This is a genomic window from Ekhidna sp., from assembly GCF_965212185.1.
Taxonomy (GTDB): domain Bacteria; phylum Bacteroidota; class Bacteroidia; order Cytophagales; family Cyclobacteriaceae; genus Ekhidna.
In genome coordinates this window covers 3,421,892-3,479,562 of the sequence record NZ_OZ243102.1, presented here as the reverse complement: position 1 = coordinate 3,479,562, position 57,671 = coordinate 3,421,892, and the positions used below count along the sequence as shown (strand labels likewise).

The 57,671-nt window shown below is 38.6% G+C and carries 54 protein-coding genes and 1 tRNA gene (2 of these 55 running past the window's edge); 38 read left to right on the top strand and 17 right to left on the bottom strand.

The features are described from left to right. Positions 1-755, top strand: the 3' portion of a protein-coding gene (locus tag ACOMC3_RS15170) for a hypothetical protein (protein ID WP_420316731.1). The gene continues 136 nt to the left of window position 1, outside the view; the window shows 755 of its 891 coding nt (coding positions 137-891); its start codon lies off the left edge, out of view; it ends in the stop codon at positions 753-755. A gap of 117 nt (positions 756-872) precedes the next feature. Here the strand turns inward: ACOMC3_RS15170 and ACOMC3_RS15165 are convergent, their stop codons facing one another. From ACOMC3_RS15165 to ACOMC3_RS15135, 7 genes are all read right to left on the bottom strand, one after another. Then, positions 873-1,526 carry a lysoplasmalogenase gene (locus ACOMC3_RS15165; RefSeq protein WP_420316730.1) on the bottom strand — a complete coding sequence of 218 codons (654 nt, stop codon included), beginning with the start codon at positions 1,524-1,526 and terminating at the stop codon, positions 873-875. 119 nt (positions 1,527-1,645) lie between these two features. Further along, complete coding sequence (locus ACOMC3_RS15160; protein WP_420316729.1) at positions 1,646-2,320, bottom strand: hypothetical protein; 675 nt, start codon at positions 2,318-2,320, stop codon at positions 1,646-1,648. Positions 2,321-2,471: 151 nt separating this feature from the next. After that, positions 2,472-3,614, bottom strand: coding sequence for an MFS transporter (locus ACOMC3_RS15155; RefSeq protein ID WP_420316728.1), 1,143 nt, complete (start codon positions 3,612-3,614; stop codon positions 2,472-2,474). Between the two features lie 96 nt (positions 3,615-3,710). Further along, positions 3,711-4,791 (bottom strand): peptide chain release factor 2 gene (prfB, locus tag ACOMC3_RS15150; RefSeq protein ID WP_420316727.1). Its coding sequence is split into 2 segments (ribosomal slippage): positions 3,711-4,730 and positions 4,732-4,791, totalling 1,080 coding nucleotides; the frame shifts between segments, so codons are not numbered across the junction. 211 nt (positions 4,792-5,002) lie between these two features. After that, positions 5,003-6,070, bottom strand: a complete 1,068-nt coding sequence (locus tag ACOMC3_RS15145) for a branched-chain amino acid aminotransferase (RefSeq protein WP_420316726.1) — start codon at positions 6,068-6,070, stop codon at positions 5,003-5,005. Between the two features lie 33 nt (positions 6,071-6,103). After that, entirely contained in the window at positions 6,104-6,664 is a 561-nt protein-coding gene (locus tag ACOMC3_RS15140; protein ID WP_420316725.1) for a cob(I)yrinic acid a,c-diamide adenosyltransferase, read from the bottom strand. Next, positions 6,661-7,374, bottom strand: coding sequence for an ABC transporter ATP-binding protein (locus tag ACOMC3_RS15135; RefSeq protein ID WP_420316724.1), 714 nt, complete (start codon positions 7,372-7,374; stop codon positions 6,661-6,663). The genes ACOMC3_RS15140 and ACOMC3_RS15135 overlap by 4 nt, the downstream gene beginning before the upstream one ends. A 101-nt stretch (positions 7,375-7,475) precedes the next feature. Here ACOMC3_RS15135 and ACOMC3_RS15130 point away from each other — a divergent pair, with 101 nt between their 5' ends. Then, positions 7,476-7,892: a hypothetical protein gene (locus tag ACOMC3_RS15130; protein ID WP_420316723.1), complete on the top strand. Its 417-nt coding sequence runs from the start codon at positions 7,476-7,478 to the stop codon at positions 7,890-7,892. Next, positions 7,892-8,224, top strand: a complete 333-nt coding sequence (locus ACOMC3_RS15125) for an MGMT family protein (protein WP_420316722.1) — start codon at positions 7,892-7,894, stop codon at positions 8,222-8,224. Before ACOMC3_RS15130 ends, ACOMC3_RS15125 begins: the two co-directional genes overlap by 1 nt. On the opposite strand, the gene ACOMC3_RS15120 is transcribed toward ACOMC3_RS15125, so the two are convergent. After that, a complete protein-coding gene (locus tag ACOMC3_RS15120) occupies positions 8,219-9,655 on the bottom strand; it encodes a sodium:solute symporter (protein ID WP_420316721.1) in 1,437 nt (478 codons plus the stop codon). The two genes, ACOMC3_RS15125 and ACOMC3_RS15120, sit on opposite strands and share 6 nt — an antisense overlap. 87 nt (positions 9,656-9,742) lie before the next feature. On the opposite strand from ACOMC3_RS15120, the gene ACOMC3_RS15115 reads away from it, so the two are divergent. Together ACOMC3_RS15115 and recR are read left to right on the top strand one after the other, a co-directional pair. After that, the gene (locus tag ACOMC3_RS15115; protein ID WP_420316720.1) at positions 9,743-10,027 is read left to right on the top strand and encodes an ATP-dependent Clp protease adaptor ClpS; all 285 of its coding nucleotides are present in this window, start codon (positions 9,743-9,745) and stop codon (positions 10,025-10,027) included. After that, complete coding sequence (gene recR / locus ACOMC3_RS15110) at positions 10,027-10,635, top strand: recombination mediator RecR (protein ID WP_420316719.1); 609 nt, start codon at positions 10,027-10,029, stop codon at positions 10,633-10,635. The genes ACOMC3_RS15115 and recR overlap by 1 nt, the downstream gene beginning before the upstream one ends. On the opposite strand, the gene ACOMC3_RS15105 is transcribed toward recR, so the two are convergent. After that, positions 10,636-10,821 (bottom strand): hypothetical protein, encoded by a 186-nt coding sequence (locus ACOMC3_RS15105; protein WP_420316718.1) that lies wholly within the window; start codon positions 10,819-10,821, stop codon positions 10,636-10,638. 50 nt (positions 10,822-10,871) lie between these two features. On the opposite strand from ACOMC3_RS15105, the gene ACOMC3_RS15100 reads away from it, so the two are divergent. From ACOMC3_RS15100 to ACOMC3_RS15025, 16 genes are all read left to right on the top strand, one after another. Continuing rightward, positions 10,872-12,134 carry a UDP-N-acetylmuramoyl-tripeptide--D-alanyl-D-alanine ligase gene (locus ACOMC3_RS15100; protein WP_420316717.1) on the top strand — a complete coding sequence of 421 codons (1,263 nt, stop codon included), beginning with the start codon at positions 10,872-10,874 and terminating at the stop codon, positions 12,132-12,134. After that, complete coding sequence (locus ACOMC3_RS15095; protein WP_420316716.1) at positions 12,134-12,793, top strand: DUF2461 domain-containing protein; 660 nt, start codon at positions 12,134-12,136, stop codon at positions 12,791-12,793. Before ACOMC3_RS15100 ends, ACOMC3_RS15095 begins: the two co-directional genes overlap by 1 nt. 66 nt (positions 12,794-12,859) lie before the next feature. Continuing rightward, a tRNA-Val gene (locus tag ACOMC3_RS15090) sits at positions 12,860-12,934 on the top strand. Positions 12,935-13,560: 626 nt separating this feature from the next. Further along, the gene (locus tag ACOMC3_RS15085; protein WP_420316715.1) at positions 13,561-15,312 is read left to right on the top strand and encodes an OmpL47-type beta-barrel domain-containing protein; all 1,752 of its coding nucleotides are present in this window, start codon (positions 13,561-13,563) and stop codon (positions 15,310-15,312) included. Positions 15,313-15,590: 278 nt separating this feature from the next. Beyond that, a complete protein-coding gene (locus ACOMC3_RS15080) occupies positions 15,591-16,283 on the top strand; it encodes a hypothetical protein (RefSeq protein ID WP_420316714.1) in 693 nt (230 codons plus the stop codon). A 188-nt stretch (positions 16,284-16,471) separates the two neighbouring features. Then, entirely contained in the window at positions 16,472-17,551 is a 1,080-nt protein-coding gene (locus ACOMC3_RS15075; protein ID WP_420316713.1) for a metallophosphoesterase, read from the top strand. Beyond that, positions 17,548-18,435 (top strand): glycerophosphodiester phosphodiesterase family protein, encoded by an 888-nt coding sequence (locus tag ACOMC3_RS15070; protein ID WP_420316712.1) that lies wholly within the window; start codon positions 17,548-17,550, stop codon positions 18,433-18,435. The genes ACOMC3_RS15075 and ACOMC3_RS15070 overlap by 4 nt, the downstream gene beginning before the upstream one ends. Next, positions 18,425-19,420: an adenosine kinase gene (locus ACOMC3_RS15065; protein WP_420316711.1), complete on the top strand. Its 996-nt coding sequence runs from the start codon at positions 18,425-18,427 to the stop codon at positions 19,418-19,420. Before ACOMC3_RS15070 ends, ACOMC3_RS15065 begins: the two co-directional genes overlap by 11 nt. 32 nt (positions 19,421-19,452) lie before the next feature. Next, the gene (locus ACOMC3_RS15060; RefSeq protein ID WP_420316710.1) at positions 19,453-20,802 is read left to right on the top strand and encodes a M16 family metallopeptidase; all 1,350 of its coding nucleotides are present in this window, start codon (positions 19,453-19,455) and stop codon (positions 20,800-20,802) included. A gap of 21 nt (positions 20,803-20,823) precedes the next feature. Then, positions 20,824-22,893, top strand: coding sequence for an insulinase family protein (locus ACOMC3_RS15055; RefSeq protein WP_420316709.1), 2,070 nt, complete (start codon positions 20,824-20,826; stop codon positions 22,891-22,893). 146 nt (positions 22,894-23,039) lie between these two features. Beyond that, positions 23,040-23,195 carry a 50S ribosomal protein L34 gene (gene rpmH / locus ACOMC3_RS15050; RefSeq protein ID WP_348279338.1) on the top strand — a complete coding sequence of 52 codons (156 nt, stop codon included), beginning with the start codon at positions 23,040-23,042 and terminating at the stop codon, positions 23,193-23,195. Between the two features lie 11 nt (positions 23,196-23,206). Further along, the gene (gene rnpA, locus ACOMC3_RS15045) at positions 23,207-23,587 is read left to right on the top strand and encodes a ribonuclease P protein component (RefSeq protein ID WP_420316708.1); all 381 of its coding nucleotides are present in this window, start codon (positions 23,207-23,209) and stop codon (positions 23,585-23,587) included. Between the two features lie 2 nt (positions 23,588-23,589). Next, positions 23,590-25,248 carry a S41 family peptidase gene (locus ACOMC3_RS15040; RefSeq protein ID WP_420316707.1) on the top strand — a complete coding sequence of 553 codons (1,659 nt, stop codon included), beginning with the start codon at positions 23,590-23,592 and terminating at the stop codon, positions 25,246-25,248. Position 25,249: 1 nt separating this feature from the next. Beyond that, positions 25,250-25,930 carry a tRNA (adenosine(37)-N6)-threonylcarbamoyltransferase complex dimerization subunit type 1 TsaB gene (gene tsaB / locus ACOMC3_RS15035; RefSeq protein ID WP_420316706.1) on the top strand — a complete coding sequence of 227 codons (681 nt, stop codon included), beginning with the start codon at positions 25,250-25,252 and terminating at the stop codon, positions 25,928-25,930. Positions 25,931-25,933: 3 nt separating this feature from the next. Beyond that, on the top strand, positions 25,934-26,443 hold the full coding sequence (locus tag ACOMC3_RS15030; RefSeq protein WP_420316705.1) for a DUF2480 family protein: 510 nt from the start codon (positions 25,934-25,936) through the stop codon (positions 26,441-26,443). Beyond that, positions 26,397-27,014, top strand: a complete 618-nt coding sequence (locus ACOMC3_RS15025; RefSeq protein WP_420316704.1) for a YfiT family bacillithiol transferase — start codon at positions 26,397-26,399, stop codon at positions 27,012-27,014. The genes ACOMC3_RS15030 and ACOMC3_RS15025 overlap by 47 nt, the downstream gene beginning before the upstream one ends. Before the next feature lie 78 nt (positions 27,015-27,092). On the opposite strand, the gene floA is transcribed toward ACOMC3_RS15025, so the two are convergent. Genes floA through proS form a run of 3 tightly spaced genes read right to left on the bottom strand, consistent with a single transcriptional unit; the run spans position 27,093 to position 30,063 of the window. Then, the gene (gene floA, locus ACOMC3_RS15020; RefSeq protein WP_420316703.1) at positions 27,093-28,118 is read right to left on the bottom strand and encodes a flotillin-like protein FloA; all 1,026 of its coding nucleotides are present in this window, start codon (positions 28,116-28,118) and stop codon (positions 27,093-27,095) included. 5 nt (positions 28,119-28,123) lie between these two features. Further along, entirely contained in the window at positions 28,124-28,594 is a 471-nt protein-coding gene (locus tag ACOMC3_RS15015) for an NfeD family protein (protein WP_420316702.1), read from the bottom strand. Then, positions 28,594-30,063, bottom strand: a complete 1,470-nt coding sequence (gene proS / locus ACOMC3_RS15010; RefSeq protein ID WP_420316701.1) for a proline--tRNA ligase — start codon at positions 30,061-30,063, stop codon at positions 28,594-28,596. Before proS ends, ACOMC3_RS15015 begins: the two co-directional genes overlap by 1 nt. Positions 30,064-30,192: 129 nt before the next feature. Here proS and ACOMC3_RS15005 point away from each other — a divergent pair, with 129 nt between their 5' ends. Further along, a complete protein-coding gene (locus tag ACOMC3_RS15005) occupies positions 30,193-31,404 on the top strand; it encodes a hypothetical protein (RefSeq protein WP_420316700.1) in 1,212 nt (403 codons plus the stop codon). Between the two features lie 19 nt (positions 31,405-31,423). Beyond that, on the top strand, positions 31,424-32,947 hold the full coding sequence (locus ACOMC3_RS15000) for an OmpP1/FadL family transporter (protein WP_420316699.1): 1,524 nt from the start codon (positions 31,424-31,426) through the stop codon (positions 32,945-32,947). On the opposite strand, the gene ACOMC3_RS14995 is transcribed toward ACOMC3_RS15000, so the two are convergent. The 3 genes from ACOMC3_RS14995 to ACOMC3_RS14985 are packed head-to-tail and all read right to left on the bottom strand — an operon-like array spanning position 32,944 to position 35,050. Further along, the gene (locus ACOMC3_RS14995) at positions 32,944-33,411 is read right to left on the bottom strand and encodes a shikimate kinase (protein WP_420316698.1); all 468 of its coding nucleotides are present in this window, start codon (positions 33,409-33,411) and stop codon (positions 32,944-32,946) included. The two genes, ACOMC3_RS15000 and ACOMC3_RS14995, sit on opposite strands and share 4 nt — an antisense overlap. After that, positions 33,408-34,502, bottom strand: a complete 1,095-nt coding sequence (locus tag ACOMC3_RS14990) for a BT_3928 family protein (protein WP_420316697.1) — start codon at positions 34,500-34,502, stop codon at positions 33,408-33,410. The genes ACOMC3_RS14995 and ACOMC3_RS14990 overlap by 4 nt, the downstream gene beginning before the upstream one ends. Next, positions 34,499-35,050 (bottom strand): DUF1599 domain-containing protein, encoded by a 552-nt coding sequence (locus ACOMC3_RS14985; RefSeq protein WP_420316696.1) that lies wholly within the window; start codon positions 35,048-35,050, stop codon positions 34,499-34,501. Before ACOMC3_RS14985 ends, ACOMC3_RS14990 begins: the two co-directional genes overlap by 4 nt. Before the next feature lie 98 nt (positions 35,051-35,148). Here ACOMC3_RS14985 and folP point away from each other — a divergent pair, with 98 nt between their 5' ends. The 5 genes from folP (at position 35,149) to ACOMC3_RS14960 (ending at position 45,335) form a co-directional block, all read left to right on the top strand. Further along, a complete protein-coding gene (gene folP / locus ACOMC3_RS14980) occupies positions 35,149-35,982 on the top strand; it encodes a dihydropteroate synthase (protein WP_420316695.1) in 834 nt (277 codons plus the stop codon). After that, positions 35,979-36,842 carry a diadenylate cyclase CdaA gene (gene cdaA, locus ACOMC3_RS14975; protein WP_420316694.1) on the top strand — a complete coding sequence of 288 codons (864 nt, stop codon included), beginning with the start codon at positions 35,979-35,981 and terminating at the stop codon, positions 36,840-36,842. The genes folP and cdaA overlap by 4 nt, the downstream gene beginning before the upstream one ends. 27 nt (positions 36,843-36,869) lie before the next feature. Continuing rightward, the gene (locus ACOMC3_RS14970) at positions 36,870-38,762 is read left to right on the top strand and encodes a tetratricopeptide repeat protein (protein WP_420316693.1); all 1,893 of its coding nucleotides are present in this window, start codon (positions 36,870-36,872) and stop codon (positions 38,760-38,762) included. Next, on the top strand, positions 38,759-39,460 hold the full coding sequence (locus ACOMC3_RS14965; RefSeq protein ID WP_420316692.1) for a LytR/AlgR family response regulator transcription factor: 702 nt from the start codon (positions 38,759-38,761) through the stop codon (positions 39,458-39,460). Before ACOMC3_RS14970 ends, ACOMC3_RS14965 begins: the two co-directional genes overlap by 4 nt. Positions 39,461-39,557: 97 nt before the next feature. After that, the gene (locus ACOMC3_RS14960) at positions 39,558-45,335 is read left to right on the top strand and encodes a T9SS type A sorting domain-containing protein (RefSeq protein ID WP_420316691.1); all 5,778 of its coding nucleotides are present in this window, start codon (positions 39,558-39,560) and stop codon (positions 45,333-45,335) included. Positions 45,336-45,400: 65 nt separating this feature from the next. On the opposite strand, the gene kbl is transcribed toward ACOMC3_RS14960, so the two are convergent. Together kbl and ACOMC3_RS14950 are read right to left on the bottom strand one after the other, a co-directional pair. Further along, positions 45,401-46,588 (bottom strand): glycine C-acetyltransferase, encoded by a 1,188-nt coding sequence (gene kbl, locus ACOMC3_RS14955; protein ID WP_420316690.1) that lies wholly within the window; start codon positions 46,586-46,588, stop codon positions 45,401-45,403. Position 46,589: 1 nt separating this feature from the next. Continuing rightward, the gene (locus ACOMC3_RS14950) at positions 46,590-46,844 is read right to left on the bottom strand and encodes a hypothetical protein (RefSeq protein WP_420316689.1); all 255 of its coding nucleotides are present in this window, start codon (positions 46,842-46,844) and stop codon (positions 46,590-46,592) included. Between the two features lie 82 nt (positions 46,845-46,926). Between ACOMC3_RS14950 and ACOMC3_RS14945 the strand changes: the two genes are divergently transcribed. The 10 genes from ACOMC3_RS14945 to ACOMC3_RS14900 all read left to right on the top strand — a co-directional run. After that, positions 46,927-47,877 carry an NAD-dependent epimerase/dehydratase family protein gene (locus tag ACOMC3_RS14945; protein ID WP_420316688.1) on the top strand — a complete coding sequence of 317 codons (951 nt, stop codon included), beginning with the start codon at positions 46,927-46,929 and terminating at the stop codon, positions 47,875-47,877. Between the two features lie 45 nt (positions 47,878-47,922). After that, positions 47,923-48,711, top strand: coding sequence for an enoyl-CoA hydratase/isomerase family protein (locus tag ACOMC3_RS14940; protein ID WP_420316687.1), 789 nt, complete (start codon positions 47,923-47,925; stop codon positions 48,709-48,711). A gap of 3 nt (positions 48,712-48,714) precedes the next feature. Further along, complete coding sequence (locus ACOMC3_RS14935; RefSeq protein ID WP_420316686.1) at positions 48,715-50,187, top strand: lipopolysaccharide biosynthesis protein; 1,473 nt, start codon at positions 48,715-48,717, stop codon at positions 50,185-50,187. Positions 50,188-50,207: 20 nt separating this feature from the next. Then, positions 50,208-51,206, top strand: a complete 999-nt coding sequence (locus ACOMC3_RS14930; RefSeq protein ID WP_420316685.1) for a sugar phosphate nucleotidyltransferase — start codon at positions 50,208-50,210, stop codon at positions 51,204-51,206. A 4-nt stretch (positions 51,207-51,210) separates the two neighbouring features. Continuing rightward, a complete protein-coding gene (locus ACOMC3_RS14925; RefSeq protein ID WP_420316684.1) occupies positions 51,211-52,914 on the top strand; it encodes a tetratricopeptide repeat protein in 1,704 nt (567 codons plus the stop codon). Further along, positions 52,907-53,650, top strand: a complete 744-nt coding sequence (locus ACOMC3_RS14920) for a DUF4292 domain-containing protein (protein WP_420316683.1) — start codon at positions 52,907-52,909, stop codon at positions 53,648-53,650. Before ACOMC3_RS14925 ends, ACOMC3_RS14920 begins: the two co-directional genes overlap by 8 nt. Continuing rightward, the gene (locus ACOMC3_RS14915) at positions 53,637-54,833 is read left to right on the top strand and encodes a murein hydrolase activator EnvC family protein (protein ID WP_420316682.1); all 1,197 of its coding nucleotides are present in this window, start codon (positions 53,637-53,639) and stop codon (positions 54,831-54,833) included. The genes ACOMC3_RS14920 and ACOMC3_RS14915 overlap by 14 nt, the downstream gene beginning before the upstream one ends. A gap of 65 nt (positions 54,834-54,898) precedes the next feature. Then, a complete protein-coding gene (locus ACOMC3_RS14910; RefSeq protein ID WP_420316681.1) occupies positions 54,899-55,099 on the top strand; it encodes a Sec-independent protein translocase subunit TatA/TatB in 201 nt (66 codons plus the stop codon). A 3-nt stretch (positions 55,100-55,102) separates the two neighbouring features. Further along, complete coding sequence (gene gatA / locus ACOMC3_RS14905) at positions 55,103-56,536, top strand: Asp-tRNA(Asn)/Glu-tRNA(Gln) amidotransferase subunit GatA (RefSeq protein WP_420316680.1); 1,434 nt, start codon at positions 55,103-55,105, stop codon at positions 56,534-56,536. A 3-nt stretch (positions 56,537-56,539) separates the two neighbouring features. Further along, positions 56,540-57,671 carry the 5' portion of a LysM peptidoglycan-binding domain-containing protein gene (locus ACOMC3_RS14900; RefSeq protein ID WP_420316679.1) on the top strand. The gene runs 224 nt beyond the window's last position, so only the first 1,132 of its 1,356 coding nucleotides appear in the window; its start codon is at positions 56,540-56,542; its stop codon lies off the right edge, out of view.

The following is a 57,671-nucleotide window of genomic DNA, read 5'->3' as shown; positions in this document are numbered from 1 at the left end:
CTAATTGTTTATTAAAGCAATCTGATGAGGATGATAATCCATTAACGATCTATGGCAATCCAAATCTTGAGAAGATTAATCCTTCTTTTGCCAATAAGGTAAAAAACAAAACACTTCATGCTAAGCTTGTTTTGGATGAATATAGCTCTTCTGGTTTTGGAGATAGTTTCAGTATGGCCGTTTCTCGCAACGAGAAAGAAAATGACTTTTGGAAAGTCAACCTTAATGATAATGACGTTTATAAGCTCAACTTAATTTACGGTTTTGGCAATGCCGATGTTAACCTGACTGGAACTTCAGTTCAGCGTTTAAAAATCAAATCCGGAAGTGCAGACATTGTTGTCGGCTATGACGATGGAAATATGAATCCAATTCAAATGGACACTTTCTTTGTGAAGGCTGACTTTGGATCTATCGTAGCTAGAAGAATGGAATTGGCAAGAGCAAAAAATGTGATTACCAAAATCGGTTTTGGTAACGTGCTTCTTGATTTCGAAAGAGAAATGACAGAAAAATGTACTGTGGATGCTTCTGTTGGAGCAGGTAATTTAGAAATACTCCTTCCTCGTGATGGCACCCCAGTTATCATTTACATTCGAGATTCCCCATTGTGTGCTGTAAAAATTGCAAAAGGATTTGAAGAGGTTGAAAAAAATGTGTTTGTCAACATGAGCTATGATGCAAATGCAGAAAATCTACTCACTTTCGATGTAGATGTAGCACTTGGTATGGTCCGCTTCAAGTACACCGATTAATTGTCGCAAAGATCTTTAACGACAGAGGTCACGGAGTTTTAACAAAGCTCACTGAGTTTTCTGATATACCTCTTTGTGCTCTTAGTGATATTCTTTGTGTTCTTTGTGGTTAAGCCCTTATTCTACATGCACCAACAACCCCCTCACCAACAGCAGCTGCGCTGCACAGTAGGTCGACATAATAAACACGCCTGCATAAGGGATTGCTGAATGAAAGGCATTAAATGCGAGGATTGAATCTGATAGTACAAATAAGAGACTCCCATACAATGCAAGTTGATAACTCTCCTCTGTAGTATGTCCGGATCTTAATCGAGCCATAATAGCCATTGTCATGATTACAGATCCATAGACTATTATAGGTAAGGTAAAATCACCAGCTGGCAACAATAAGTATAGAAGTGCTACTCCATATAAGAGCAAGGGAGCTGCTGTGACTAAATTAAATTGAGGAATTTGATAGGTAGATTTTCGCAAGATTAAAACATATAAAACCTGAGCCATTAGAAACAATCCAATCCCTGTCATAAAGAATGTTTCGTTTGCCTGGTACATCAGTGATACATCCCCTAACCAGGAAAATAATAAAGCAACACTTATCATCAATATTCTGGCAGTAGTTTTTCCAATACTTGATTTGTAAACATAAAGGATCAAAAGTGGCATCAACAGGGGTTTGGTGAAATGATCCAATTCTTCTGATGGGATGATTTTTGCCACAACATTTGCAGCAGACACGGCGATGTAGATCCAAAGAATTAGGTTAGGCATGGATAACGAATTTTAGAAGTGGTAATCTAAAAAGGGCGAATGTAATTGGCAACTAAACGTCATCAAAGACAGCACTTGGGAAAGGTGAGTCGCATTACAAGAAGTTTATACGCTATTGATTACCTAAATGTCTGAATATCATCACTCTTTTTAAAATTCGAAACAGAACTTACTATCATATTCGGATTAGCTTCCCTAATAACCTTAGCAGCAGCATACTTCACGCTCCATATATCATAATCTTCATAAGTTTCTATGGCTTTATTTAAGGTGTTCCTGTCGTAAGGCAATACCAGCTTATACATATCCCCAACGTACACAATATCCAAATTGAATGCGTTAAAAAAGGCTAATCCTCTTTCTGCATTTTCCAGTTTGTTATATGCAGCAAACTGGATAAAGTTGCCGCTTACCAGATTTACATCTTTCTTACTTGGTAGGAAACTAACGGCAGAAATCCACCAAAGCTTTTGCTTTGATTGAGAGTTGATTAGGTATCCTTTAATTTTCATCCTATTGTCTTCGTCAGGTAGTACTTCAAAAGAATTTAGATCTAGGCTGTCATAATCATTGAAAATGGTTACGGCCTGACCAGAAAGGAAGAAGTTGTCTGCTTCAAATTGAAGGTCAAATATTGATGCACTGTCATTTGTTATGTGTTCGTAGCTTACAAATGAAAGATTTTGCCAATCAGTTATTGACACAGATTGTGCTAATGATCTGCTGGGCATACAAATGGTGAGAGTAAGCACAGCAAGGATCAATGCACCAAATGGGTTGATTCGGTGATCCATAGCTTAATATTTTAACTACAATTATAACTATTTAAATAAATAATTATAATTAAATAAGATTATTATTTTAGAAATATGTGAATTGGAGTCAATTAATCGGGCATAAGTGCTTAAAAAAGGTTGATTAAAGAAAAATATGGCTCTTATTGAATTACTTCCCTTTGAAAAGCAAGTAAACAAAAGCTAAGTATGCTAGGCTTCCACAGCCTGCGAAGACCACAGGGAAGTTGGCTGGATTGCCATTGTAGATTTGTCCTGCAAGCAATGCGCCCATTCCTATTCCGATTTCTAATGCCATGAAGAGTGTAGAGAATCCACGTCCCCTGAATTTGTCAGGAGCAAGGTCTGCAGCCCATGCAAAGAGTGCAGGAGATGATAGCCCATAACCAGCACCAAAGATTAAAGCGCCTGTAAACAAGTGAAATGCTGATGATGAGAATCCTATATATATAGATCCGGTTCCTACGATTAACATAGCTGCTATCAACACTTTTCTTCTTCCAAACTCATCTGATAATCGTCCGCCAACTACACGAGATATAAGTGAAGTGGCGGTGAAGTATGAGAAGAATAAGCCTTTATTAGCAATACCTAAATGGACGCTTAAGTCGGGAGCGAGTGTTAATGCGGCTCCAAAAGAAAACGTGACCAACATCATCACAACTGAGGGAACTAATACAGTTGGTTCGTAAATATCTTCTTTTTTTATTTTGAGTAATCCTCCCGAAAATCGTTGTTTGTTTTCTACTGTTTCTTTCATGCCCATTATAGTGAGGACTGAAAGGATAGCTACTCCTGCACTGCTATAGAAAAGGACATTAATGTCGTAATGAATAGCTATCACTCCTCCCACGTAGTTCCCAATGCCCATTCCTGTCATTCCAAAGAAACTCAAGATGCCCATTCCTTCTCCTCTTCGCTCCACCGGCACTATGTCAGCTACATAGGCAGCTGTACCTGTAGGTTTAAACCCGGTTGAAAATCCGTGTAAAAAACGGATAAATAGAAAGGCGTAAATATTTAAAAAGAATGGATAAAATAGAGAAACAACTGCGGTTACAATACAACCAAATATCATCACAGGTAATCGCCCCCATGTGTCGGTCAGCTTTCCACTAAAAGGTCGAGATATCAGCGCTGTGAGTGTGAAGAATGTTATATGTAGGCCAATGTAATTTTCACCTCCAAACGTTCGCATAAAATCTGGAAGTTCGGGCAAAACCATATTGAATGAGCCAAAAAACAGAAACGAACTTAAGGAGAGAAGCCAGAAATTAAGAGAATACTTTTTCATACATCTTTCTCCTGTTGGAGCGGTTCGACGTTTCGAGGGTTAGGGGGAGGATTATTAATCCAACTTGGAAATTTGAACATTACTAATTCAGCGAACCTACTCCTCATGAAGCAAATAGGCCTTGATATAATCATTCAGATCTCCATCCAGAACATTTTGCACATCCGTTCGCTCAAAGCCTGTTCGGGCATCTTTGATAAGTTTATAAGGATGCAACACATAATTCCTGATTTGCGATCCAAAATCAATGGCTTTTTTACCTGCTTCTATATTCGCTCGTTCTTTGTTGCGCTTCTCAATTTCCATCTGGTAGAGTTGCGACTTAAGCATCTGCATGGCACGCTCCCTGTTTGCCAGCTGTGACCGCTCTACCTGACAAACAACCACAATGCCTGTTGGCTTATGTGTCAATTGCACTTTCGTCTCTACCTTGTTTACGTTCTGACCACCAGCACCTCCTGATCTGGAAGTGTGTAAATCAATATCTGAAGGATTGATATCGATCTCTATAGAATCATCAGCTACTGGATAAACATATACCGAAGCGAACGAAGTATGTCGGCGACCACCACTATCAAAAGGAGAAATTCGGACAAGTCTGTGCACGCCATTTTCGGATTTGAGGTAACCATACGCCATAGGTCCATCAAATTCAAGTGTCACAGATTTCACACCTGCTACATCCCCTGCTTGAAAATCAACTTCCCTCACCTTGTACCCATTGGCTTCACCCCACATGATGTACATCCGCATGAGGATTCCGGCCCAGTCATTACTTTCTGTGCCTCCGGCTCCAGGTGTGATTTGAAGCATCGCTGAAAGCTGATCTTCTTCCTCACTGAGCATTTTTTTCAATTCAAGATCCTCCAAAAGCTTTGACGCAGAATCGTATGCTTCAGTCACTTCCTCATCAGAAGCCTCTCCTTCCTGATTAAATTCGAAAAGGGTTTCTACATCATCTAGAGCAGTTTCTACTGATTCGTAGCTTTCGGTCCAGCCTTTCAATAGCTGGATTTTTTTCATAGTTTTTTCTGCTTCTTCCGGATTATTCCAGAAATCTGGTTGAGCGGTGACAAGTTCTAATTCTTCCAGGTTTTTCTTTCGACCATCATAGTCAAAGGTACCCCCTCAAGGCATTAACACGAGCCTTTAAATCTTTCAATTCATCTGTTGTCATAGCATTCTAAAATTGCAGTGGCGAAGATAATGTGAGTCTTTTAGGATTCAATGAATAATAATGAAATGACCAAAAACAATAGCTTAAAGTCTCCTCCCCGAAGGAGAAGAGGTGGGTTTCTTAAAATCATTGTTTTTGGGTCACTTTTAGGTGAAACTCATTGATACCCACCCCTAACCCCTCCAAGGAGGGGAATTTTGTGAGGAATCAATCACCCAATCTTCTTAATCCAGCCATACTTATCCTCTGCTTGACCAAGCTTAATGTTGGTCAATGCATCCAATAATCTATTAGATATAGTTCTGGATTCGATGGCTGGTAATGTATAATCTGTTCCTTCATAACCAATCACTGCAATATGAGAAACAGTAGCGGCTGTACCTATACCAAATGCTTCAGTCAATGAGCCGTTTTCGATTGCTTCAATCACCTCATCGACTTTGATTGGTCGTTCTTCAACATTCATTCCCCATTCTCTAGCCAGAATTAATGCACTTTCACGTGTGATGCCTGGTAGTATGGAATCACTTGTTGGAGGCGTGATTAATGTATCATTGATTACGAACATGATGTTCATGGTGCCAGACTCTTCAATAAATTCATGTGTTTGGCCATCTGTCCAAACAAGTTGATGATAACCTTGTGCCTGGGCCTGTCTGGCAGGGTATAAAGATGCAGCATAGTTACCTGCCGTTTTTGCAGCTCCAACGCCACCGCGCACAGCTCGCGTAAAGTGTTTTTCGATTTTCACTTTCACTGGTTCGGAATAGTAGCCCCCCACTGGTCCGGTCAGGACAATGAATTTATAAGTTTCAGAAGGACGGACACCAATAAATGGGTCGTCAGCAAACTGGAAGGGTCTTATGTATAGTGAAGTCCCTGGCTTGCTTGGCACCCAATCTTTATCCAAAGAAACCAGTGCTTCAATAGATTCCATAAATAACTCTTTAGGGACTGGCGGCATGCACATGCGTTCAGCACTTTTGATCAGTCTCTTAGCATTTGCTTCAGGTCGAAAAATCAGGATTTCACCATTATCATTTTTATGTGCTTTCAGTCCTTCAAAAATGCTTTGAGCATAATGAAGCGTTGCGTTTGCCGGACTTAATGATAGATTCTGATACGGTGTAATTCTCAAATCTGTCCACTCGCCATTTTTATAATCCGCAACAAACATGTGATCGGAGAATGTCTTCCCGAATGCGAGGCTATCGAAATCGATTTCGGAAAGTTTTGAATGGCTAGTTTCAGTGATTTGAATGTCCAACGTCTCAGTCATTTTGTTAAATCTTTGGGTTGAAAATGGGGTTTTTCAATCAGACTCAGGCGCCCAGGGAACTTCCTTCACACCTAAAATGTGGCCGATTGCGCGCGCAAAGATGAACAAATAATCAGACAATCTATTCATGAACTGTAAAATTGACTCATCTACCGCTTCATGATTTGATAACGAAATGATACTCCTTTCGGTTCTGCGACACACTGTTCGACAGACATGAGCGAGTGATACGGCCGGGTGCCCACCCGGGAGAATAAAGTTCTTTAAAGGGGGAACCTCCCCATCAAATTTATCAATCCAGACCTCCAATTGTTGGACTTCTGTTTGAGTGACTTTTGGTAGCTTAAATCCTTTAAAATCTGACTCTGTTGCCAGGATACTGCCAATTGAAAACAGGTGTTCTTGAATCCAATAGAGCTGCTGCTTTAACCGATTTTCTACTCCTTCATGATCCTTCAAGTGACCAATAAATGAATTTAATTCATCCACATTTCCATATGCCTCGATTCTGAGATCTGCTTTGGAAACTTTTTTACCACCTAAAAGTGAGGTTTGTCCCTTGTCTCCAGTTTTTGTGTAGAGTTTTGCACTCATGCCGGTGTTCTAACTGATCTAATATTCTTATTCACTTCATCAGATTCGATAAGACCGTCCCTTAACCGAACAATTCGATGAGAATATTCTGCAATGTCTTCTTCGTGAGTAACCATAATGATGGTATTACCTTTATCATGAAGCTCCTGGAACAAATCCATGATTCCATATGAAGTCTTGGAATCTAAGTTACCTGTAGGCTCATCTGCAAGAATAATAGAAGGGTCATTTACAAGAGCCCTTGCTATTGCAACTCTTTGTCTTTGACCTCCTGAAAGTTCATTTGGTTTATGATATGCTCTGTCATCCAATCCTACTCCTGCAAGAGCAGCAAGTGCTTTTTCTTCTCTATCAGCTGAATTATATCCAGCATAAATTAAAGGTAATGCCACATTCTCAAGTGCGGAAGCTCTTGGCAATAGGTTAAACGTTTGAAAAACAAATCCAATCTCTTTGTTTCGAATTTCAGCTAACTCGTTCTCAGTAAGATCACTGACATCATGATCATTTAAGACGTAAGTTCCGTCAGTGGGTGTATCAAGGCAACCGATGATATTCATCAGAGTAGATTTTCCTGATCCTGATGGACCCATAAAGGACACATACTCTCCTTTATCAATGTTGATCGTAATAGATTTTAGGGCCATGATAATTTCACTGCCCATTACATATTTTTTGGAAACTTCCGTTGTGGAGATGATGCTGCTCATACTAATCTTTATGTTCGGCTAAAGTAAAAAATTATACAGATGCCATCGCAAGACACTTGCACGTTTTTTAGATAGCTTTGGTTCGAATAATGTTACACGTTATGTTGACAATATTTTTAAGTCTTTTGTTTGCTCCTCAACTCTCCGGCTGGGAATTATTATCCAAAGTCGAGATAATTATTGGGCATGATGACTTTATGGGGGTCGAAGTTGAACAACCTAAATTTTCCGAACAACTAAAATTACGGGAAGGGAAAGAGCTGACCCTTGAAGGGTTTATTATCCCTCTTCAGCAGGAGAGCAATCAAGACTATTTCATCCTATCAAGATTTCCTTATCAATCATGTTTTTTCTGTGGAGCAGCCGGTCCGGAGACTGTAGTGGAGGTATATTCAGATCGCGAATTTAGGTTTACAGATGAGCAGGTTAGGGTTACCGGGAAGCTGCGTTTGAATGATGATAATCCCCTTCATCTTTTTTACATCTTAGAGGATTGTGAGGTAACTAAATTGGATTGATGGATAAAGAAAGCTTCTTTCAGAATGTCTATGAAGTGGCCAAGCTCATTCCAAAAGGCAGAGTCACAAGTTATGGAGCTATCGCAAAATATTTAGGAGTAGCCAGATCCGCACGAGTAGTGGGTTGGGCCATGAATGGAGCTGTAAGTGAACATGATGTACCTGCACATCGAGTGGTAAACCGCATCGGTGTTTTAACTGGAAAGAATCATTTTCAACCACCAACCAAAATGAAAGAACTATTAGAGAAAGAGGGAGTAAAAGTCAAAAATGATCAGATTATCAATTTTGAAAAATATTTTTGGGATCCAATGAAGGAGTTGGAATTATGACTTTCGAATAAGTACGAGTCCTAAAAGCATAATTAATCCGTTCAGAATTAGTATTTCAAATCCAAATTTATAGCCTCCAAAAAGAACCTCTGAGTTAAGATTTATGATGTAACTCAAAAGCGGAGAAGCAACACATACTATTGGAACAAGATGATCTTTAACATTCCATTTTGTGAAAATCCCGAAGGTAAAAAGTCCCAACAATGGACCATAAGTATATCCAGCGGCAATAAAAATTGAGTTGATTACACTTTGATCATTGATCGCCTGAAAGATTAGAATCACGAAAAAGAGAATAATTGAAAAGCCAAAATGCACACTTATTCTTAATTTCTTTTTCTCTTCATAATTTTCCTTTTTAAAACCAAGAAAGTCTACACAAAATGAAGTTGTTAATGCTGTAAGGGCAGAATCTGCACTCGAATATGCAGCTGCTGTTATCCCTAATAAAAATGTAACAGCGCCAAGGGTTGAAAATTCATTTACGGCTAAAATAGGGAATAGATTATCAGATCGTTCGGGCAATGCGACACCTCCGATTTCTGCATATTGATAGAGAAGAACTCCCAAACTCAAAAACAGAAAATTCACAATGACCAGAATGATACAAAACCAAAAGACATTCTTTTGGGCTTCTCCAATATTTCTGCAGGTGAGATTTTTTTGCATCATATCCTGGTCCAGACCAGTCATAACAATTGCGATAAATGCACCACTAAAAAACTGTTTGAAAAAATTTCTCCCACTTTGCCACTCCCAATTAAAGATGGTGGAGCGTTCATCCTGGAATAGGCTTGATGTAAGTTCTGACCAAGTCCACGAGAGTTCATTTTTGATGAAGAGTATACTTACTACTACAGCAATCAGCATAAAAGCTGTTTGCAAGGTGTCAGTCCAAACAATTGTTTTTATTCCTCCTTTGAATGTGTAGAGCCAAATAAGAATGATAGTGGTCAGAACGGATATCCAAAAAGGCAAATCATATGCATCAAAAAAGGCAATCTGAAGAACACCTGCTACCAGAAATAATCTAAAGCTTGCACCTATTATCCGACTGATCAGGAAGAAAAATGCGCCGGACTTATAAGACCAAAATCCAAACCTTTGTTCTAAGTAGGTATAGATGGAGACCAGATTTAATCGATAATATAGAGGGAGCAGGACTTTCGCTATAACAAAATAGCCTACGAGATAGCCCAAGACAACCTGGAAATAGTAAAAATTAGAATTTGCTACTTCTCCTGGAACAGAAATAAACGTCACTCCAGATAGAGAAGCACCGATCATTCCGAAGGCTACTAGATACCATTTGGACTCCCTGTTTGCAGTATAGAAATCAGTTGGTTTTCCGTTTTTAGAGGTAATCCATGAAATACCAATCAATAAAATGAAATAACCTAGAACAATTGTGCCAACGAAAACTGGATTCATCGTGTTAATGTTAGTAAATCAGGCTGCAAAATACACATCAAGATTGGTTGAGGTGTAATTATTAATTTTGCAGCTTAATCAAGAGATATGAGCAGTATTGATTTTGACATAAAGGAAGAAATACAGACAGGAGAAGATATTGGTAGTGAAAGTGTGCGTGATCTCATGGTTTACAATGATGATTTTAACACCTTCGATCATGTTATCAACACGCTTGTAAAGGTGTGCAAGCATGACATTCATCAAGCGGAGCAATGCACATTTCTAATCCACTTTAAAGGGAAATGCGCTGTAAAGAAAGGGATATATGATGAGCTTAAACCCATGAGGGAGGGCATCACTACTGCAGGTATTAAAGCTGCTATTGTTTGATGGAATATCCTTCGCAATTAGTTGAGCGGGCGGTTGAGGAAATATCTAAACTTCCCGGCATTGGAAAGAAAACTGCTCTTCGACTGGTCCTACATCTTCTTAAACAACCTGAAAATTCTACGCTAGATCTTTCAAGTGCATTAAAAGAGCTTCGAGAAAATATTAAATATTGCAATACGTGTCATATCATCGCTGATACTGAAGAATGCACCTGTCAGAGTGCATATAGAGATACGTCGGTGATTTGTGTCGTTGAGGATACACCCGATGTATTGGCAATTAGAAATACCGGACAATACAATGGTTTGTTCCATGTTCTTGGTGGTCGAATTTCACCTATGGATGGAATTGGTCCGGAAAACGTAAAAATTGAATCGTTGATTAAGCGAGTTAAACATGATGATCAGCTCAAAGAAGTAATTCTCGCATTAAGCGCAACAATGGAAGGTGATACTACATCTTTCTACATCACTAAATTATTAAAGGAATTCGGAATCAAGGTGACAACCATTGCACGTGGAATTCCAGTAGGAAGTGAATTAGAATTTGCCGACGAAGTAACTTTAGGAAGAAGTATTGCAACCCGTACACTTTTTAATCAAGATTAATCAGTCCTTTCTTCTGCCACCTGATCGTAAGCTTTGTGCTAAAAGGATGGCTATTCCAAAGCTGAGAATCAAGTAAATCCACTTAGGTTCCCCTTCTTCATAGGTTTTCATCAGGTACCAAATACTGAGAAAAAGAGCAAGCAATATGCCCACAAAGGCCAGCACTCTTAAATCTTTCAAATTCATAAAGTAAATATAAAGGCACATTCGGTGCATTCAGGATATTTTTGTCATCAATGGGTGATTTTATTGAATTTCTATATTCTCGTTTCCTTTTGAGTGATGGAGTGTCAATTGACACTCGGACGATCCAAAAAGACAATCTCTTTTTTGCTATAAGTGGACCAAATTTTAATGCCAATAAATTTGCTGAAGAGGCTTTAAAGAAAGGTGCTGCTTATGCTGTAGTTGATGATGAAGAGTTTGTGACTGATGAACGAATAATCCTGGCAAAAGATGGACTAAAAGCACTTCAGGAGTTGGCTGCATTTCATCGCTCGCGGTTCAAGAGACCTGTTTTAGCTATTACCGGTTCGAATGGAAAAACCACAACCAAAGAACTCATCTCGCGGGTTCTTTCAGAGAAATACATCGTTTTTGCAACCAAGGGAAACTACAACAATCATATTGGGGTTCCACTAACCCTACTTCACATTAACCCGCAGGTGGAGATCGCCATCATTGAAATGGGGGCAAATCATGTCGGTGAGATTGCAAGCTATTGTGAATTAGCCCGGCCTACTCATGGATTGATAACAAATATTGGCAGGGCTCATACCGAGACATTTGGAGGAATTGAGGGTGTGATTAGAGGTAAAAGTGAGCTTTTTGATTTCATAAAAAAATTACAGGGTGTTCCTTTTATCAATTCAAGTGATTCAGTGCTGATGAATATGGCCAAGCGTTTTGAAAACCCTGTTTTATTCCCGCAAAAAGATTTCAAGCTCTTGTCATCTGCTCCTCATTTAAAAATACAACTCGGAGAGTCACAAACGGACACAAATGTTATTGGCAGGTATAATTTTTCAAATATGGCAGCAGCTGTTGCTGTTGGTAGGTATTTCCAAGTTTCAGATGAGAATATCATGAAGGCCATTGCTTCATACGAGCCTGATAATGCACGCTCTCAAATCATCAAAAAGGGAACAACTACTATTATATTAGATGCCTATAATGCAAATCCGGATTCGATGAAGGTCGCGCTTGAAAACCTTGCTGAACAAGGAAAAAATGTAATTGCCATTCTTGGTGACATGAATGAGTTGGAGGATAGTAATTCTCAACATATGGAAGTGCTTACTTATGCTAAGAAGGTTGGGATAAATCATGTGCTGACAGTGGGGCAAAAGTTTGGTTGGATAGCAGACCCACAATTTCATTTTAAGACTAAAGAAGACTTGGAGAAGTACTTAAAAAATTTGGAGATTAAGAACACAACTGTCCTTTTAAAAGCATCCCGATCGATCAAATTAGAAACAATCTTAAATTCAATAGCATAATGGATTTACAATTCACATTAGATTTTTTGTCTGATCTAGCCAAGCACAATAAAAAGGAGTGGATGGATGAAAATAAGAAGCGCTACTTGCAAGCAAAGGAAGAGGTCATTGAGCTAATATCAGAGGTTATCAAAAAAACAGCAGCCTTTCACCCGGGTGTTGCAGAAATAGATCCTAAAAAAACACTCTTTAGGATCAATCGAGATGTGAGGTTCAGTAAGAATAAGGATCCTTACAAAACAAATTTTGGTGCATCTATCACTTCAGGTGGAAGAAAGTCAGGAAATCCTGGATTCTATTTACACATAATGCCAGAAAATAACTTTGCAGGTGGGGGGCTCTATCAGCCTCCATCAGATGTACTTCAAAAGATCAGACAGGAGATCGATTACAACGGCAAAGAATTAAGATCAATTATTGAGGAAAAGAAATTCTCTGACACCTACAGCGAACCTTACTCTGAGGATAAACTAAAAACTGCACCTAAAGGATACCCTAAAGATCATGAGCACATTGATTTACTTCAATTGAAACATTTTATTTATATGAGGAAGTACAGCGATAAAGAAGTCACCTCTAATGATTTTACTACAAGGGTTGTTGAGTCGTATCGAACACTCAATCCATACCTTCAGTTTTTGAGTAGAGCATTGGATTAAAATTATTTTTCATTAAGGACTTGCACGGAAAATAAACCGTACTAAATTTGCAGTCCTTTTAAGAAGGGGCTCTTAGCTCAGTTGGTTCAGAGCATCTGGTTTACACCCAGAGGGTCGGGGGTTCGAATCCCTCAGAGCCCACATCAAATAGAAATCCATTGCACGAAAGTGTAATGGATTTTTTGGTTTAAGAGTCTTCTCAAGCCTTGGAATGAAAGAAGGCGAAGAAACCTAAAAAGCTTTCACGAAGTAATCCCTCAGAGCCCACAATATACAAACCTCAATCCTTTCGATTGAGGTTTTTTTATTTACTTCATTGAGGGATGAGAACCCTGGTTCGAAACCGCAGCAAAGCGCAGGTTCACGAGGGGTTTTGCGGTAAGGAAGTTGGGTATGAGTAATCCCTCAGAGCCCACATTATACAAACCTCAATCCATCCGATTACAGATTTGATTTCGAGATACTTAATAAGGTAGTCAAGCTGTTTGAGCGGACCATTGTCTCATAATCTTTAAGAGGTGATATTTCAATCTTTCCGTAATTACTATTCTTTTTTTCTCGTAAAAATGCGATGAGTTGTCATACAAGCTGTTTTACTCAATTCCTACTTAGTTCGGTTTAAGTAATCTTCTTAAAGACATTCGGTAATTTATACTTATGATTATCTGTTTCTGGTCTTATCATATTTGTTCTATCATTAGTAATACCAAATAAAAGAACGCATGAAACCATTTAGATTAATTTTTATTTTTTTATTGACATTCTTAATGTCAGAAAGTGTAGTTGCACAATATGCAATGGTAAATACCAAGTCCAACCCCTCGAATGAGTCGGTAAAGAAGAAGGAGAACGCTCCTCCAAAGATTATTCAAGAAGCAGAAGTGGTTTATGTAGATGAATCCAGTAGAACGTATGTCAATAAGAATTTACCAATATATCTTAAATTTTCTACCACACCGGATGGTAAAACGTATGATTTAAAAAGTCAGAGGCATCCTGAAGATTCTGCTCCGATCTATTTAGATACTGAGGGTCCTAACTTAATTAGAACCAAGTGGGCAGTTGATCCTAATTCAAAAGAATATGTCTATCCTCTTCGAGAAGTTGAGATGGAATTGTATGCTGACAGTAAGCCTCCAATTGTAAGTCCGATACTTACTTCAAGTAATAAGCATCGTATATCAAATGTTACCTATTATGGTAGTGATTTGGCAATTGAATTAAAAGATTGGGATGAACAATCAGGTGTTAAGCAAAGTCTTTGGAGCCTTAATAATGATGCTTGGGAAGAAGGAAAAACAGAATTTGCGAATAGAACTTCAGGTGATTACTCGTATAGCTATTATTCTGTTGATAATGTCAATAATTATACTGAGGCAGCCAATATTAATTTTGTATTTGATAACACCGCACCAATCACAAATCTGATAAAGACAGAGTTGGATAATTACGTTTTTGGTCCCAACACAAAAGTTCAATTTGAAGTGATAGAAGAACACTCTGGAATTCGAGCGACTTACTTCAAATTAGGGGAACTTTCATATATCAAAGTAAAAGAAGGCCAAGTGCTACCATCAAGCCTGACTGATGGTGATTATGTAATTACATATTACAGTGTAGACAATGTAAATAATGGTGAAGAACTAAAGGAATTGAATGTTTATTTGGATAAGATAGCACCTATAAGCACGATAAATGCAACTTCATCTTACACAAGAGATGATATCTTATTTGTTTCCGCAAACTCTCTTATTACTCTTTCTTCGAAAGATAACAAAGCAGGAGTTAAGCAAATAAATTATACAACAAGAGATGCTGCTGATGAACTGTATGAAAATGCATTTTCATTACAGAATTTCCATGGCTTAACCTCTGTAAAATTCAGCGCGAACGATAAAGTAGAAAATGTAGAGAGCGAGAATACTCAAAAGGTATTTGTCGATACCTTGAAACCTTCAACAAGCATTGAATTCTTAGGTGATTACTTCGAGGTAGCCAATAGATATTATGTAAATGGAGAAACTCAATTAAAGTTGGTTGGATCTGATGCGAATGCTGGAGTTGCTTTTATTGAATATGCTGGAATAGGCAATGAGTTTTCAAAATATGATCAGCCATTTTCTTTGAAAGAAGAAGGATATTATGGAATGATGTACCGTTCTGTAGACAATGTTAACAATGTGGAGTACTCTAAAAGTATAGACCTATACTTAGATAAAAAAGGACCTGAAATCGTATACAATTTCAGTAACAGACCAATAGGCGTTGAAGAAGGTATACCAGTTTACCCTTCTGGAACACGACTTTTCTTAGGAGCTACTGATGATCAGTCTGGTACCAATTCAATTTCATACAAGGTTAATGATCAAAATGAAGTGCATTATAGCAGTCCAAAAACCATTGATATTAGTGAGAAGAAAGCATTCAAAAAAGGCCAGTCTTACGATGTGCAAATCACAACAACAGACTTGGTGAATAATGAATCATCAGAAATCATAGCATTTAAGATCGAAGATTAAAATTTTAAAAATATTCAGCTAGTTATAGGCCCTGATTCAGAAATGAGTCAGGGTTTTTTTATTGTAATCTTATTCCATATCCAGACTAGTCGGATGTATAGTTTTTATTTATCTGTTTAAATATAACAACCTTTAAATCAATAACTTATAAATTTTTTTCTAAAAAAAGCACCGATTAATACCTAATCAATTCACCTAAATAAAAAGCCATTATTCCCCTGATTAAAAATGCTCTGGATTAGGATCACATTTGCATCAAATTCAATCAAAGAAATATTATGGATTTATCCAAAGTGTATTTAAGTGGAGTGTTGTTTCTGGCGAGCCTAAGTATTTCAGCTCAGATGGCAATGGATAATGTATCCGCGACAGTCAATGGAGTGAGTTCTCCAATTGAGGATCTCACAGCACCACGCACCGATTTGTTAAGAACAGAAACCGGAGATTTTATTTATGGGCCAGCTACCAGAATTAAATTCAAAATTGTTGAAGAAGAGTCTGGTGTTGCTACAACATATTTCAAAGTTGCAGATCATCCGTATATGAAATCAGATGGGAGACAGATGATGCCACATGACCTTGCCGATGGTTCATACAACATGAAATACTACAGTACGGATAATGAAGGTAATCAAGAGCCAATCCGAGCGGAGAAAATATTTATAGATAAAACTGGACCAGCAATTAGATCAGGTTTTAGCACTACACCAAATTCATTTGATAATGGATTGCCAGTCTTTTCAAAAGATGTGAATTTGGCGATTGATGTAAAAGATGATAAAGTAAAAGTTCAGAAAGTCACTGTGTCAATAAATGAGGGCCCACAATTAGTTTTCAAAAACACAGAAAATATAGATTTAACTGAATATTTAAATTCAGTTAATGACGATCATATCATCATTGAGATAAGAGCATATGACACTTTCTACAACTTGTCAAAAGAAGTTGTAGAGTTTAAAAAATCGAGATAGGTTAAGCAGCGATTATTTGAGGCCTGGTGTTCATTCATCAGGCCTTTTTTGTTTGGTGCGAGTGAGCCACACAAATAAGTTTTTTTTCAAAAAATTAACCCAATGTTATCATTCGATTTTATGTCTATAAAGGCATGTTTGATTGCTGCTAATATTTCTAAATTACGAGCTGATTCCCGATGTTTTAGATGGTCAGAAAAAATCAGATAAGCACGAAAGTGCTTTACAAAAAGCTAGATAAACTATACCTGCAAAGCCCATCATTGGACTTAAAATCTCAAAAGAGGTGGGTCATATTCTCAGACCTTCACATGGGTGATGGGGGAAGTACAGATGATTTTAAACTAAATGCTAATCTCTTTGAATCAGCGCTTGAGAATTATTACCTCGAAAATGACTCAGGATTAATTCTAAATGGAGACATTGAAGAGCTACAGCGATTTCAACTCAAAAAAATTATTGATAGGTGGCAAAAAGTTTACCATCTTTTTGACAAGTTTGACGCCAAGAAAAGACTCTTCAAAACAATTGGGAACCACGACTTAGAATTGCTTTTAATCAAGCATCTTCCGTTCAAGTATAAGCTCTACGAATCATTACGTTTAAAATTCGGAGAAGAAAATTTATTTGTATTTCATGGGCACCAGGCAAGCAAAAAGTATCAGGAACACAATGAATTGATTGGATTTACATTAAAGTATTTTGCCAATCCATTGGGAATTAAAAGTTACTCGGTTTCACATAATAGCAAGAAGCAATACAAAATTGAAAAACGTGTGTATGGATTTTCTGCTTTCAATAAGGTGGTTTCAGTAATAGGCCATACCCATCGACCATTGTTTGAATCTCTTCATAAAATAGAAAGGCTGAGGTATAAAATAGAGCAACTCTGCAGAGAATATTCACTCGCTTCAAAAGAAGATCTGGATGAAATCAAGCAAGAGATAAAAGCACATAAAAAAGAGCTTAAAAAGTATTTTAAGGAGAATAAAGATCACAGCTTCCAAAATTATGTTTACAACACACTTTTTCACATACCCTGTCTGTTCAATTCGGGTTGCGTAGTAGGAAAGAGGGGAATGACCTGTCTTGAGATTGAAGGTGATATAATCAGACTGGTTCATTGGTTTGATAAAAATATAAGTAAGAAATACCTTAAGCAAAGTAGTTATCAACCCGAGCAATTAGGAAATACGGATTTTTACAGACTTGTAATCAATGAGGAATCTCTGCATTACATTTTCACCAGAATAAAATTTCTCGCATGAAAAATTGGGCTCTCTTTATTGTCATTCTTACAGGGTGTAATCAAATACATAAGGAGCATGAGCCTATTGATATACAAGGACATAGAGGTGCAAGGGGGCTAGCTCCAGAAAATAGTATTCCTGCATTTCTTTTAGCCACTAAACTCGGGGTTAATACACTTGAACTTGACGTAGTGGTTTCAAAGGATAGAAAGATTATAGTCAGTCATGAGCCCTACATTTCACCAGATTTTTGTTTTGATGTGAATGGAGACACCATTTCCAGTGATTCAATAATCAATATTTATCGCTTGAATTATGATGAAGTAAAGAAATTCGATTGTGGCTCATCGGGGAATGTAAAATATCCGGAACAGAAAAAAGTTGCAGTATATAAACCACTGTTGAGCGATGTAATTGATACAGTAGAGTCCTATATCCAATCCAATCAACTAAAACGAGTCAATTACAACATTGAACTAAAATCGAAGAGGTCCACCGAAGAAGAATTTCATCCATCTCCACCTTCATTTTCTGATTTAGTATATCAATTATTAAAAGCAAAAGGCTTGCTGGAACAAACAACTATCCAATCATTTGATTTTCGTATTCTACAATTTTTTCATCAAAAATATCCAGAAGTTAAACTTGTGCTTTTAATAGAAAATGAGTTAAACTGGAAGGTTAATATTGATTCTCTGGGATTTATTCCTGAAGTTTATTCACCATATTATCCATTACTTTCGCGTGCTGAAGTACATGAAATACATGATGGGGGTATGAAAGTGATTCCCTGGACGGTGAATGAGCCAGCTATCATGGAACAATTGATAGTATGGGGAGTTGATGGAATTATTACTGATTATCCTGATCGAGCTTTAAGAATAACCGAAAATGATGAATAAAAAATACGATGTTTGTGCAATTGGCAATGCACTTGTAGATTATGAAATTGAGGTCAAAGATCAATTTTTTAGTGATCATGATGTTGAAAAAGGTTTAATGACCCTTGTAGAGGAAGATCGTCAAGCTGAATTGCTAGAAGCAGTTCAGGGAGATATTAAGAAAAAACAAGGAGGCGGATCTGCTGCAAACACCATATTTGGGTTAGCGGAGTTTGGTGGAAAAGGATTTTACACCTGTAAAGTAGCTGACGATTCAGATGGATTGCTCTATGTCAACGATCTAATTAAGGCTGGAATAGAAACAAACCTCAACCCAGATAGCCTATATAATGGAACCACAGGAAAATGTTTGGTAATGATCACTCCGGATGCCGAGCGAACCATGAACACATATCTTGGAATCACCACTGATTTTTCCAAAAATGAATTGAATGCAGAAGCCATTGTAAATGCTAATTATTTGTTCATGGAAGGGTTTCTCGTCTCGTCCCCCACAGGCCTGGAGGCCATGAAAGAAGCCAAACGAATTGCTCAAGAGAACGGCACAAAAGTAAGCTTAACATTTTCCGATCCTTCCATGGTTAAGTATTTCAATGACCAAATGAAAGAAGTTGTAGGAGATGGAGTTGATCTTTTATTCTGCAATATTCATGAAGCCGAGCTTTTTGCAGGAGTAGAAGGAATTGAGGCAGCAAAAGACGCAATCAAAAGCATTGCAAAAGAGTTTGTCATTACAAAAGGGAAAGATGGTGCTGTTGTTTTTGACGGAACAGATTACCATGAAATAGAGCCGTTCCCTACAAAGGCTGTCGATGCGACTGGGGCAGGTGATATGTTTGCGGGCGCGTTTTTATATGGCATTAATCATGGTCATTCACACGCAGAAGCAGGAAGATTGGCAAGTGCAGCGAGCTCTGCTGTTGTGAGTAAATTTGGCCCACGGTTAAACAAAAACCATGTTCAAGAGGTCTTATCAAAGATATAATCAACGATTTCAATTGTAAACCCTAATTAAATATGCGAAATACCCTAATCTTAATCTTGACGTTCGCAATTTTCGGAGCTATCGCTCAGGAAAAGCGAATTGATTTTGTGGAGTATGATCTGGACAATGGATTACATGTAATTCTACATCAAGACAATTCCACACCTATTGTTAATGTTTCTGTTCTTTATCATGTAGGCTCTAAAAACGAACCTGAAGGAAGAACGGGTTTTGCTCACTTCTTTGAGCATTTGATGTTTGAGGGTTCACCAAACATCGAGAGAGGATCTTTCTTTAAGATCATTCAAAATGCAGGAGGACAGTTAAATGCAAATACTTCGTTCGATAGAACTTTTTATTTTGAGACACTTCCCTCTCATCAGTTGGAACTAGGTCTCTATATGGAGTCAGAAAGAATGCTTCATGCTAAAATTGACTCTACAGGTGTTGCTACACAAAAAGAGGTTGTAAAAGAGGAAAAAAGAACACGTATTGACAATCAGCCTTACATGTCCTTCCAGTCCAAAATTTTTGGAAAAGCATATGAGGGGACTCCATATTCCTGGACACCAATTGGATCTTTCGAGGATATAGATAATGCGACTGAAGATGACTTCAAAGATTTCTTTGAAACGTTCTATGTGCCTAATAATGCCACTCTTTCAATAGCTGGGGATATTCAAATTGATGAGACTAAGGAGCTTATCAAAAAATACTTCGCTGAAATTCCAAAAGGAACCAAAGAAATTCCTCGCCCTGAGATTGAGGCACCAAATTTAGGAGGTGAGGTAAGAGAAGAAGTTTTTGATAATGTACAACTCCCTGGAGTATTTCAGGCCTACCGAATGGCAGAGCAAGGATCAGATGATTACTATGCGATGCAAATGTTAACTACGCTTCTTTCAGGAGGTCAAAGCTCCAGATTTCAAAAAGAGATTGTTGATAATCAAGAGATAGCGGCATTTGTAGCTTCCTTTCCTTTTGCTCTTGAAGATGGCGGTTTATTTGTTTCATTAGGACTGGTAAACATGGGAAAAACCCCTGAAGAGCTCGAAGAAGCCATGATTGCTGAAATCGAGCGAGTTAAAACTGAACCAATTGGTGATCGTGAATTCCAAAAATTACAAAATCAAATTGAAAATGATTTTGTAAGCTCAAATAGCACGGTAAGAGGAATTGCTGAGAGTCTTGCGGATTACCATGTATACTATGGCGATGCTGATTTGATCAATAGTGAGATTGATAGATATATGGCTGTCACAAAGGAGGATATTCAGCGAGTGGCTAAAAAGTACTTGACTTCTGATAATAGAGTAACACTTTATTACCTACCAAAGTCGGCTCAGCAAAAGCCAGAAGATGAAAAACTTGACGATCAATAAACCGAATAAAAGCAAGAAATTATGAACTTAAGAAATATACTAACACTCGTTCTGACCATCGGAATGTTAGGTGCTTTTGCACAGGTGGATCGGAGTAAGCTGCCGGAACCGGCAACCCCAAGGCCAATAAACATTGGCGACTATGAGTCATTTGAATTGAAAAATGGATTGAAAGTATTCATCATTGAAAACCATAAGCTGCCACGAGTAAGTTTCAACTTATTGGTTGATAGAGAGCCTCTTCTAGAAGGAGAAAAAGTAGGCTATTTAGATATGGCAGGTCAAATGATGATGCGCGGAACGGAAACACGAACCAAGGAACAGTTGGATGAAGAGATTGACTTTATTGGTGCTTCCGTTTTCACAGGATCAACAAATGTATTTGCATCAGGTCTCTCTAAGTATCAGGAGAAAATCATGGAGTTGATGACAGATGTGGCGTTCAATCCTACATTCCCGGAGGAAGAACTTGAGAAAATTCGAAAGCAAACACTTTCTGGATTGGCTCAGGCAAAAGATAACCCTGGGGCTATTGCAGGTAATTTGAATCAAGCATTGGTTTATGGTAAAGATCATCCGTACGGTGAAATCCAAACGGAAGAAACGACAAACAACATAACCGTAGAAGATTTGGAAGCATACCACAGCACATACTTTAAGCCAAATATTTCGTATTTGGCCATTGTTGGCGATGTTAATCCAAAGCAGATGAAAAAGATGGTAAAGACCTACTTTGGTAGTTGGGCATCTGGAGAAGTTCCAATGCCTACCTATGAAAATCCGGATGCCCCTGAGAAAACGAAAGTCGGCATTGTCAATAGGCCAAGCTCAGTTCAGTCCGTAATCAATATTACCTATCCTGTAGAGTTACCTGTTGGATCAGAGGATGAAATAAAAGTAAGGGTAATGAACCAAATTCTAGGTGGTTCATTCTCAGGAAAGTTGAATATGAACCTTCGTGAAGATAAAGGTTATACGTATGGAAGTAGATCCAATCTTTCTTCAGATGAGTTAGTGTCCAGATTCAATGCGAATGCTGATGTAAGAAATGAGGTGACCGATAGTGCCGTCGTTCAGATGATCTACGAAATGGATCAAATGAGAAGTGGTGAAATCACAGAAGAAGAATTGGAGCTTGCTAAAAACTCAATCTCTGGCAATTTCTCTACCTCTCTGGAGAGACCGCAAACGGTAGCAAACTTTGCACTAAATACTGCGATCTATAATCTTCCTGCAGATTATTACAATACCTACTTGCAAAAAGTACAGGCTGTAACGATTGAAGAAATAAAAGCTACAGCCCAGAAATACCTGAAGCCTGAAAATGCTTACATTAATGTGGTTGGCAAAGCAAGTGAAGTTGCTGAGAGTTTGAATCAGTTCGGTGAACTCAAGTACTACGATACCTACGGAAATGAAGTGGATCCTTCATTGTCCAAATTGCCAGAGGGGTTGACTACTGAAGCTGTAATTAATAATTACTTGAAAGCGATTGGTGGTAAGGACAATATTGCAGCTATTAAGACTGTGAAAGTGAAAATGGAAGCCTCCATGATGGGTAATAAGATGAATATTGAGTCAATAAAAATGGCTCCTAATAAGTCAATACAGAAAATGAAAATGGGCGAAAATGTTGTTCAAAAGCAAGTATTTGATGGAGAAAAAGGTATGAGCTCTGGTATGGCAGGATCTAAAAAAATAGAAGGTGATGAGGCCAATGATATGACTATCAGTTCAGCCATTGTTGAAGAGCAAGCGATGCTTGAGAAGGGCATTGATTTGAAGCTTATCGCAGTTGAAAGTATTGATGGGAATGATGCCTATGGAATCGAAGTGACAATGCCATCAGGAAAAAAGTCTACGAGATACTATGATGCTGAAAGTGGGTTCCTGGTAAGGACAACTAATGTTGCTCAAACCCCTCAGGGAGCTATGACACTTTCAACGGATTTTAGAGACTACAAAGAGTTCAATGGAATTATGTTTCCAACATTGATTAAAATGCCATTAGGGCCATCTAAATTGGATGTTAAAGTCACAGAAATTCTTGTAAATGAAGAAGTAGATGAATCAATATTCAATGTTGAATAGTTTGAAATAGAATATTTTCACAAAATTTGCATAGAGGGCAAGGATTTATCTATCTTTGCCCTCCGTTTTTAAGGGAGAAAGAAAATTATAATGAAATGAGGCCGTGAGGTCGAATTCCATGTGATTACTGAAAAACAACTATACACATGAAAAGGACGTTTCAACCTTCAGTTAGAAAGAAGAAAAATAAGCACGGATTCAGAAAAAGAATGGAGAGCGTGAATGGTCAGTCTGTTATTGCTAGAAGAAGAGCAAAGGGACGAAAAAGACTTACTGTTTCTGACGAAATACATAAGAAGTAAATTACTGGCCAATGGGCCTTTCTAAATACAGTTTTTCTAAACAGGAAAAACTTACCGGTAAGAAAAAAATTGAGGGACTATTTAAAAGCGGTTCCTCTTTTTATTTGGATGAATTTCAAGTTCGTCACCAACAGTCCGACATCCCCGGTCCTAACCAAATTCTTATTTCTGTTCCAAAAAGAAATTTTAAAAGAGCAGTTGATCGTAATCTTTTAAAAAGAAGAATTCGTGAAGCTTATCGATTAAATAAACATTTGATCAATTCTGATTCAAATGAATCATGCCTTTACATAGGTTTCATTTATCTTTCAAAACAGATTTTAACCTTTGATAACATTCAGGCTCAACTTATTAAGTGTCTGGAACGTTTGGGTAATATCAATGCAGAATGACTATGAGTAGAAAAGCACGAATAATTCTTCCCGCCATTTTAATTCTTGTAATCACAGTAGCAGCTGTAAAACCTCCTACTGATCGATACTTCGAAATACTTAAGAATCTTGACATATTCGCCACCTTATTTAAGGAAGTGAACTCCCATTATGTGGACGAAATCAATCCGACAACTTTAATGAAAGCCGGTATTGATAATATGTTGGAAACATTGGATCCATACACCAATTATATCGCTGCAGACGATATTGAAACTTACCGCATGATGACAACCGGAGAGTATTCAGGCATTGGAGCGGTAGTCGAAAGGAAAGATGGAATAAGTACCATCGTGATGCCATATGAAGGATTCGCAGCACATGAGGCTGGATTGAAAGCTGGGGACGAGATACATGCCATCAATGGAATTCCATTGGAAGGCAAATCTCAAGAGGAGGTTCGATTTCTCATGAAAGGTCAATCAAATTCTGAAATCACACTTACGATTAAGCGATTCGGACAAGATGAAATGTTTGATGTGAATGTGAAACGTGAAAAAATTGCTGTAGATAGCGTACCTTATGCTGGCATGGTTACCGATGATATTGGCTATGTAAGACTTACTAGCTTTACCCAAAATGTTGGCAGATCCATTGGAATTAAAGTTCTTGACCTAATGGAAGATGGCGCTGAAAGTATCATATTGGATTTACGTGGAAATCCAGGCGGCCTCCTTCATGAGGCTGTCAACGTTTCCAATGTTTTCATCGAGAAGGGAAGAAAGATTGTTACCCAAAAAGGGAAAGTCCGAGCGAATGATTGGACGTATAATACATTGAATGACCCTGTAGATCCAAACATTCCAGTGGTCGTTTTAACTGATAATGGTAGTGCGTCTGCATCTGAGATAGTGTCTGGTGTGATGCAAGATTATGATCGCGGGGTATTGATTGGAAGAAAGACATTTGGAAAGGGGTTGGTACAAATAGAAAGACCTTTGTCCTACGATGCAGTTGTGAAAATAACAACCGCAAAATATTACACCCCAACCGGAAGATGTATACAAGCCATTGATTATAGCAACAGGAACGAAGATGGAAGTGTTGGTAAAATTCCAGATTCATTAAAAAACGAATTCTATTCATTAAACGGGCGAAGAGTATTTGATGGAGGAGGAATAGATCCTGATGTTGAAGTTGAGAAATTGGAATTTGCTACGATCACAAAAAGTCTGATCAAAAATGATCACATCTTTTATTATGCTACTGAATATTCCTATGCTAATAAAGATTTAAATCCCGCTTCACCTGACGAGTTAAGACTGTCAGAGAGTGACTATGAGGATTTCAAAAAATGGCTTTCCGGACGAGATTTTGATTATGTCACTCGAGTGGAGCAAGAAACAAAGGATTTAATTGAGATAGCCAAAGAAGAAAAAAAATACACTGCTCTAAAAAGCTATTTTGATAACCTTGAAAAAGCAACAAAGCATAATAAAGATCAGGACCTTGAAACGTTCAAAGAAGAGATCAAAATGCTTCTTGAACAGGAGATTGCAGGGCGCTATTTTTATGAGCGTGGAATCATTGAGTCGACATTCGGTAAAGATCCAGATATTCAGGCAGCCATAGCTGTTCTAAACGATTCCTCGAAATACAATGCAATCCTAAATCCCAACTGATTTGGCGCTAATTCTCAGTATCGAGACATCTACAAAGGTGTGTTCAGTAGCCTTGCACAATGATGGTGAATTGCTTGGAACTCAAATTCATCAGGTTGAGAAATCTCATTCTTCATTACTTCCCGGAATAGGATTGGAGGTTTGTAAAGAGGCAGATGTAACCTTTAATGACTTAGATGCAGTCGCTGTTTCCTCAGGACCAGGATCATATACTGGTTTAAGGATTGGTGTAACTACAGCGAAAGGAATTTGCTACACGTTAAAAAAAAACCTCATTTCAATGCCATCCCTGGATATTATTACTGAGCCTTTGCGTGGTAAATTCATGGGGGATCATCTGCTTTGTCCCATGATGGATGCTCGCCGGATGGAAGTATATACTCAAATCGAAAATCAAAATGGGGATATCATTTGGCACCTACAACCAAAAATTTTGGATGAGGATACGTTCAAAGAGTTTGATAAACCGCTGCACTTATTTGGAGATGGTATGCCTAAGTTTCGCGAAATCGCCAGTCAGGAAAATTTGATCTTTATAGAAGACATTTTCCCAGAAGCAAAAAATATGGGAAGGTTGGCATTGAATAAATATAAGGACAATGACTTTGAAGATGTAGCCTATTTTGAACCGAATTATTTAAAAGAGTGGCGAACTACCACACCAAAAAAACAGTTGCTCTAAACAATGGAGGAAATAGTTAACAGAGTAGCCAAGAGCCCACTTGTTTCAATTGACCTTGAAGAGTTTCTACACAAAGGCGAATATGCGCTTTTTGATGTAAAAGACACCTTATTCGAAGGTTTGATTTTGCGAGAGAAGGATTTCAGAAGCTTTCTAAAAGAAAACGATTGGTCTATTTACCAGGATAAGAATGTGGGCTTGATTTGTACAGCGGAAGCAATTGTACCTACTTGGGCGTACATGCTGCTAGTTACAAAAATCAAGGAATTTGCCAATGTGGTTACTTATGGTGACGAACAAGCTGTGGAAAAGACATTGATTGATCAGGCCATTGATAAATGCATGGCAGAATATGACCTTTCAGATAAAAAAGTGGTGATCAAAGGGTGTGGGAATGTTAAAAACATCGAATATGCCTATGCCAAAATAACGGCTAAACTTTTTCCGATTGTAAGCAGTCTCATGTATGGCGAACCTTGCAGTACAGTTCCTATCTTTAAGCGAAAAAAATAACCTATCTGTGGATATCGATATCTTAAAATATCCTGTTGGAAAGTATGAAACGCCAGCAGAGATCACCGAAGAAATATTTAATCAATGGATTGAAACCATTCAAAACTTGCCGGAGCGAGTAAAAAAAATGGTGAATAATCTGTCTTATGATGAGCTGGAGCTACAATATCGTCCTGGAGGATGGAACATTAAGCAGGTTGTTCATCACCTGGCAGATAGCCACATGAATAGTTTTATCCGTTTTAAGTTGATACTCACAGAGGATACTCCGACCATAAAACCTTATGATGAAGCTGCATGGGCCAAGACTGCTGATGCAGATAATGAAGATATTATGGAGTCCATTGATATCTTGGAAGGCTTACATAAACGATGGGTTACGCTTCTCAATTCTTTAAAATCTGAGCAGAAGAAAAGGACATTTTTTCATCCGGAATATAATCGTGAGTTTACACTGGAATGGATGGCAGGTTTGTACGACTGGCATTGCAAACATCATGTGGCTCATATTAAGCAAGCCATAGACTTAGAAGGTGAGTTTACTCCTGAAAAAGTTGATAGCAATACCTGAGTCTAGTGATAGACTTCATTTAAAATAAAAAGCCCCTCAGAAATTCATCCAAGAGGCTTTTATAGGTTAGACAAATCTTTAGTCTTTCTTTTTAGACCCTCCTTTTTTGGATCCTGAACCGGCTATTGAGCTTCTCATATCAGTATCAGCCTCAATATTTTGGAACTTGTAGTAGTCCATGATGCCGAGGTTGCCACTTCTGAATGCTTCTGCAATTGCTTTAGGAACTTCTGCCTCGGCAAGGATCACTTTGGCTCGAGCTTCCTGTGCTTTTGCCACCATCTCTTGCTCTTCAGCTACTGCCATTGCTCTACGCTCTTCTGCTTTCGCTTCCGCTACTTTCAAATCAGCAGACGCCTGATCTGTTTGCAATTTCGCACCAATGTTCGCTCCTACATCTACATCTGCAATATCGATTGATAGTATTTCAAACGCAGTTCCGGCATCCAGACCTCTTTGAAGAACGAGCTTTGAAATTTTATCCGGATTTTCAAGTACTTCTTTGTGTGTTGAAGCAGAACCTACTGATGTCACAATGCCTTCTCCTACACGAGCAAGGATCGTTTCCTCTCCTGCACCCCCAACTAATTGCTGGATGTTTGCTCGGATGGTAACTCTTGCTTTAGCAACTAGCTGGATTCCATCAGCAGCAACTGCAGCAACCGATGGAGTGTTAATTACTTTTGGATTAACTGAGATTTGTACAGCTTCAAATACGTCACGTCCTGCAAGATCAATTGCTGTAGCCTGCTTAAACGTAAGATTTATATTTGCTTTATCCGCTGAGATCAATGCTTTGATAACCTGAGGCACATTACCACCAGCCAGGTAGTGCGTTTCAAGTTCTTGCGTTTTTAATTGCCGTGGTGTACTCTCTTCAGTTTCTTGAATCGTTAAGCCTGCTTTTGTCGCTGTAATTAATGAGTTTACCACAATTGATGGTGGCACTTTTCTGATTCGCATGAAAACAAGCTCTAATAAACCAACTCTTACCCCAGAAAAAATCGCCGTTATCCAAAGATTGACCGGAACAAAATAGAGGAATATAAAAAAGAGGATGATCCCCCCAACAACTAGTAATATGAGCATTACACTGCTACCCATGATATTTAATTATTTACAGATTGTACAAAAATTTTTGATGACTCTATTCTTAGGACCTCAATTTCCACATTTTCATTGATATAACCACCATTAGATCTGACTTCTATTTCACGATCTTCAAAGAGTGCTTTACCAACAGGTTTCAATGAGGAAATAGTCATTCCCTTATCACCAATATTTAAATCAAATTTATAATCATCATTGTATTTTCCAGTCATGGTGCCTTTTAACGAAAATCGTTCCCAAGAACGTCCCTTGAATGCAATAACCAGAGCGATGACATTTAGAACAAGACCTCCTAAAAGGATTAATGTGCCGATAGTAGGTCCAAAATAGTCGTAACCGAGGTAGATGCAGTAAGCAGAAAAAATGAATCCAAGAATTCCAACAACAGTGGTTCCGGGCACAAAAATGATCTCAGCTACGATTAAAAACGTACCTAAAAGCATTAGTCCTATGATGATTAACCATTCCATTAATATGCTTTTGCGAATAAAACTTTGCCTTTTGAAGGCTTACCTGTAAAGATACAAGTTCCTTCCTCCATTTCACGATGTAATGGAATACATCGGATAGTAGCCTTGGTTTCTTCTTTTACTTTATCTTCTGTTTCTGCAGTTCCATCCCAGTGGGCATACACAAAGCCTTGCTCGACTAGTTCCTTAAAATCATCATAACTGTCAGCTTCCCTGGTATTTTCCTCACGGAAATTTTTAGCCTTGTCATAGATGTTTTTCTGGATGTCTTCCAATAATTGAGTCACTTGATCAACTACTCCGTCTATTGGGTGAAATGATTTCTCTTTCGTATCTCTTCTAGCGATCTCAACCGTTCCTTTCTCTAAATCTTTTGGACCAATGGCAAGTCTTACTGGAACACCTTTGAGTTCATATTCCGCGAATTTCCAGCCTGGTTTGTGGGTATCCCTGGTATCAAATTTTACTGAAATCCCTTTATCCTTCAATTCCTTGACAATTGGTGCAACAACTTTTTCAATTTCATCAAGTTGTTCATCTTTAAAAAAGATTGGTACAATGACTACCTGGATGGGTGCCAGTTTAGGAGGAAGCACCAATCCATCATCATCTGAATGAGCCATAATCAAAGCACCCATCAACCGGGTACTTACCCCCCAGGAAGTGCCCCAAACTAGTTCTTCCTTGCCTTCTTTTGTAGCAAACTTTACATCGAAAGCTTTGGCAAAATTCTGACCAAGGAAATGTGAAGTGCCTGCCTGGAGTGCTTTTCCATCTTGCATCATTGCTTCTATGCAATAAGTATCTACCGCTCCGGCAAAACGCTCACTTTCTGTTTTCACACCCTTAATCACAGGCATAGCCATAAATTCTTCTGCGAAGGTGGCGTAAACGTCCAGCATCTGTCTGGTTTCATCAATCGCCTCTTGTTTAGTAGCATGAGCAGTATGTCCTTCCTGCCACAGAAATTCTGCTGTTCTTAGAAAAAGACGGGTTCGCATTTCCCACCTCATTACATTGGCCCACTGATTAATAAGTATTGGTAAATCTCTATAGGATTGAATCCAGTTTTTATACGAGTCCCAGATTACTGTCTCAGATGTAGGACGTATGATTAATTCTTCTTCTAGTCGCGCCTCTGGATCTACAACTATTCCCTTTCCATCATCATCATTTTTAAGGCGATAGTGTGTAACCACTGCACACTCTTTGGCAAAACCTTCCACATGATCCGCTTCTTTACTTAGAAACGATTTAGGTATTAAAAGCGGAAAGTATGCATTCTCATGATCTGTGTCTTTAAACATTTGATCCAATGTCTGCTGCATTTTTTCCCAAATAGCAAAACCATAAGGTTTAATAACCATACAGCCTCTGACAGGAGAATTTTCGGCCAAACCAGCCTTTTTTACCAATTCATTATACCACAATGAATAATCTTCCGAGCGAGATGGAATAGCTTTAGCCATGAATGAAATTTCTTTTGGTATGGAGTTTGCTCCTTAACGTAATAAGTTTCTTTAAGGGACGCAAATATAGCAGAGCTATAGAACAGAGAGCCCTTGAGATTCGTTAATTTAAAACAAAGGAGGATCGTCATGAGACATTATTTAAAACACACACTGATTTTCGTTTTAGGAATCGCTTCTATTGGAGCATTTGGTCAGGAGTACGATGACTTGTACTTCACCAAAAAGGATCGTCAAAAACAGAAAAAGAATAAAGTGGAAATATCCTCAAACGATCCATATAATCAGGCTGATAACTCTTTGGATCAAACTGAAACTCAAGATGAAAACATGAGTTTTTTAGGAAAACAATTCAAAGAAACCAATCCTCAAATAGAAGGAGTAAGTCAGGAAACGCTGGATTACTATAAGCCAGAAAAAACACAAGAAGATTATTTAAACGAAGAGCAGGATTCATATCAAAATCCAAACTTCAGCGATCCTCAGTCTTCGATAATTTATGATGACTACAGCAATGACAATTTTAACGGTGCAAACTCACAACCGGTAGTTATTAATAATTATTACAACGACAATTGGAATAACTGGAACCGTCCTGGTTGGAATGTAGGGTTTGGCTGGAATAGTTGGGGAGGAAACTTCTGGTCTATTTCTTATGGTAACGCATGGGGTAATCCATGGTATGACCCATGGGGATGGAATGCTTGGGGTCCTATGTGGGGATGGAATGCAGGCTGGGGCTGGAACTCGTGGTGCTGGGGAAGGCCTTATGGCTACTGGGGCGGATACTATGCCGGATATGGAGAGCCATATTGGAGACCGGTTGCTACTTACAGGTATTCTAGAAATGTGGTTAGAGGAGCAAGATCGTCAAGAGGATCTGTTGCCTCAAGGACAAGTAGATCTTCTTCTGGTAGACGAGGTGCAGTTGCTAGTGATGTTTCGTCAAGTAGCAGAAGAGTGAATTATAACAGGCAACAAGCCGAATATTTAAGTAGGTCACGAAGTAATGGTAGAATAAGCTCCAATTCATCTAGTAGAGATGTAGGTTCAGTCAATTCACGATCATCAAGCTCGAGGAACTCAGGTTTCAATAGTATTGGCAGAAGTGAAAGATCCTCTTCAAACCGGAACTTTAACAGAACAAGCAATTCTAGTAATACAAGATCCTATAGCCCTGCATCTTCATCAAGAAGTAATAGTAGCAGAAGCTATTCATCTGGGAGATCTTCAAGTTCACGAAGTTCTGGATCAGTTAGTCGATCCACGAGTTCAAGCAGATCTTCAGGTTCAAGATCATCGTCAGGTAGATCAAGTTCCGGTAGAAGAGGGGGCAACTAGCAGATAATTTTTGAAGTCAATGAGAAATAAACTATTCATACTCTTATTTTCTTTATTGGGATATTCAGTTATATCCGATGCACAGTATTATGAAGATGCATTCCGCTTTAGCAATACCAATTACGGACTTGGTAGCACCGCAAGAATGCAGGGGATTGGAGGAGCTCAGGTGGCACTTGGTGGTGATATAAGTTCTGCTGTATCCAATCCAGCCGGGCTTGGGTTTTTTAACAAAAGCGTATTTGTATTTACTCCATCTATAGATTTCAGAAATGCCAATACTAACTTTAGCATATTCAGATCAGATGGAATTGAGAGCTACGGTTCTGAAGAAACCTTTAAAAACAATTTCAACTTTGCCAACATAGGCACAGTCGTAAATTTCGGGAAGGGTCGTTTCACGGAAGATAGATTTAAAGGAGGCTCGCTAGCTATCTCTATTAGCAGAAACAGCACCTATCATTTGAATAGAAATTACGAAGGTCCAAATGGTTATAACTCGATTGTTGATAATATTCTACAGGAAGCCGGAACAACACCAGTTGATAACCTAAGTGAGCTTGGTTATGCCGCCTATGATCAGTTTTTGATAACTCCTGTAACTGACGGTTATGGAGCATTTGTTGGGGGGTATCCTATCCAGCGTGAAAGGATTAAAGAGAGGGGCTCCCATTATCAGTTAAATATAGCCTACGGGGGTAATTATGATGATATTTTCTACTTCGGTGGAGGTATGGGTGTTCAAATACTTAATTACAGGCAAGAACGATATTATCAGGAGTTTGATTTTCTACAAGGTGGCTCAGACTTAGATTCACTAAATGCGATCTATGTTGATAATGAATTTAGTGTAAGAGGATCTGGAATAAATTTTAATGTTGGAGCGATTTTAAGACCAGTGCCATTTTTAAGCATTGGTGCATCTTATACTTCTCCTTCATTTATTTCACTAGATGAGGAGAGCTTCCTTGATATGGAAGCAGATTGGGATGCAGGGACTTCCTATACAGAGGAGGTTGACGGTGATCAGGTAACCTATGATTTAGGAAATATAGATCCATATCAAAGTGATTTGTTTGTGAATCAATATCGACTAAGAACCCCATCTAAAATTGGACTTGGTGCAGCTTTATTTGTTGGCAAGAGTGGTTTTCTTTCAGGGGATATCGAAATGGTAGACTATGGAAGAGCTAATTTGAATTCTGATGATTTTTCTACCTCTGATGACAATGATATTATCAATGAAATTTATGAGCCAGTGATTAATATTCGGGTTGGCGGAGAATATAGGTTTGACAAATTGAGATTACGAGCGGGATACGCATTTTTCCCTGACCCAATAAAAAATTCCAGTCTTTTGGATAGAGAAAACATCACAGCTGGTTTTGGATATCGAACCCTTGACTACTTTATAGATTTTGCTGTGGTTACCAGTAAGTATCAAATTGAAGCCGTTCCATACTTTATTTCTGAGAATCAGCCTTTAGCGACTTCTGATATAAATAATACGACCGTTTCGGTGAGTTTCGGATTCAACTTCTAGAAAAGCTTAATAAGATCTTTGTATTTCTGAATGGTGTAATCAGCTTGATTGTACCATTCTTTTCTTTTCTCCAGCAAATTTTCAAGCGTATTGGACTGCATCAATGGGCGGGTGGTATCTCTATTGAGTCGTTGATGGATTTCATCAATTGGTGTGTCGACATATATGATAGTGCCAGCTCTTTTCATGGTTTCCATGTTATTAAAAAAGCATGGTGTGCCACCACCTGTAGCCATTACAAAATCATCGAGCTCATCTAGAACTTTTTCTAAAAGCAGTTTTTCTAATTGGCGGAAATGAGCTTCGCCTTTCTCCTCGAAAATTTCTTTAATCTTTAGTTTACTAGCCTTTTCAATGTCCTGATCGAGATCTACAAATTGCAACCCCAGATGTACAGCTAAATCCAAACCCATAGTGGTTTTGCCTGCTCCTGGAAGACCAATTAAGAATATTCTTCGACTCACTGCTGATTTAAAATTTCAATTACATTGTCAGCGAGAGGTGTATCGTTATAGTGCCATTTAGCGAGTACTGTTCCATCCTGAAGCAATAAAACTCCCGGATTTGATCGCACCATCGTTTTTAATACAGTTGCATCCGCAAAAAAGTATGGCGCTGCGAGTTGATTTTTGTGACGGAAAGACTCAAACTTATCATAACCGGAAGAGGTAAGCATCCAGGTTTCAAAGCGAGGATTTTGAATGGTCAGATTTCTCAATCGGTCGATTTCATCTAATGATGTTTTTTCAACTTGATGAACGATGATTAAAAGCTTGGTACCATTCATCAATTCATTGGTATAGTCATTATCTCCTTCCCAGACATTCAGGTCCGTGATTTTCGCAGCAGCATCTGGGTTCATCAGCTTTGAATCAACATATTCATAACCTCCATCTGATGGGTAAGTTTCAAACTCATACGTTTCTCCATCTTTTTCCATGATGTATAGGTACTTCAGCGGTTCTGAGTTTTGCATCAATGAAGGTAAATGGTTCCCTATTTTGTATGCCCTAAAATCAATAAATGGGAGATGTAGAATGGCATAAATAGCCAATGCGGTAAAGAAAACAGTTGTGCCAATAACTTTTACTTCACTAAGCATTGGGCTAAGCATTGGCTTGTAGCTGTCTTTTTTCCAAAAAACAACGCCGATGAGAACAAGTAAAATAATGTCCTTATAAAAAGATTGCCATGGAGTAAGCTTAATAGCATCTCCAAAACATCCACAGTCTGTCACCTTGTTAAAATAGGCAGAATAGAACGTTAGGAAAGTGAAAAAGACAATCATGGCCAGTAATATCCAGGATGTAATTTTCATGCGATAGCCTATGATTAGTGCAACTCCAAGAACCACTTCAAGCACACTTAATACCACACTTAGGAATAGTGCTGCCGGCACAAACCACTCAAAGAAGGGAGCAATATCTGATGCAAATACCTGAAAGTATTCCTCAAGCTTGATCGCAGTGCCTACCGGATCGTTGACTTTTATAGCACCGGAAAAAATAAAAAGGGCACCAACAGCGTATCGTGCGAATTCTTTAATGATTTTCATAACGATTCTTCTTCTTTCAATTTTATCAAACAAAAAACAGAGTAATTGATCATGTCCTGATAGTTGGCATCTATACCCTCAGAAATGAGTGTCTTTCCGGCATTATCTTCTATTTGTTTTACTCGCATAAGTTTCATGAGTATGATGTCTGTCATTGAGCTTACACGCATGTCTCGCCACGCCTCTCCATAGTCATGGTTTTTAGCTGATAATAATTCACGAGTATCATCTGCGACCTCATCATACATAGGCTCCAGGGTGGAGAATGGAATTTCCATTTCCTCTGTTCCATTGAGTTTCATTTGTATGATGGCAATAATGCAATAGTTAATAATCCCGATGAATTCGTTGGTAATGTCTTCACCCACTTTGTTTTCACCTTTCTCCTGAATGGATCGGATGCGTTGTGCTTTTATGAAAATCTGATCAGTAATCGAAGGCAAGCGAAGTATTCTCCAGGCTGTACCGTAATCTTTAGTTTTATTGGCAAAAATCTCTTTGCACTCAGAAATGATCTCCTTGTATTGCTGTTCAGTTTCAATTTTCATAGTCAACAGTCGTCAGTACCTGGTCCACAGATTAGATTTGTAGTGACTGTCGGCTAATCGACTGTCATCCGTAGACTTGAAACAACAAAACTAATCCATTGAGCCCCAAACATACCATCAATATTCGAGGAGAAATTTTAGATTTATCAACACCTAAAGTGATGGGTATTATCAATGTAACTCCTGATTCATTTTTTGTAGAAAGTAGAAAAAATGGGATTGACGATCTTCTGAGAACATCAGAGAAAATGTTGGAAGAAGGAGCCACTTTTTTAGATATTGGCGGTTACTCGTCCAGACCTGGAGCTGATGATATTTCATTAAAAGATGAGATCTCAAGAGTAATTGATCCAATTAAAGCGGTATCTAAGCGATTTCCTGAAGCCATTATTTCCATTGATACGTTTAGGTCAGAAGTGGCAAGGGCCGCAGTGGAATCAGGGGCTTGTTTGATAAATGATATTTCTGCAGGTCATCTTGATTCTGAAATGTTGGAGACAGTAGCAAAATTAGAAGTTCCATACATTGCGATGCACATGAAGGGTACTCCTCAAAACATGAAGGAGCTGACAAGGTATGATGATTTGCTTCTTGAAGTAGTGAAATACTTTTCATCAGTTATTCATGATTGCAACCAGTTGGGGATTAAGGATGTCATAATAGATCCAGGGTTTGGATTTGCTAAGACCGCCGAGCAAAGTTTTGATTTACTGAATAAACTGAATCATTTTCACCACCTTGATCGGCCACTTCTTGTGGGCGTCTCGCGCAAGTCTATGATCTACCGAACACTGAATTTGACCGCTGAGGAAGCTTTGAATGGTACGACGGTAGTAAATACCGTAGCTTTGTTAAAAGGCGCACAGATTTTGCGTGTACATGATGTGAAGGAGGCAGTGGAGACCATAAAACTTGTAAGTAAACTGAGTTGATTTTAGGATTTCAAATAGGATTTTTAGATATCGGCTGGAAGGATGTTTTGGATATTCTTCTGGTGACTTTCCTATTGGTTCAGGTTTACAAGCTTATGAAGGGAAGTGTGGCGATCAAAGTGTTTGTTGGATTCCTTTCTATTTACCTCATCTATCTGGTAGTAAATGCCCTCCAGATGGAACTCTTAAGTACCATTCTGGGGCAGTTTATGGGGGTTGGAGTTTTAGCCGTAATCATCCTTTTTCAGCAGGAAATTAGAAAATTCTTATTGCTGGTAGGTCGAACCAATATTTTTGAAGAAGGCAAGTTTTTTAAGAACGTTCGATTCTGGTCTCAAAATGGTAATGCGAAACGAGCCAACATTACACCCATTGTGGAGGCAGTAAAGTCACTTGCCGGATCAAATACCGGAGCGCTAATTGTACTTTCAGAGGACTCACCCTTAAAATTTTATGCAGAGTCCGGTGATGCGATGGACTCTCTACTTTCAAAAAGATTGCTACTTGCCATATTTAATAAATACAGTCCGCTGCACGATGGAGCTGTGATTGTTCACAAAGATCGAATTGTGGCTGCACGTTGTATACTCCCTGTTACTGAGCGAGATGTTCCTGCGCAATATGGCTTGAGACACAGGGCAGGACTCGGTATGTCAGAGAATACTGAAACGTTCATTATTGCAGTCTCAGAAGAAACAGGTCAAATATCAGCGATGCAGAACGGAGAAGTAATGCATAACATCTCCGCACAGGAGCTTAGGCGTAAGATCAACAAATACCTCAACGAGCCTAAGGAGCTTAAAAAGGAAAAAGAAAAGAAAGACGAACCGCAGCTTGAGGTGAAAGAAGAAGTGGCTTAAATAGGTGACAAATTGCTATATTTAATTATGGCACGCCTGCTTTTTATTTTATTCCTCACAACAATACTTTACAATGTTAAAGGCCAGGAGGTCAATTTTGATAGCCTGAGAAATGTAATCCAATCAAAAAAGGATACAGCCAAAATCGACATTGCCAATAAGATCACACATTACTTATCTACAAGAGCGCCTGATACTGCGCTGCTGATTGGATATCAGTCACTGGAAGAGGCCAAAGAGAGTAAATATCTTTTTGGAATAGCTGAAGCATACAATAACATTGGTACGGTTAAAATCGAACAAAGTGAGTATGACACAGCGGTTGCTCTTTTTCAGAAGGCAGTAGAAAGTTATGAGATTATTGATAACAAAAAAGGACAAGCGCAGGCTAAAAATAATATTGGTCACATTGAACGCTTAAGAGGAAATTATGAGAAAGCAACCACCGCCTTACTTGAAGCCCTTGCTATAAACGAAGAGATTGGTAATGAAAAAGGCATTGCATCCAATACCATCAATCTAGGAATTGTTTTTTCAGATCTAAAACAAGTTGACAAAGCCATTGAATATTACAGAAAAGCAATACCCCCATCTGAGAAGTTGAATCAGTTAAGAAGTCTTGGTAACATTTATAATAATATTTCAATCGAGTTTAGAAAACGTAATCAACTAGACTCAGCCTTAAAATATCTGAAAGAATCAATACAGTATAGAAAACAAGCAAATGCTTTGAGAGATTTAGCTGGTAGCTACAGCAACTTGGCTATCCTATATTTTTATTTAGACAAGAAAGATTCAACATTAATCCTTTTTAATCAAGTGTTAGAAACCTATCAGAAACTTGGAAATAAAAAGGAAATAGCCAGGTGCTATTATAATATATCTGAGCTACACCGAATGGAAGGAAGACTGATGATGGCCACCAGCTCCATTAAGAAAAGCTTAGATTTTGCAAAAGAAATAAACAGTAAAGAACAAATAAGAGATGCATATATGGGGCTTTCTCAAATTAATGCCTCTTTAGGAAATTTTGAAGAGGCCTATGATAGTAGATTACAATATGAATTGTATCAGGACAGCTTGCTAAATGAACGAAACAATAGAGTTATCACAGAATTGTCAGGGAAGTATGATACTGAAAAAAAAGACAAGCAAATTGCTGAGTTAGAGCTTGAACAACAGACTGCTGCACTTTCATTGGCGAGAGCCAATAATGAAAGAAATATATTTATCGCTGTGGCTACTGTTATACTGCTTGTGGCCATTTTGTTATTTACTTTCTTCAGGCAGAAAAGAAAGTCTTTGGCTGAAAAAGAATTACTACTGAAAGAAATTCATCATCGGGTAAAGAACAACCTTCAGGTAATTTCCAGCCTTTTAAATCTCCAGGCGGATTCACTGGAAAGCGATGTGGCAAAAGATGCAGTGAAAGAAGGTCAGAACCGGGTGAAATCCATGGCACTGATCCACCAAAAATTATACTCAGCAGAGGATGTTAGGGGAGTAGATGTTCAGGACTATCTCGAAAATTTATCGAAAGAGTTATTCAAAGCTTTTGGTGTAGACGAGGAAAAAATCAACTGGAAAGTAAACACCAATGGATTGAAATTAGACATTGACACGATTATCCCTCTTGGACTCATTATTAATGAACTAATTACAAACTCAATCAAGTATGCTTTTGATGATAATGAAAATGGCACACTTGAGATTCATATGAAAGAAGAAGGCGACAGCTTGAATGTCACTGTAGCTGATAGTGGCAAAGGGCTTGATGAAAATGCCTTACAAAATTCTAATGCATTTGGGTGGAAGATGATTCAGTCATTGAGTAGAAAACTGAAAGCGGAAGTAAATGTGAATGCTGAAAATGGAACTCGAGTGAATCTTATGCTTACCAGATATAAGCTAGTCGCATGAGTAAGGTAGCAGTCCTAATTGTTGAAGATGAGCCATTGATTGCAGATGATATTGCTCTTATTATTGAACGTGCAGGATATGACATCTTTGGGATTGAGGACAATGCAGAAGATGCATTAAGTACATTAAATGGAGGCAAGCCTGATATTGCTCTGCTAGACATTAACATAGAAGGTGAAAAAGACGGCATCCAACTTGCTCATCTTATTAACACAAAACATCAGATACCTTTTGTATACCTGACTTCATATTATGATAAAAACACATTGGCCCGAGCCAAGGCGACCAATCCAGGGGGATATATTGTAAAGCCGTTCGATGAGGGCGATTTGATTGCAAACATTGAGCTGACGCTTTCTAAAAAAAAGTCAAATCATGAGGTTCCTGCTGACAAGGTATTCGTTCGCAACCAAGGCCAACTTCAGGCAGTAGATCCTTTAGAAATCTTGTATGCTGAAAGCGAGGATAACTACACCAATATCTATCTTGAAGATAGGAAGCTGGTTGTCAGTCATACGTTAAAAAGTGTAGAAGAACAATTGACTCCTTTCGGATTCGTTCGCATACATAAATCATACCTCGTTAATTTTCAGAAAATCACCAGCATCCACGAAGGATATGTCTTCATTGATGAAATGAAGATTCCGGTAGGAAGGGCTTACAGAGAAGACTTCCTTAAAAGGCTGGCTATACTCTAATGGTCGTTTACTTCATTCATTCTGTTGTTCACTAAAAGTAGGTTTTTGTTCAATTAATTGTAAGGCAAATTCATGGCCTAATCAAACTTATGCTGCCATGAAAAAGCTAACACTACTGCCATTTATTTTTATTTTTATTCTTACAGCTAAAGCTCAAACAGCACTTGACCCGCAAGAAATTAGGCATAATTCATTTGTTGCTATCGTTGATCCTGAAGACGGCTCCACAAGTTTTCTCATGCAAGTTTCCAGAGACGATAAGTTCATCGATTTGGTAGTGGATGGTCAATGGATCGTATCAGGTTATGCGAATGACCCCTTGCACAAGAACAGTCCTTTGAGAGTTAAGAACCTTGAGTCAAACACTACTTACTATTATAGATTTTCCTATGACACTTCTGATCCTAAGTATGGGAATGTTGAATTCGCACATACATGGGATCCTCCGGCAACTCCAGTACTTCAACCACCAATAATCAGTACCAATGAGGTGACGTTTAATTGGGAAAGCGATGATCCAGATGTGACCGGTTTTGAAATATGGGTATACGGAGCATCAGGTTGTTTTCAAGGGGGTACAATGGTGCAGGACAATATTCTTACCGTCGGTCCTGATGATCGCTCGCTAACGTATGATTTTGTATTTTTCGATGAGACTACCTATCGATTCTCTATTTATGCGTGGGGGCCAAAGGGAGTTTATGGGGACCCTGACTCAAAACTAGCAATGTCCTGCGCTTGCTATGAATCGTATAACTTATCAACCCTGGTAGAAGACTATAACATCTACATGGAATGGTCAGAACCAACTGGAGAATTAGCTTTATACAGCCTATATGATTTAGAAGTAGAAGGTGAATCAGTTCCGGCATCTTTTTTTAGCGGATCTAACGGAGGAGGCAGTTCCTACAATCAATTTCTAAATTGGGAGTGGGACATTTCTGGAAACTGGGAAATAGATCATGAAAAATATGTCCGAAATAATAAGGTAAGTCTTATTGGATCGGGACCCGGTACATTCAAAGTGAAGTTGGTAGACCCATGCACAGGTGCTGAGTCTGCAGAAATTGTTTATGAAAATAAGGCCACTCAGACAATAACTTTCGATCCAATTTCTCAAAGAACTTTCGGCGATGCAGATTTTCAATTGAATGCCACATCAAGCTCAGGTCTTCCAATCAGTTATCATAGTTCCAATGGAGGCATTGCTACAGTTTCAGGGAATACAGTCACTATTGTGGGAGCCGGGTCAACAGTGATAACTGCTAGTCAGTCAGGTGATGACTTGTACCAGGAGGCTGAAGATGTACAGCAAACCCTTACAGTTAATAAGGCAAATCAGATAATTTCTTTTGGTTCATTAAGTGATATAAAGTATTCGGATGACCCTTATGCTCTATCTGCTAGTTCTACTTCAGGTCTAAATGTTACTTTCATGAGTTCAGATGAAAGTATTGTTGAAATTATCAATGGCAATGAGGCTAATCCTGTTGGGGTAGGCACTGTTGCATTAACTGCATCCCAATCAGGTGATTCTGACTATAATCCTGCAATTGATGTCGATCAGCAGTTGACTGTATCAAAGGGAGATCAGTCAATAGATTTTGAAATGATTACAGGCACTTATACCGTCAATGGTAGTGGTTTTTCTCTTAATGCAATAGCTTCATCTGGTCTTACCGTTTCATTCATAAGTTCCGATGAAAATATAGTTTCCATATCAGGATCCACAGTATTGATTGAAGGAGCTGGAACTGCCACTATCACAGCTCAACAATCTGGTAACAGTCTGTACAATGCTGCACAGGATGTAAGCCAAGAGGTTACAATCCACAAACTCTCACAAACAGTAACAGTTCCTGATTTGTCTGGGAATAGTTACACATATGGTTTAAGTGCCAGTCCGTTTCAGGTAACTAATTCCAGTGGAATTGAAAATATGATATTTGAGAGTTCAGATGAAAATGTTTTTTCCATACAAAATGTCTCTAACGCAGGGGGTGGTGTTTTTTATGTCACCATTGCTGCAGAAGGTGCTGGAACTGCAACATTTATTGCTACACAACCTGGCGATGATAATTATGAGTCGGAATCATCCTCAACAACTATAACGATAAATAAGAGTGATCAGCTTATCGAATTTTTTAGTTTGACACCTGTTTTCTTTGATGAAAACGATTTTCAGATATCTGCTACTGCTGAGTCGGGGTTACCTGTTACATTTATTAGTACAGACCCTTCCATTGCTTCAGTTACTGGCACCACAGTAATGGTTCACAACGCAGGTGAAACAACAATCATTGCCTCTCAATCAGGAAATGCAAATTTCGAAGCAGCAACAGACGTACCTCAGGTCTTAACTGTAATGAAGAGAATCCAAACCATATCATTTAATACTGATATGCCTCAATACCCAACGTTTGGTGATGGACCGTATGATTTTAATCCTTCAGCCTCCTCTGGTTTACCAGTGTCAATAGAAATTGATGACGAAAGCGTTGTGACTGTTGAGAATGGTATCGCTACTATCGTGGGAGCAGGTATTGCAACCATCACCGCCAACCAATTAGGTAATCAAAACTATCATTCAAAAGAAAGTCAAATTACAGTTGAGGTAGAGCGATCATCTCAATCAATCACTTTTAACTCACTGGCCCAAAAAAATTACGGATCTGCACCATTTGAACTCACCGCAGAATCAACATCAGGTTTATCAATTAGCTATTCAAGTGGTGATGAATCTGTAGCAACTATTGACGGTAATGTGGTAACGATTGTAGGCGTAGGCACCACCTATATCACTGCGAATCAACCTGGGGATGATAATTATTATGCTGCTGGAGAAAAGGGACAAACACTTACTGTAATTAAGGGTGATCAGGTAATTACATTTGATGAAATCAATGACCATGAAGTTGGTGAAATTGTGATGCTGTCTGCCACTTCAAGTAGCGGTCTTGCTGTTTCTTATGAAGTTACAGGACCAGCAACACTGGACGAAAACACACTTACATTGAATGACCAAGGGAGTGTAACGATAACCGCTTCTCAGACAGGGAATTCTAATTATAATGCTGCCAATATGGTTTCCAGAACTTTTGAGGTTTTAGCGGTAAAGCAAGAGCAGACAATTACGTTTAGTGTACCCGAATCTAAAGTATATGGTGATGTTCCTTTTGATCTTACCGCGACTTCTACTTCAGGGTTGGAAGTGACCTATACTAGCTCGGATGAAAATGTAGCAACAATTTCTGGTAATACGGTTACGATCCTTGGAGCTGGTACGACAGTAATTACAGCGTCTCAGCCTGGAAACGAATTTTTTGAATCAGCACCAGATATTGAGCGGAATCTTTCGATTGATAAGGCAGATCAGACAATCATGTTTAATGAGTTGGATGCAGTAACTTTTGGAGACGAGTCTTTTAATTTAGCAGCCACTTCATCAAGCGGATTACCTGTTTCTTTCTTAAGCTCAAATGGACTAGTTGCGTCCATAGACCAAACTGAAGTAATCATAGTAGGGGCTGGTTCTGCAATTATAACAGCTACACAAGATGGCGGGGCTAATTTCAACGCTGCAACTGTGGATCAAACCTTAATTGTAAACAAAGCCTCTCAAATGGTGGTTTTTAGTCCTTCCACTATCCCAGACCAAATACTTTCGGCTGAATCAATCTCTTTAGATATATATGGGAATCCACATGGAGAGGGAGAACTAAATGTGAGTATTTCAAGTGGTCCTGCAACAATTTCAGAGACCGGCCCTGACTTTTATGAAGTGATCTTTACTGGAGATGGCGAGGTGATCATTGAAGCTATGATTGAATCTACCGCTAATTATGAATCTGTAAGTGATCAATTAAGTTTTCTGATCACCGATGATTCAAAAGAAAATCAAACGATATCTTTTGGAGTGTTGGAATCTAAAATCTATGGTGACCCTTCATTTGACCTATCAGCTACTGCATCTTCCAATCTAGAAGTGAGCTACAGCAGCTCGAATGAAAATGTTGCTTCAATTTCTGGTAATACTGTTAATATCCATGGTGCAGGCACGACTGTTATTACTGCGACACAGCAAGGAAACGAAAGTTTTAATGCAGCATTGAGTGTATCACAAGAATTGATTGTGAGCAAAGCAGATCAGACAATTTCATTTCAAGAGATACCTTCAAAGTCATTAGGTGATTCTGAATTTGAATTAATTGCAGATGCTTCTTCTGGTTTGAACGTTTCTTTCACTAGCTCGAATCAAGATGTTGCTACAGTTTCTGGCAATATTGTTACGATAGTTGGTGCAGGCTCAACAATAATTACAGCGCTACAGGAGGGTGATTTAAATTATAATCCAGCTAGTCCTGTGGAGCAGACACTAACTTTAACTTCGAAGCAGTCACAAACAATCAATTTTGAATCTATTCCAACCAAAACTTTTGGTGAAGAAGATTTTATAGTTTCTGTATCAGCCACATCAGGTTTACCTGTAATCTTGGTGAGTTCAAACACCGCAGTTGCCACAATTTCGAATAATACCATATCAATTGTTGGAGCAGGCATTACCACAATAACAGCTTCACAGAATGGAGACGATGGTTTTGAGCCTGCGAACAGTGTTTCAAGAGAAATGATTGTAAATAAGGCTGATCAAACAATTTCTTTCGAGGCTCTACCAACAAAAATATTTGGTGATTTAGATTTTACTTTAAATGCAATGTCATCTAGTGGATTAGTTGTAAGCTATTCAAGCTCGGATGAATCAGTAGCTACTATATCCGGAAATACAGTTTCGATTGTGGGCGCAGGTGCTACGCAGATTGTTGCAAGTCAATCTGGAAATACAAATTATAAGTCAGCAGTTGATGTATCTCAGTCACTGACAATTGAGAAAGGAGATCAGGTTATTACTTTCGATCCTATTTCTGATGTCAATATCAGTGTTGGATCCGTGGAATTGAATGCGGTTTCAAATATTGGATTAGCTGTCGAGTTTTCAGTGATATCCGGACCAGCTACAGTAAATGGAACAACTGTTTCATTAACGGGGACAGGAAATATTTTAATTGAAGCCTCACAAGCTGGCAATTCTAATTACAAACCTGCATCGGCACAACAGTCTTTTGTTGTAACAGATGACTCTAAGCAAGAACAGACAATCACATTTGAAGCGTTATCGATTGGTACGTTTGGAGATACACCATTCAACCTTACTGCTACTGCAAGTTCAGGATTGGATATATCCTACACTAGTTCAAACGAGTCTGTAGCAACTATTTCCGGCAATCAGGTAACAATAATTGGAGCAGGAACTACATTAATAACTGCCTCACAGCCAGGTAATGAAACATATGAAGCAGCTGCTAATGTCACACAAGAATTAATCGTAGAAAAGGCCAACCAAATCATCACTTTTAAGACAATTGAAGAAGTTTCAGTAGGAGAGTCAGTTGGTCTCTCAGCCATTGCTTCAAGCGGACTGCAAGTATCGTTTGAAGTTGAAGGACCAGCATCTTTGGATGGTACTAGTCTTGCGATTCTGGATCAAGGAACGGTAACTATCACCGCTTCTCAGCCAGGAGATGATAATTGGAATCAAGCAGAGTTAGTAAGCCAGACATTGGAAATAACCGCAACAACTCTTGGAGTATCTGACGAAACGATCTTAATATATCCGAATCCATTTACAGAAGTCTTGCACCTCAATCATGCTGAACCTGTTGACGTTAGGATTTATGGGATGAGCGGATCATTGGTATGGTCGAAAAGTGAAGTTAAAGAAGAACTTAATGTGAGTGCTCTTGATGAAGGAATGTACGTTTTGGAGGTTGAAAGTGCCCAAGAAATTACGCGATTGCGCATAAGAAAAGTAAACTAAGGCAGCTTCCTTCAACCAGTGTTGAGGGGAAGTAAAAAACGGCTCCAAGGGAGCCGTTTTGTTTTTTATATCACCCCTAGTTCTTTACCCACTTCAGTAAACGCTTTGATCGCTTTATCGAGGTGCTCTCTTTCGTGAACGGCCGAGATTTGAACTCGAATACGTGCTTGTTCTTTAGGTACCACCGGATAATAGAATCCGATCACATAGATTCCTTTTTCCAATAGTTTATCTGCCATCTGCTGAGATAGCTTGGCATCATAGAGCATTACAGGTACGATTGGGTGCTCACCCGGTTTGATGTCAAAGCCAGCATCAGTCATTTGCTCTCTAAAATATTTGGTGTTGTCCTCCAGCTTATCTCTTAGCTCAGTCGTCTCACTCAACATATCGATTACGGCAATGGATGCTCCCACGATTGATGGAGCAAGTGTGTTAGAGAACAAATACGGCCTTGAACGCTGACGAAGAATGTCAACAATCTCTTTTTTTGCAGCGGTGAATCCACCGGAAGCACCACCCATAGCTTTCCCTAAAGTTCCGGTGATAATATCCACCCGATCCATGCAGTTTCTGTACTCATGTACACCACGTCCGGTTTTGCCAATAAATCCAGTGGAATGACATTCATCAGTCATTACCAGCGCATCGTATTTATCCGCCAAATCACAAATTTTATCAAGTTGCGCAATGGTACCATCCATTGAAAATACCCCATCAGTTACAATGATTTTAACTTTTGCTTCAGATGCTGCCTTTAGTTGTTCTTCCAAGTCAGCCATGTCATTGTTCTTGTACCGATAGCGAGCAGCTTTGCATAATCTTACGCCATCAATAATAGAAGCATGATTCAATGAATCAGAAATAATGGCATCTTCTGGACCTAATAGCGGCTCAAAAACACCACCATTCGCATCGAATGCAGCGGCATAAAGAATGGTGTCCTCCATACCCAGGAATTCTGAAATCTTTTCTTCCAATTCCTTATGAATGTCTTGTGTTCCACAGATAAATCTTACAGATGACATCCCAAACCCATGCGAATCAATGGCTTTTTTAGCTGCCTCAATCACTTTAGGATGTGAGGATAGTCCCAAATAATTATTTGCGCAGAAATTGATCACATGAGATCCGTCTTCAAGTGTGATGTCAGCCGCCTGTGGAGATGCGATGATACGCTCTCTTTTATAGAGTCCTGCATCTTTAATCTCTTCAATTTCTTTCTCCAGTCTTGGCTTCAGTGATTTATACATATCAGCTTGTTTTGGGTTTTATAGGTTTAATTTTTGGTCGCATCGGCTTGGCTGCAGTTGGTTTTTTTACCTCCTGTTGTTCATCAAGGATATAGTTTCTGCGAATGTTATTGATTAAAAAAAGCTTTTGTTGAGTGAAGCTGTTTGGATGTATCAGATCAAAAATCCGCTCGAAATCTGCATACTGTTCAGGTTCACCTGATTTGAATTTCTTTGGATCGATCTTTTTTTCTTTCAGATATTCGTCAAACTCCATCACGGCAAATTTAATAGAAGCCAGTTTTCCAATGGCGTGTAAATTTGCAAACCCAAAAAAGAATTGAATAAACAACTAAGCCATGGATAAAATCCTGATTATTGGTGCCTGCGGACAACTAGGAACCGAGCTCACATTAAAATTAAGAGAGCTAAAAGGAGTTGAAAATGTGATTGCTTCGGACTTATTGGATGACCCTGTAGAGCTTTTAAAAGATGGGCCTTATGAAAAACTAAATATTCTCAATAAAGAGTCTTTCCATATTATTCTTGAAGAGCATGGGATCAATCAGGTGTATCATCTGGCGGCAATATTGTCAGCCAAAGGGGAGCAAAACCCTCATTTTGCGTGGCAATTGAATATGGACAGTCTTTTAACGGTGCTTGAAGCGGGAAAAGATCGACTGAATAAAATTTATTGGCCAAGTTCTATTGCAGTATTTGGTCCGGATACACCAAAGGATAATACACCGCAGAATACCATTATGAGTCCAAATACGGTCTATGGTATTTCTAAACTAGCTGGTGAACGATGGTGTGAGTATTATCATGAAAAATATGACGTGGATGTAAGAAGTCTTAGGTATCCTGGCCTAATTGGATACAAGGCTATGCCCGGTGGAGGCACTACCGATTATGCAGTAGATATTTTTCACAAGGCAATCGCAGGTGAGCACTATGAGTGCTTTTTGTCAGAAAATTCCATGCTTCCAATGATGTACATGGACGATGCAGTGAAAGCGACCATAGAATTGATGGAAACGGAAAAAGAAAATGTCAAAGTGAGGAGTTCATACAATCTGGCAGCCATGAGTTTTTCTCCAAAAGAAATTGCTGCGGAAATCAGAAAACATTATCCGGATTTTGAGATTTCATACCATTCTGATTTTAGACAAAAGATAGCCGATAGTTGGCCGGGGAGCATAGATGATAGTGCCGCAAGAAATAATTGGGGATGGCAGCATTCATACGGATTAATAGAGCTTGTGGAAACCATGATCTCCAATTTGAAGAAGACAATTGTTTTTGATTAAGGCAATTTTCCTTTTTCTTTCCGCTACAAAAAAACCAATCAACCGATGGAATCATACGATAATCTTGCACTAGACCGAGTTGACGGTATTCTTACCATCACAATCAATCGCGAGAGCAAAATGAATGCTCTCAATCGAGCAACTATGCTTGAATTGAAGGATGCATTCCAATACGTTCAGGATAATCCAAAAGATATTCGTGGAGTAATATTGACAGGTGCTGGAGAAAAGGCTTTTGTTGCGGGAGCGGATATTAGTGAATTCTCCGGCTTAAGCGAAATGCACGCCCGAAAGTTTGCAGAAGAAGGTCAGGAGATTTTTCAGGAAATAGAGAATTGTCATACGCCAGTAATGGCGGTCGTAAATGGATTTGCATTAGGTGGTGGATGTGAATTGGCAATGGCCTGTCATATGAGAATAGCTGTTTCATCAGCTAAATTCGGTCAGCCTGAAGTGAATCTTGGATTAATTCCCGGTTACGGAGGCACACAGCGATTGACTCAATTAATCGGAAAAGGTCGGGCGTTCGAATTTTTGATGAGTGCAGACATGATTGGAGCAGAGAGAGCGGAACAAATGGGTCTTGCCAATTATGTAGCGGCAGATAAAGAAGCTGCACATGCTAAAGCTGTAGAATTACTTTCAAAAATAGCATCAAAGGCTCCCTTAGCTATAGGAATGGTGATCGATTCTGTAAATGCCTATTACCAAACGGGCGTGGAAGGATATCAAACCGAAGCAAATGCTTTTGCCGGATGTTTCGGCACGGATGATTTTAAAGAAGGAGTTTCCGCATTCCTAGAAAAACGTAAAGCCAATTTTAAAGGCGAATAATTCTTGTCAATTCTTAAAAAGCTTGCTAGCCAAACAGCAATTTATGGGCTGAGTAGTGTACTTGGCAGGATGCTTAATTACCTGCTGGTTCCGCTTTATACGTCAGTTTTTGTTCCGGCAGAATATGGGATTGTTACAGAGCTTTATGCATATGTTGCCTTCCTAAATATCCTGTATATCTATGGATTAGAAACGGCCTATTTTCGGTTTTCCTCTCAGGAGAAAGGATACAATTACTTCAATCTGGCTTTTACCAGTGTTCTCATCTCATCTTTACTGTTTTCCGGAGTTATTTGGCTTTTTTCCAATGCGATTGCCGATGTATTGCAGTATCCCAACAAAGCTCATTTCATTAGATGGCTAGCCGCAATTTTAGCCATTGACGCCATCGTGGCTATACCTTTTGCACGATTGCGCCAACATGGGAAAGCCTATCATTTCGCTGTTTTTAAGCTTTCAAATATTGGTATCAACATTCTATTAAATCTGTTTTTCATTCTCATGTGTCCGGCTATTATTGAAAGAAATCCGGATAGTATTATCAATAGGATTTATAATCCCGAAATTGGAGTTGGATACGTTTTTCTTTCAAACCTAATTGCAAACGGACTTTACCTTCTTTTCTTTATTCCGGACTGGATAAAAGTTAGGCTAACGTTTAATTCATTGGAATGGAAACGAATGATGAAATATGCCTGGCCGGTATTGATCATCGGATTTGCAGGTGTGACGAATGAGATGCTTAGCAGAGCTATCTTAAAATATCGACTACCAGAAGGATTTTATTCAGAATTTTCCAACCTTGAGATACTGGGGATATTTGGTGCTTGCTATAAACTCGCAGTTTTTATGACCCTGGCAGTTCAAGCTTTTCGATATGCCTTTGAGCCGTTCTTTTTTGCACAAGCCAAAGAAAAAAATTCTCCTCAGGTTTTCAGTCAGATAATGACATGGTTTGTATTATTCACATCATTTAGCTGGCTGATATTGTGCGTTTATATGCCCTATTATGCACCAATTTTCCTAAGACAAGAAAGCTATTTGTTAGCACTTGACGCAGTGCCCTGGTTGCTGGCTGGTGGTTTGTTTCTAGGGGTTTTTTATAACCTATCGCTGTGGTATAAACTGACCGACAAAACATTATATGGCGCCTATATTAGTTTAATTGGTGCGGGTACTACATTCATCCTAAACTGGATACTTATTCCTATCATGGGATACATGGGAAGTGCCATTGCAACGTTTAGCTCATATTTATTGATGGTGATCATATCATACGTTTGGGGAATGAAGCATTATGTGGTTCCATACCAAGTTTGGAAGATACTTAGCTATATCGTTTTAGCTGGATTGGGAATTCTAATCGATGGAATAACCAAAGAATCGATACTCAAGTCCACAATGATCGTACTAATCTTTCTAACTTTGCCACTCATTTTAGAACGAAAATCTCTTCGAAGACTAAGAGCTAATTAGCCAAAATCCATATCATTTTTATGAATCTTATCATTCCAATGGCCGGAAAAGGAAAACGACTCAGGCCACATACGTTGACAATACCAAAGCCATTGATTCCTATTGCAGGAAAACCCATTGTTCAAAGGCTAGTTGAGGACATATCAGAGGTTACACCTGAGAAAATAGAGAAAATCGGATTTGTGATAGGTGATTTTGATGAAGAAATTAAAGGTAAGCTTAGTGAGATTGCTAAAGAAGTAGGAGCTGAGGCACATTTCTTTGTACAAGAGACTGCTGAAGGAACTGCTCATGCAATTGCTTGCGCAAACGATATTTTGGAAGGAAAAGTAACAGTTGCATTCTCAGATACGCTTTTCAGAGCAGATTTTATACTTAATCCTGAGGATGATGGAATCATTTGGACAAAACAAATAGAAGATCCCAGCGCCTTTGGAGTAGTCAAAACCAACGAAGAGGGAATCATTACAGACTTCATTGAAAAACCAAAGGATTTTGTTTCTGATCAGGCCATCATAGGAATCTATTACTTTAAAAAAGGAGAAGACCTAAGATCAGAAATTGACTACCTAATTAAGAATAATATCCGTGGAGGAGGCGAATTTCAGCTCACCATGGCATTGGAGAACCTTAAAAATAAGGGAACCAATTTCACCATTGGAACCGTAGATGAGTGGTTAGATTGTGGGAATAAAGAGATCACGGTTCAATCAAATTCACAATACCTTGGTTTTTTGAAAGGTCAAAGCCTTATCTCTGAAGAAGCTGTTATTGAAAATTGCGAAATAATTGAGCCGGTATTTATTGGTTCAGGAACTGAAGTTTCGAACTCTACAATTGGACCTAATGTTTCTATAGGGAATGATTGTAAAATTTGTAACTCTAAACTCTCTGAATCACTCATTCAAAATAACACCTCACTTGAGGACGTTGATTTAACCAACTCAATGATTGGAAACTTCGTTAATTTGAAAGGTCAACCAAAATCAGTGAGTCTGGGAGACTATAGTCAATGGTAAAGCCATGCGAATAATTCTATTTTCAATTTTTTCATTAATACTCTTTTGCGCATCCGCACAGAAGAAAAAGAAGGATATTGTGATCCCTCAAACACAGGAAGATTCCCTCAAACTTGAGGGTGTTTTGGTTGAGGCAGAGAAACAACTGATACTGGAAAATTTCGCCAAAGCGCTGGAGAACTTTCATGTTGCACTTAAGATGAACTCAGAAAGTGCTGCAATTCATTTCAAAATTGCAGAGGTACTCGCAAAAAATGATCAGGGTCAGAAAGCACTTCCATATGGGCTAAAAGCCATTGAATTGGATCCGGAGAATAAATATTACAGACTTGGATTGGCACGAATATATCAATCGATTGGATTTTATATTGATGCAGCAAAAACCTATGAAGAGCTTTTGGATCGATTTCCATCTGAGGAAAATGCGTTGTACGAACTGGCTGAATTATATCAGTTGACAGGTAGAAGGGAGGAGATGTTTCGAGTGTTCGATTTGATTGAGGCACAGCTTGGTGTGAAAGAAGAAATTACGCGCGAGAAACAGCGGATTTACATGAGGGAAGGAAAGCTCGATGAGGTAATTCAGGAGTTCGAAAAGTTGATCGATGCTTACCCAAATGTTTCATCCTATAAAGCCGAATTGATTAATTTTTTAATTCAGAATAAGCGACTAGATCAGGCGGGTGAAGCTATAGCTGCCTATGAAGAAACAGAAGCTACTTCATCACGAATTACTTTGATGAAAAGTGAGCTAGCGTGGATGCAAGGCAATAGATCTACTTCGCTAGACTTACTGAGTGAGGCTTTTGAAACAAGTACCATTGATTTTCAATCTAAATTTCAGATCCTTTCAAACTATCTGGGGATGAAGCCGTCCTCAGAAGAAAAAGGTAAACTGACTGAAATTGCTGTTTCTCTTGCCGAGAAATACGAAGATGAATTTAAAGCCCAGGCCTTTGTAGGTGACCTACTTTATCAAGATGGACAAAGTGAGGAGGCGGTAAAGTATTATTTAAAAGCAGTGGACCTAAGCCCGGCAAATTATTCAGTATGGCAAAATATATTAAACATTGAAGCTGACCTAAATCAATATGACAGCTTAGTTGTTCACTCAGAAAAAGCACTTGAATACTTCCCCAATCAGGCATTGTTGTATTATTTCTCGGGCACAGGCTATCTGATTAAAAATGACTATAAAAAAGCTGTTCGGATGCTTGAGCAGGGCAGGAAATTTACCATAGATCCTAACTTATTGACTGTATTTTATGGTCAGCTTGGAGACGCATATAATGGCTTAGAGGAGCATGAGAAATCGTATAAATCATATGATAAGGCTCTTGAGAACAGTCCGGATAATGATCACGTGCTTAATAATTACAGTTATTTCCTGTCCTTGGCCAATAAAGATTTGGATAAAGCCCTTGAGATGTCGACCAAATTGGTGGAGCATCATCCTGAAAATCCAACATATCTGGATACTCACGGATGGGTACTTTATACAACGGGAAAATACAAAGAGTCAAAGAAATTCTTGGAGAAGGCAGTTTCTCTTGATGAAGATGGAACAGTCATTGAACATTATGGAGATGTATTATTCCAATTAGGTCAGATTGAGGAAGCCATCCAGCAGTGGGAAAGAGCCAGAGATCTTGGAAATGCATCAGAATTGATAGAGAAGAAAATAGCAGATCGGAAGCTATATGAATAGACTGATAGTAATGTGTTTAATAGGAGCGATATTTTTATCTTCCTGTAATAGAAAGATAGGAGCCATTTTTGGTAAGAAAAAGGATAATCTGGAGGTTGTAGATCCTGATTTTGAGTATTTATCAGCCAAAGCAAAATTCAAATTCGATGATGGTGAAAAAAGCGTTTCTGCTACTGCTAATTTCAGAATAAAAAAAGATAGCATTATTTGGCTATCCATAACCCCTGGCCTGGGTATTGAAGTATCCAGAGTGCTTGTTGACACAGAAAATGTGTTTGTTCTGGATAAAATCAACAAGCAGTATTATGAGTATACTTTTGAAGAGTTGTCCAAAGAATATGACTTTGACTTTAATTTTCAAATGATTCAATCTGTTTTGCTTGGAAACTTATTAGAACCATATAAAAAGCAAGGTTATGAGAAGTCGGATAGTTATTTTTCATATACGGCTTCAAAAGGAGTCTATCTCTTTCATAACTTCATTGGAGCTAAAAGCATGAAACTTGAAAAAGTTAAAGTGTTTGATGAAGGAACAAACAATACGATTTCAGTAAATTACAGCGACTTTGTCTTGGTTGACGGTCAGGTTTTTCCGAATGAAATTTCTGCAGTTATAGACTATGAGGCTGGTACAAAACCCAATACGGAAGTCAATATCACCTACAACAAAATGGTTATTGAAGACAGCCCCATTAGCTTTCCATATGCTGTCCCAAGTAAATATGAAAAGAAATAGCTTTCTAATTCTCTTCCTTTTCTTAATTCTCCTTTCGACAGGTTCTTCAGCTCTAGCTCAGAAAACCAAAAGTCAACTCGAGCAGGAAAAGATAGAGAATCTTAGAAAAATCGCTGAAGCTGAGCGAATTCTCAATGAGACTGCTGATGAAAAAAAAGCGACTTTGGGCCAGCTTCAAGCTTTAAACCAACAAATCAATGCCAGAGAATCATTGATTCGATCAATTGGGGCTGAAATAATCATTTTGGATGGTGAAATTACTGATTTGAGTATCGTAGTAAACTCCCTACAAAGTGATCTCATACACTTGAAAGAAGAATATGCCCAGCAGATATATTCCTCTTATAAAGCGAACAAAGGCAATAGCAAACTAATGTTTTTGTTTTCAGCTAGCAGTTTCAATCAATTGCTTCAACGCTTGAAATACCTGGAGCAATATGCTGATGCAAGGAGATTACAAGCAGAACAAATTGAGGTTGTCACGAAAGAACTTAGTGACCAAAGAAGTAAAGTAGAAGCAAAGCGCGCTGAGCAGCAAAGACTACTAAATCAACAGGTAAGGGAAAGTAGAAAACTAGCAAGATCGAAAAAAAAGCAATCCGAGTTAGTAGCTCAGCTTACAAAAAAAGAACGTCAGTTACGAAGAGAAGTAGAAGACAGGAAAGCAGCTAATAGAAGGCTGAATACTTTGATAGCTAAGATCATAGAAGATGAGGCAAAGAACTCTTCAAACGTTTCAATTGCGGAGGCAGCTAGTGCAGCTGAGTTGACAAGAATGTTTGAGTCTAAAAAGAATAATTTGACATGGCCTGTAGGCTCAGGATTTATTGCCTCAAAATTTGGGAAGCAGCCACACCCAGTATTAAAAAGAATAGTGGTGGTTAATGATGGTGTAGGTATTCAAACGGAGAAAGATTCACCTGTTAGAGCAGTTTTTGATGGAGAAGTAACTTTGATTGGTACTATACCAGGTAAAAACAATGTGGTAGTAATCAGACATGGATCCTATCTTACAGTGTACGCACAGTTGAAAACAATAAATGTCAAAAAAGGGCAAAGAGTCAAAGCCAATGACATAATTGGAGAAGTTTACACTGATCGTGATGGCATTTCAGAACTAGAATTTCAGGTATATAAAGGAACGACTAAGCTAAATCCGGAAAATTGGTTAGCTATGAAATAAATATCTTTTATAGTTACTGCTCGTACCTATAATCCTTATCTTTGTAATCTTAAAAATTAATAGCAATGCATACATCATTATTATTTGCAATGCCAGGGTGGACTGAGATGTTGATCATCGCTCTGTTTATTATCATCTTCTTTGGAGCGAAAAAAATACCAGAGATAGCACGAGGCATGGGTAAAGGAATCCGAGAATTTAAGGATGCTACCAAGGAAATTAAAAATGAAATAAACGAAGGCTCAAGCGAAGAAAAAAAGGCTTAATCCTTGAAAACTTTTCATACGCTCTCTGAAATTCAATCAGAGATTAGTTCTGGGAAGCTGACTGTTTTACAGTTGGTAAAATATCATCTAAAGCAAATTGAGAATAGCAATGGAAGGCTTAACGTCTTCCTTTCTGTTAATGAAGAAGCCGCTATTTCCAAAGCGGAATCATTAGACCAAAAGATTGCACAAGGCAAAGCAGGTAAACTTGCAGGATTAATTGTGGGCATTAAAGATGTCTTTGCTTACCAAGACCACCGATTACAATGTGCCAGCAATATTCTTGAAGGATTTGAATCCCAATTCACAGCCACTTGTATTCAACGATTGATCGATGAAGATGCAATAATCATTGGCCATCAGAACTGTGATGAATTTGCGATGGGCTCTTCAAATGAAAATTCAGCTTTTGGTGTCACTAAAAATCCGCTTGATGAAACGAGGGTACCGGGAGGTTCATCAGGAGGGTCAGCTGCTGCTGTTGCTGCTGATATGTGTCAAGTATCTATTGGATCAGATACAGGAGGTTCTGTACGCCAGCCAGCTGCTTTTTGTGGAGTTATTGGATTAAAACCAACCTATTCCAGAATTTCCAGGTATGGACTTGCATCCTATGCAAGCTCATTCGATACAGTTGGAATCATTTCTAAAAGTGTAAATGATGCCGCAATTGTTCTTGAGGTTATGGCTGGTAAGGATGAATATGATAGTACTGTTTCGCAAAAGGAAGTTCCTTCATACCTGCCAAAAAATTCGAATCAAAAATTTAGAATTGCTTACTTATCTGAAACACTGGAACATAAAGGTCTTAGTCAGGAAAGCAAAGAGACTACATGGCGATTTATAGAAGACCTCAGAACCGCAGGACATGAGGTAGAAGAAGCACATTTTTCATTACTTGATTACATCCTACCGACCTATTATGTTTTGACTGCTGCAGAGGCCAGTTCTAACCTTTCACGCTATGATGGTGTGAGATATGGGCAGAGGTCAAATGATTTTGAACTTGAGGAAATGTATAAATCTTCCAGATCAGAAGGATTTGGTGAAGAAGTGAAACGAAGGATCATAACAGGCACATTTGTACTAAGTGCAAGTTATTATGATGCATATTACACCAAGGCTCAAAAGGTTCGCCGATTGATCAAAGATGAAACTGAAAAGCTTCTTGAAAACTATGATTTTTTGGTTTCACCAACCGCCCCGACAACAGCATTTAAATTGGGAGAAATGAAAGATGATCCTATGCAGATGTATTTAGAGGATTTATATACTGTTCAGGCGAATGTTACGGGGATTCCTGCAATTTCAATACCATATGGGAAGGATAACTCAGGCATGCCTGTAGGCGTTCAAATCATGTCAAAAAGCTTTAATGAGGCAAAGTTGCTTGATATTTCAAATCAAATCATTACTTTCAAAGATCAAAATGACTAGGATATGATACGAAAATGGCTCCTTTTAGGGGTAATATTCATTTCATTGGTGGGGAAAGGTCAGGAATTTCAATTAACTGAAGTCATTCCTGATTACACATATGATGAAGTAGCTGATAGAATTTCATGCATTGAAGGAGATGTGCCTCTCGTTTTTAATGAACGAGTGATGGCCTTCATCGATTACTTTGCAATTAAAGATCGAGCATACACTCAGGATATAGTCAAGAAAAAGGAATTGTACTTCCCACTTTTCTCGAAGACCCTTGCAAAACACAATATGCCTGATGAACTCAAGTACTTAGCAATCGTAGAATCAGGATTACGACCAAATGCCATTTCTCGAGCAAACGCCGTTGGCTTATGGCAGTTTATTTCCTCTACTGGAAGAATGTATGGGCTGCATAGCAACTGGTATGTCGATGATAGGATGGATCCTGAAGAAGCTACAGATGCTGCAGCTCGGCATCTTATGGATTTATATAGAATGTTTGATAGCTGGGAACTTGCGCTGGCAGCCTATAACTGTGGGCCTGGAAACGTAAGAAAGGCGATACGCAGAAGTGGCTATAAAAGAGAGTTTTGGGAAATTTACAGATACCTGCCAAGAGAAACGCGATCATATGTTCCACAATTTGTAGCGATCACGTATATCTTCAATCATTTAGAAGAGCACGGTTTTGATCCTCAAGCTGACATGTTTTATCCGGAGATGGATACAATCATGATTTCTCAGTATTTTCATGTTGAAACTTTCTGCAACCAATTAGGTCTTTGCCTGGACGACATTCTGTTTTGGAATCCACAAATCAAACGTGGTGCGTTACCTGAAGGCACGAAAAATTTCGCATTGAAAGTACCGTCAGAGTGGAAAGAGGAAATTGTAACTAATCGAATCCACTTGTATGATACTGCGTCAAAAGTTGGCAAGGAGCACCTTGACTATCTGGCGAGAAATACACCTGGAAGTACATATGGTCGAGAACGGTTGTACTACAGAGTTCGAAGCGGGGATGTGTTAGGCACTATAGCTCGTAGATATGGTGTAAGGGTTTCTGATATAAAGAAATGGAATCGATTAAACAGTAATCTCATAAGAGTGGGCCAGCGATTAAGTATTTGGGTCCTACCTACCT

Coding starts and splice junctions, on each gene's coding strand:
- ACOMC3_RS14990 (WP_420316697.1), bottom strand. CDS start 34,502: ATGAAAATCATTAAAGAATTCGCACGATACGCTGTTGGTGCCCTTTTT.
- ACOMC3_RS15135 (WP_420316724.1), bottom strand. CDS start 7,374: ATGAGCAGCATCATCTCCACAACGGAAGTTTCCAAAAAATATGTAATG.
- ACOMC3_RS14960 (WP_420316691.1), top strand. CDS start 39,558: ATGAAAAAGCTAACACTACTGCCATTTATTTTTATTTTTATTCTTACA.
- ACOMC3_RS15080 (WP_420316714.1), top strand. CDS start 15,591: ATGGATTTATCCAAAGTGTATTTAAGTGGAGTGTTGTTTCTGGCGAGC.
- ACOMC3_RS14910 (WP_420316681.1), top strand. CDS start 54,899: ATGCATACATCATTATTATTTGCAATGCCAGGGTGGACTGAGATGTTG.
- ACOMC3_RS14930 (WP_420316685.1), top strand. CDS start 50,208: ATGAATCTTATCATTCCAATGGCCGGAAAAGGAAAACGACTCAGGCCA.
- rpmH (WP_348279338.1), top strand. CDS start 23,040: ATGAAAAGGACGTTTCAACCTTCAGTTAGAAAGAAGAAAAATAAGCAC.
- ACOMC3_RS15085 (WP_420316715.1), top strand. CDS start 13,561: ATGTCAGAAAGTGTAGTTGCACAATATGCAATGGTAAATACCAAGTCC.
- ACOMC3_RS14970 (WP_420316693.1), top strand. CDS start 36,870: ATGGCACGCCTGCTTTTTATTTTATTCCTCACAACAATACTTTACAAT.
- ACOMC3_RS15100 (WP_420316717.1), top strand. CDS start 10,872: ATGGGTGATTTTATTGAATTTCTATATTCTCGTTTCCTTTTGAGTGAT.
- recR (WP_420316719.1), top strand. CDS start 10,027: ATGGAATATCCTTCGCAATTAGTTGAGCGGGCGGTTGAGGAAATATCT.
- ACOMC3_RS15160 (WP_420316729.1), bottom strand. CDS start 2,320: ATGGATCACCGAATCAACCCATTTGGTGCATTGATCCTTGCTGTGCTT.
- ACOMC3_RS14985 (WP_420316696.1), bottom strand. CDS start 35,050: ATGAAAATTGAAACTGAACAGCAATACAAGGAGATCATTTCTGAGTGC.
- floA (WP_420316703.1), bottom strand. CDS start 28,118: ATGGGTAGCAGTGTAATGCTCATATTACTAGTTGTTGGGGGGATCATC.
- ACOMC3_RS14915 (WP_420316682.1), top strand. CDS start 53,637: ATGAAAAGAAATAGCTTTCTAATTCTCTTCCTTTTCTTAATTCTCCTT.
- ACOMC3_RS15075 (WP_420316713.1), top strand. CDS start 16,472: ATGGTCAGAAAAAATCAGATAAGCACGAAAGTGCTTTACAAAAAGCTA.
- ACOMC3_RS14965 (WP_420316692.1), top strand. CDS start 38,759: ATGAGTAAGGTAGCAGTCCTAATTGTTGAAGATGAGCCATTGATTGCA.
- ACOMC3_RS15130 (WP_420316723.1), top strand. CDS start 7,476: ATGTTGACAATATTTTTAAGTCTTTTGTTTGCTCCTCAACTCTCCGGC.
- ACOMC3_RS14945 (WP_420316688.1), top strand. CDS start 46,927: ATGGATAAAATCCTGATTATTGGTGCCTGCGGACAACTAGGAACCGAG.
- ACOMC3_RS15000 (WP_420316699.1), top strand. CDS start 31,424: ATGAGAAATAAACTATTCATACTCTTATTTTCTTTATTGGGATATTCA.
- ACOMC3_RS15105 (WP_420316718.1), bottom strand. CDS start 10,821: ATGAATTTGAAAGATTTAAGAGTGCTGGCCTTTGTGGGCATATTGCTT.
- ACOMC3_RS15065 (WP_420316711.1), top strand. CDS start 18,425: ATGATGAATAAAAAATACGATGTTTGTGCAATTGGCAATGCACTTGTA.
- ACOMC3_RS14920 (WP_420316683.1), top strand. CDS start 52,907: ATGAATAGACTGATAGTAATGTGTTTAATAGGAGCGATATTTTTATCT.
- ACOMC3_RS15095 (WP_420316716.1), top strand. CDS start 12,134: ATGGATTTACAATTCACATTAGATTTTTTGTCTGATCTAGCCAAGCAC.
- ACOMC3_RS15015 (WP_420316702.1), bottom strand. CDS start 28,594: ATGGAATGGTTAATCATCATAGGACTAATGCTTTTAGGTACGTTTTTA.
- ACOMC3_RS15070 (WP_420316712.1), top strand. CDS start 17,548: ATGAAAAATTGGGCTCTCTTTATTGTCATTCTTACAGGGTGTAATCAA.
- ACOMC3_RS15030 (WP_420316705.1), top strand. CDS start 25,934: ATGGAGGAAATAGTTAACAGAGTAGCCAAGAGCCCACTTGTTTCAATT.
- ACOMC3_RS15115 (WP_420316720.1), top strand. CDS start 9,743: ATGAGCAGTATTGATTTTGACATAAAGGAAGAAATACAGACAGGAGAA.
- proS (WP_420316701.1), bottom strand. CDS start 30,063: ATGGCTAAAGCTATTCCATCTCGCTCGGAAGATTATTCATTGTGGTAT.
- ACOMC3_RS14950 (WP_420316689.1), bottom strand. CDS start 46,844: ATGGAGTTTGACGAATATCTGAAAGAAAAAAAGATCGATCCAAAGAAA.
- ACOMC3_RS15005 (WP_420316700.1), top strand. CDS start 30,193: ATGAGACATTATTTAAAACACACACTGATTTTCGTTTTAGGAATCGCT.
- ACOMC3_RS15165 (WP_420316730.1), bottom strand. CDS start 1,526: ATGCCTAACCTAATTCTTTGGATCTACATCGCCGTGTCTGCTGCAAAT.
- ACOMC3_RS14925 (WP_420316684.1), top strand. CDS start 51,211: ATGCGAATAATTCTATTTTCAATTTTTTCATTAATACTCTTTTGCGCA.
- kbl (WP_420316690.1), bottom strand. CDS start 46,588: ATGTATAAATCACTGAAGCCAAGACTGGAGAAAGAAATTGAAGAGATT.
- ACOMC3_RS14940 (WP_420316687.1), top strand. CDS start 47,923: ATGGAATCATACGATAATCTTGCACTAGACCGAGTTGACGGTATTCTT.
- ACOMC3_RS15120 (WP_420316721.1), bottom strand. CDS start 9,655: ATGAATCCAGTTTTCGTTGGCACAATTGTTCTAGGTTATTTCATTTTA.
- ACOMC3_RS15040 (WP_420316707.1), top strand. CDS start 23,590: ATGAGTAGAAAAGCACGAATAATTCTTCCCGCCATTTTAATTCTTGTA.
- ACOMC3_RS15055 (WP_420316709.1), top strand. CDS start 20,824: ATGAACTTAAGAAATATACTAACACTCGTTCTGACCATCGGAATGTTA.
- ACOMC3_RS15155 (WP_420316728.1), bottom strand. CDS start 3,614: ATGAAAAAGTATTCTCTTAATTTCTGGCTTCTCTCCTTAAGTTCGTTT.
- ACOMC3_RS15140 (WP_420316725.1), bottom strand. CDS start 6,664: ATGAGTGCAAAACTCTACACAAAAACTGGAGACAAGGGACAAACCTCA.
- ACOMC3_RS15060 (WP_420316710.1), top strand. CDS start 19,453: ATGCGAAATACCCTAATCTTAATCTTGACGTTCGCAATTTTCGGAGCT.
- ACOMC3_RS15145 (WP_420316726.1), bottom strand. CDS start 6,070: ATGACTGAGACGTTGGACATTCAAATCACTGAAACTAGCCATTCAAAA.
- rnpA (WP_420316708.1), top strand. CDS start 23,207: ATGGGCCTTTCTAAATACAGTTTTTCTAAACAGGAAAAACTTACCGGT.
- ACOMC3_RS15125 (WP_420316722.1), top strand. CDS start 7,892: ATGGATAAAGAAAGCTTCTTTCAGAATGTCTATGAAGTGGCCAAGCTC.
- ACOMC3_RS15025 (WP_420316704.1), top strand. CDS start 26,397: ATGGCGAACCTTGCAGTACAGTTCCTATCTTTAAGCGAAAAAAATAAC.